This window comes from Rhodovulum marinum, from assembly GCF_004343075.1.
Taxonomy (GTDB): Bacteria; Pseudomonadota; Alphaproteobacteria; order Rhodobacterales; family Rhodobacteraceae; genus Rhodovulum; species Rhodovulum marinum.
The window spans coordinates 111,220-167,458 of record NZ_SLXP01000002.1 but is presented as its reverse complement, the minus strand read 5'-3'; the positions used below and the strand labels follow the sequence as shown (position 1 = coordinate 167,458).

Genomic DNA, 56,239 nt, shown 5'->3' with positions numbered 1-56,239 from the left:
GCGCCGCCTTCGATGCCTACTGCGCGCGCGTGCGCCGTTGGCTGTGATACGACCAAAGGCTACGTTTCGGAATCCTTGGCGATCCGCTTGTGAAACTTAATTACGCGGTGGTAAGAGACTGCGACCTGACGCGGGGCCCCCGGGGCCCCGTCGCCTGAAAGAGGGGACAGACAACGTGAAGATCGGCGCACCGAAGGAGATTTTCGAGGGCGAGGCCCGCGTGGCCATGACCCCCGACAGCGCGGCCCAGCTGCAAAAGCTGGGCTATACCTGCCTGATCGAGACCGGCGCGGGCGAAAAGGCGGGATTCGCCGATTCCGCCTACGAGGCCGCCGGGGTCGAGGTCGTGCATTCCGCCGCCGCGCTGTGGCAGGCGGCAGACATCGTGGTCAAGGTCCGCGAACCGTCCGCGGCCGAGGCCGACCACCTGCGCCGCGGCCAGACGCTGATCAGCTTCTTCTGGCCCGCCCAGAACGAGGCGCTGCTGGAGAAATGCAAGGAAAAGGGCGCCAACGTCCTGGCCATGGACATGGTGCCGCGCATTTCCCGCGCGCAGAAGATGGACGCGCTGTCCTCGATGGCCAACATCGCCGGCTATCGCGCGGTGATCGAGGCGGGCAACAATTTCGGACGCTTCTTCACCGGCCAGGTGACCGCCGCCGGCAAGGTGCCTCCGGCCAAGGTGCTGGTCGTGGGCGCCGGTGTGGCCGGCCTTGCCGCCATCGGCACCGCGACCTCGCTGGGCGCGATCACGCTGGCCTTCGACGTGCGCCCCGAGGTGGCCGAACAGATCGAATCCATGGGCGCCGAATTCGTCTACCTGGATTTCGAGGACACCACCCAGGACGGCGCCGCCACGGGCGGGTACGCCGCACCGTCCTCGCCTGAATTCCGGGAAAAGCAGCTGGAGAAATTCCGCGAGCTGGCCCCCGACATGGACATCGTCATCACCACCGCGCTGATCCCCGGCCGCCCGGCGCCCAAGCTGTGGACCGAGGACATGGTCGCGGCGATGAAGCCCGGTTCGGTGATCGTGGACCTCGCCGCCGAAAAGGGCGGCAACTGCGACCTCACGGTGCCCGAGAAGAAGATCGTCACCGAGAACGGCGTGACCATCGTCGGCTATACCGACTTCCCCAGCCGGATGGCGACGCAATCCTCGACGCTGTATTCCACCAACATCCGCCACATGATGACCGACCTGACGCCCGAAAAGGACGGCCATGTCGTGCACAACATGGAGGATGACGTGATCCGCGGCGCGACCGTCACCTACCAGGGCGAGATCACCTTCCCGCCGCCGCCGCCCAAGGTAAAGGCGATCGCGGCCGCGCCGAAGAAGGAAAAGCCCAAGGAACTGACGCCCGAAGAGAAAAGGGCGCAGGAAATCGCGGCCTTCCGGAAACAGACGATCACCCAGGTCGGTCTGCTGGGCGCGGGCGGCGCGCTGCTTCTGGGCGTGGGGCTGGTGGCGCCCGCCAGCTTCATGCAGCACTTCATCGTGTTCGTGCTGGCGGTCTTCGTCGGCTTCCAGGTGATCTGGAACGTGTCGCACTCGCTGCACACGCCGCTTATGGCGATCACCAACGCCATCTCGTCGATCATCATCCTGGGCGCCTTGATGCAGATCGGGTCCGGCTCGGTGCTGGTGATCCTGCTGGCCGCGCTCGCGGTGTTCATGGCCGGGATCAACATCTTCGGCGGGTTCCTCGTGACGCGGCGCATGCTCGCCATGTTCCAGAAATCGTAAAGAAGGGTGGGGACAATGGATTTCGGTTTCACCACAGCGGCCTACGTGGTCGCGGCGGTTCTCTTCATCCTCGCTCTCGGCGGGCTTTCGGGACAGGAAAGCGCCAAGCGCGCGATCTGGTACGGCATCGTGGGCATGGCGCTTGCGGTGGTCGCGACCCTGATCGGGCCGGGGCAGGGGCTTTGGGTGCTGTCGCTCGTGATGATCGCGGGCGGCGCGGCGATCGGCTATCAGCTGGCCACGCGGGTGCAGATGACCCAGATGCCCGAGCTTGTGGCGATCATGCACTCGCTGGTCGGCCTTGCGGCGGTGTTCGTCGGCTTCAACGCCGATTTCGAACTGAACCGCGTGCTGGCGATGGACGACACCGCCAAATCGGCGCTGTCGGGGTTCGCCGCGCTTCTGGCCAAGAAGACGCCGGTGGAAATCGGCATCCTGCGCGTCGAACTGGTGCTGGGCATCTGGATCGGGGCGGTGACCTTCACCGGCTCGGTGATCGCCTATGGCAAGCTGGCGGGCAAGGTGAACTCGGCCGCGAAAAAGCTGCCCGGCGGGCATATCCTGAACGCGGCGGCCGCGGCGGGCTCTCTGCTGCTGGCGGTGTGGTACTTCCAGGGCGGCGGCTTCGTCGCGCTGTTCCTGATGACGCTGCTCGCGCTGTTCATCGGCTATCACCTGATCATGGGCATCGGCGGCGCCGACATGCCGGTCGTGGTCTCGATGCTGAACTCCTACTCGGGCTGGGCCGCGGCGGCGATCGGCTTCTCCTTGGGCAATGACCTGCTGATCGTGGTCGGCGCGCTGGTCGGCTCTTCGGGGGCGATCCTGTCCTACATCATGTGCAAGGCGATGAACCGCCGGTTCGTCAGCGTGATCCTGGGCGGCTTCGGCGGCACCGGCGGCCCCGCGGCGGCGGTCGAGGGCGAGATGATCGCCATCGATGCCGACGGTGTGGCCGCGGCGCTGGACGACGCCGACAGCGTCATCATCGTGCCGGGCTATGGCATGGCCGTGGCCCAGGCGCAGAACGCGGTGTCCGCGCTGACCGAGCGTCTGCGCAAGCAGGGCAAGACCGTGCGCTTCGCCATCCACCCGGTGGCCGGGCGCCTGCCCGGGCACATGAACGTGCTGCTGGCCGAGGCCAAGGTGCCCTACGACATCGTGCTGGAGATGGACGAGATCAACGACGATTTCCCCTCGACCGACGTGGTGATCGTCATCGGCTCGAACGACATCGTGAACCCGGCCGCGCAGGATGACCCGAACTCGCCCATCGCCGGCATGCCGGTGCTGGAAGTGTGGAAGGCCAAGCAGGTCTTCGTGTCGAAACGCGGCCAGGGCACGGGCTATTCGGGCATCGAGAACCCGCTGTTCTACAAGGACAACACGCGGATGTTCTATGGCGACGCCAAGGACAGCCTGGAAAAGCTGCTCGCGCAGATGCGCTAGGCCGTCCCGCGCCGACAACGAAACGCCCCGCCCGACCGGCGGGGCGTTTTGCGTTCCGGCCGCGCATCGAAAGGAGCGCCTTCGGCGCACGCCTTCTGGCACTGCGTGCGGATTGGCGCCCGGGGGCGGCCGGTGTGCGCGCGCCCCGCGTGGGGAGTGCGCCCCTGCCGCGTTTACATTCGGGTGTCATGCGCTAGAGCTAAATCAGACGCCCGAGACAGCGAAAGCCGCACCCATGGCCCCGATCGAAGACCACCCGCTGCGCTACATGCTCACCAACGAGCTGCATGCGCGCCCGTTTCCCGAACTTCAGACGCCGTGCCACGCGGCGTTCCTGGCGATCAAGCCGCCGCGCGATGCGATCAACCGGGACCGCGACGCGGACCGGACGCATCTGCTGGACCTTCTGGACCGGTTCGGCGCCCAGCACCCCAAGCCCGGCGACACGCATTTCTTCGGGCCGATGGGCCGCTACAAGATCAAGTGGGAAAGCCACGCGGAATTCGTGACCTACACGATCTTCGCCCCCGGCGTGGCCGAGCGCCCCTTCGACCCCGCCGCCTGGGAGGTGTTCCCCGAGGACTGGCTGGAAAAGGCGCCCGGCTCGCGGCTGACCTCGGCGCTGATCCGGGTCGAGCAGCTGAAGGAGGGGCGCGAGGATATCGGCGACCTTCTGGCCGAGTGGTTCGTCGCCGACAGCCTGTGCGCCTCGTCGATCCTGGACGATGCGGGCATCATGGCGACCGATTTCCGGATCGACCCGGGAGGGCACATGCGCTTCGCCGTTTTCGCGCGCCCCGGCACCGGGCAGCGCCGCGTGGGCCGCATCGTCCAGCGCCTGACCGAGATCGAGACCTACAAGGCGATGTCGATGCTGGGCCTGCCGCGCGCGCGGCAACTGTCGGCGCGGCTGGCGGAACTCGACCCGCAGCTGACCGAACTGGTGGGCGAGATGAAGGTGGGCCACCGGATCCCCGAAGAGACCCTGCGCAATCTTCTGGCGGTTTCGGCGGAACTGGAAAGCCTGCTGGCCCAGACCGCGTTCCGCTTCTCGGCCACCTCGGCCTACGAGGCGCTGGTCAACCAGCGCATCGAGGTGTTGCGCGAGGAACGTTTCGGCCACCGGCAGACCTTCCGCGAATTCATGATGCGCCGCTACGAACCCTCGATGCGCACCGTGAAATCCACCGAGGCCCAGCTGGACAGCATGACCCGCCGCGCGGTCCGCGCCGCGAACCTGTTGCGCACCCAGGTCGACGTGGAACGCTCGGCCCAGAACCAGAAGCTTCTCGAAAGCATGGACAAGCGGGCCGATCTGCAGCTGCGCCTGCAGCGCACGGTCGAGGGGCTGTCGGTCGTCGCGATCAGCTATTACGCGGTCAGCCTGGTGTCCTACATGGTCTATCCGCTGGCCGAGGCGCTTGCGGTTTCCAAGGGGATGCTGACCGCGTTGCTTACGCCCTTTGTCGTGCTGGGTGTCTGGGCGATGGTGCGATCGATCCGCCGCGGGATGGAGCACTGAGGGCAGCCTCCATCGCGCGCCCGCCCGCCGCGATGGCCCCCAGCGCCAGGATCGCCGACAGGCCCAGCGTCGGGATGCCCGCCAGCCCCGCGCCCACGGTGCAGCCCCCCGCCAGCACGCCGCCCACGCCCATGAGCGCCGCGCCGCCCAGGTAACGCCCGGTCTGCGCGGGGCCGTCAAAGCTTTGCCAGCGGAACCGCCCCGCGGCCAGCGAGGCCACCAGCGCCCCCGCGATCACCCCGCCGATCAGCCCCACGCCAAAGCCGGGCTGAATCGCGCTCGCGGCGACCGACCAGAACAGCGTGTCGGCGGCGGGCGCGGTAAAGGACAGGCTTTCCAGCGCGATCGGGTCGAACTCGTCGAACAGAACGAACCCCGTGCCGACCCAGCCCGCCGGCACCAACAGGCCCAGAAGCGCCGCCAGCGCCAGCTTGCCCCGCGCCGCCCCCGAACAGCACGCGAGCGCCGCAGCGCCGGCCGCCAGTACCAGCGCCCACAGGGCCGCGTGGCCGGGCAGGGCGGCGATGCCCCATTCTCCCACCGGCAGCGTGACCTGACCCGCCGCCACCCGTACCGGCGCCAGCACGCCCTTCAGCGTCGCATGCGCCACCACGGCAAAGACCACCAGCACCAGCGCCGCGCGCAGGTTGCCCGACCCGGTCAGCACCGTCAGCCGCGACACGCAACCCCGCGTCAGCACCATGCCCGCGCCGAACATCAGCCCACCGGCCAGGATCGCCAGCACCGGCAGGTCGGCGCCCCAGAACCGGTGCCCGTCGAAGGAAATTAGCCCCGCCGCCACCGCGCCCTGTGTGCCCAGGATCGCCGCGGCCAGCGCCGCCATCCAGATCCCCAGCGCGGGCTTGCGGTCCCCGGCCGGCCCCGCCACCGCGCGGCGAAAGCAGAACCCGGTGATCTCGGCCAGGATGCCGAACAACAGCCCCAGCCCCAGCCCGAAGAAGGGGGCCACCTGCGGCGGGGTCAGGGTGTCAAAGCCGAATGTCTCGAACATGGGCGCGCTCCTCGATGCGGGTCTCGCGCCGACTTGCGCCGGGACCGCCCGCCGATCAAGCCCCGCACCCGGGCGCGGCCCCCCTGCGGCCGGAACCCGGTTCGCCGCCGCGCGCCGCACCGGGAACGCGCGTTCCGCCCCCGCGATGGCCGCGGATCGCCGTACCGACCGCGCCCCCGCGCCCCGCACGGACGTTCTTTTTCGCCGGATCCTCCCGCCAGCATCACATCCGCGCGGGCCCGCTTGACCTTCGCCGGTCCGGGCCCCACCCTGCGCCCAGGTGGCCGGCCCGCTTTCCCCGCGCGCCTTGCGTGACCACCCCAAGGAGTGACCCCGAATGCCCGTCAAGAACCGCCTGGCCGAGCTGCAGGACGAGATCGCCGAATGGCGCCGCGACATCCACGCCCACCCCGAACTGATGTACGACCTGCCGCGCACCTCTGCCCTCGTGGCGGATAAGCTGCGCACCTTCGGCTGCGACGAGGTGGTCGAGGGGATCGGGCGCAGCGGTGTCGTGGGCGTGATCCGGGGCCGCACCGACACCAGGGGCCGGGCGATCGGGCTGCGCGCCGACATGGACGCCCTGCCCATCACCGAGGCGACCGGGCTGCCCTATGCCAGCACGCATCCCGGCAAGATGCATGCCTGCGGCCATGACGGGCATACCGCGATGCTGCTGGGGGCGGCGAAATACCTGGCCGAGACACGCAATTTCGACGGCACCGCCGTGGTCATCTTCCAGCCTGCCGAAGAGGGCGGCGCGGGGGGCAAGGCCATGGTCGAGGACGGTCTGATGGACCGCTTCGGTATCGACGAGGTCTATGGCATGCACAACATGCCGGGGCTTCCCGTGGGCAGCTTCGCGATCCGCCCCGGCCCGATCATGGCCGCCACCGACGAATTCGACATCGTGGTGACCGGCAAGGGCGGGCATGCCGCGAAACCCCATGACTGCATCGACACCACTCTGGTGGCGTCCCACATCGTCGTCGCCCTGCAATCCATCGCCTCGCGCAATATCGACCCGCTGAAACAGGTGGTCGTCTCGGTCTGCACCTTCCGCACCGATTCCCAGGCGCATAACGTCATTCCCCAGACCGTGCTGCTGAAAGGCACCGTCCGCACGCTGGAGGAGGACGTCCGCGACCTGGCCGAGGACCGCGTCAAGGCCATCGCCCAGGCCACCGCCGCGGCCTTTGGCGCGCGGGTGCAGATCGACTATCGCCGCGGCTATCCCGTCACCCGCAACGCCCCCGACCAGACCGGGTTCGCGGCCAGCGTGGCCGAGGCGATCTCGGGTCAGCCCACCCCCGACACCGCGCCGATGATGGGGGGCGAGGATTTCAGCTACATGCTGAACGAACGCCCCGGGGCCTATATCTTCGTGGGCAACGGCGACACGGCCATGGTCCACCACCCCGAATACAATTTCTCGGACGACGCGATCCCCTTCGGCTGTTCGTGGTTCGCCGGCATGGTCGAATCGCGCCTGCCCACGGCCTGACAGCCCACGCCGCCCCCTGCGCGATTCGCGCACCTTCCGCGCGGGGGCGCGCTGATGTACCCTGATGCGCAATCGGGCAGGGCAAAGGCGAAAGGAAACCCCCATGGCAGCCAAGACCGACAGCCGCTTCATCCAGAGCGTCGCCCCCTTCGACTACGTGATGAGCGATTACACCTGGGATCTCTCGAAAAGCAGCGCGACGCCGTTCTCGGATTTCTTCGGGCTTCCGATGGTCTCGCGCAAGGCCTCGACGACCGAGTTGAACACCGACTGGCCGACGCCGCTGTCGTCGTTCATGTACATCCCGATGATCTCGCGCCGCAAACCCAGGATGCGGCTGCGCACCGGCAAGCGGTTCCTGTCGCTGCGCTAGGGGCCGCGCCGCCGGGCCCTCAGTGGCCCAGCAGCACCGCCCGCAGGATCGGCGGCCAGTCGGGGCGCGCCAGCGACGGCACGCAATGGGCCGCGCCCCCGAACGCCTCGTGGTCGGTATAGGCACTTGGCGTCACGATCACCGCCAGCCCCGCCCGCGTGGCCGAAACCAGCCCGTTATGGCTGTCCTCGAAGGCGATGCACTCGCGCGGCGGCAGGCCAAGACGGGCCAGCGCCAGGCGATAGACATCGGGGGCGGGCTTCTTCGCCGCCACCTCGTCGCCCGCGGCGATCACGTCGAAAACCTGTTCGGCCGGCTTGCCCCAGCAACATTGCGTCAGCGCCTCGACATTGGGCCGGTTCGTCGTGGTCGCCACCGCCAGCCCCAGTTCCGCCTCGCGCGCCAGCTCCACCAGCTCCGCAACCCCCGGCCGCAGCGCCAGCCCGCCCGACGCCAGGATCTCGCCATAGCGCGCGGTCTTTTCGGCATGCAGCGCCGCGATCTCGTCGTCGGACAACCGGCGCGCGCCCTCGGGCAACTCCGCCTGAAAGGCGCGCATCCGCTCCTTGCCGCCCGTGGTGGCCAGCAGGCGGCGATAGTCCGCGCGGTCCCAGTGCCAGTCCAGGCCCCGGGCCGCGAAGGTTTCGTTAAAGGCCTGGCGATGCGCCTCCTCGGTTTCCGCCAGCGTGCCGTCGACGTCGAAGATCAGGGCCTTCAGCGTCATCGCAGCTCGTCGGCCAGCCGCGCGACGATCGCCACCAGCACGTCGAAATCGGAAAACCGCGCATCCTGCGGAATGTCGTCCACGTCCTCGGCCTTGTGATAGCCCTCGGTGAACAGGGCAAACCGCATCCCCGCCTTCCAGGCGCATTCCGCGTCGATCTCGCTGTCGCCCACGTAAACGGCCACATCCGCGCCCAGCCGGTCCTTGGCCGCCAGCGCCATCGCCGGATCGGGCTTGTTGACCTCCAGCGTGTCGCCGCCGACCACCGCGCCGAAGAACCCGTCGATGCCAAAGGCCTTCAGGATGTCGCGGCTCGGCCCCTCGGGCTTGTTGGTGCACACGCCCATCGCCCAGCCCTCGTCGCGGAACTGCTCCAGCGCATCCGGGACGCCCGGATACAGCGTGGTCAGCGTTGCCGGGTCGGCCTCGTAATGCTTCAGGAACGTCTCAAGCATGGCGCCATGACGCGACGCATCCAGCCCGCGCGCCTCGATCACGCGCTCGATCAGCACCTTGACTCCGTTGCCGATGAAACTGCGGACGGTGGCCAGATCCAGTTCGCCATCGCCGGTCTCGGCCAGCGTCTTGTTCACGGCGGCATGGATATCGGGCGCGCTGTCGATCAGCGTCCCGTCGAGGTCGAAGATGATGGCCTTCTTCACGCGGCGTCCTTCCATTTGATCGAGCAGCCCATCGACGGGATCTGCTCACGTGGTCCATGGCCGGTTTCGGCCACCAGTTTCATCGCCTCGTACAGGTCGCGGCGCAGGTCGGGCGGACCCGCCTCCTTGCGCGAGGCATCCAGCCGGCCGCGATACTGCAACCCCAGCCCGGCATCGAAGCCGAAGAAATCCGGGGTGCAGACGGCGTCATAGGCCCGCGCGACCGACTGGTCCTCGTCGTAGAGATACGGGAAGGGAAGGTCCAGTTCCCGCGCGATGCGTTTCATGTTGTCAAAGCTGTCATCGGGATAGGTGTCCGCGTCGTTCGAACTGATCGCCGCGACCCCGATGCCCATGGCCTGCAGGTCCTTCGCGTCGCGGATGATCCGGTCGCGCACCGCGATCACATAGGGGCAATGGTTGCAGATGAACATGATCAGCGTGCCGTTCAGCCCGCGCACGTCCTCCCGTGTCCAGGTTTTCCCGTCCGTGCCGGGCAACGCGAAATCCGGGGCCTTCCAGCCGAAATCGCAGATGGGGGTCGAAACGGCCATTATTCGAACTCCATTTCCGTATAGACGACGCCCGCGTTCTTGGTCGCCAGTTCCTCGAACGTGTCCAGGTGGGCATAGGGGCTTTGGTCGACATAATAGGCATCATCCAACGAACCGCCAGCATCCAGGTGGTCGCCGATCTTGCCGCGTAGATAGGTCAGGTAATCATGCGTGTAACGGCGCACCTGGGCCATGTTCGTCGGGTGCCCATGGCCCGGAATGACATACAGCGCGCCCAGCGGTTCGAACGCGGTTTCCCAGGTCTCGATCCAGCAGGACGTGCAGGTTTCGGCGAAAATCGGCGGCATGCGTTCGTGGAACGCCACGTCGCCCGCGATCACCAGCTTTTCCTCGGGCAGCCAGACCGAGATATCGCCCTCGGAATGGGCCGGGCCCAGGTACAGCACCTCGATCTTCATCCCGCCCATCTCGATGTCGTAACGGTCGGTGAAGGTGATGTTGGGGCCGATCGCCTCGGTGCCCTCGGCATTCTCGCGGGCGTATCGCTTCATCCCTTCGAGGATCTGAAAGGCGTTGTCCTCGAACACCTTCTTGGCCTCTTCATGGGCGAGGATATCCACCCCCTGCGCCGCCCAATAGCTGTTGCCCAGCATGGCGTGGCCCTGGCCGTTCTCGTTGATGACCAGTTTCACCGGCTGGTCGGTCACGGCCCTGATTTCATCATGCAGCGCCGCGGCCAGCTTCGCGTTGGCGCCGCCATTCACGACGATCACCCCGTCGCCGGTCACGATGAAGGACAGGTTGTTGTTGTGGCCCGCGTTTTCATAGGTCGGCGGCGCCGTCGCCCCGATCGCCGAAAAGACATGCGGGATCACCTCGACGGGCTTCGAATACAGCACCGATTGCGGGTATTGGTCGGGGATGTCCTCGCTGGCAAGCGCGGGTGCGGCCAGCAAGGCACAGAAAACTGCGTTGCGGATCATGCTTCGGGTCCTCCCTTGTGCCCGAAGCATAGTCACATTCATATCTGTAACGCCAGAGGTCAGGCCCGGTTCCGGGCCCCTCCGCCGGGCGGTCGCGGCCTCAGTTCGAGGCCAGTTCCAGCGGCACCTGCCGCGAGGTCACCGTCACCAGTTCGGCCTTGCGCGCAAAGGTGTACAGGATGCGCGGTTCGGACGGCATCGCAAAGGTGACACTGTCGCGATCTTCCAGGCGCATCATCACGCGCTCGGGCTGGGAATAGGCGTCGCGGGCGCGGACATAGGCCGTCACCTCGTAGCCGCCATCGCCCAGGTCGGTCTGATAGGCGATCATGTCGACATTGCCGGTGCTCAGCCGATAGCCCTCGAACGGGACGGTCAGGGTGACGTCGCCGGCCAGTGCCGGGGCGGCAAGGGCGAAGGCGGCGATCGTGGACAGGATAAGCGGTTTCATCTCGGCTCCAATCCGGTAGCGGTCGCATGCAAAGGATGGGGATCGGCGCGACCGATGATCGGATTAAAATAATTCTGCGGTGCAGAAAAAACCATTGGGGTTTTGGAAAACCCGCCATGCAGAATGCGCGTGGCTCGGGAAAGGATTTGGAAACGCTTTGTCCGGTCTTGGCCGCGCAAGGGACGGTTCGTTTTCAGCTTTTCCAGAAAAAAGACCTGATTTCAATCCTCTGAATTTGTATGACTTCGCATCCCATTTCCAACTATCACAAATCGGAATTCCCGGTTCTGTATGCGACGGTATTTAATCCCGGCGCGTCATTCCGCCGCTGGCCGCGCCGGGCCGGGAAAAACCGCCCCCCCCCGGCGCATGAAAAACCGCCCGGGCTGGCGGCCCGGGCGGTGCTCAATCGGGGCAGGGCGCGCGCTCAGGCGGCCTGTTGCGCGGCCTCCGCGGCCTCGCGGATCGCGCGGATGTTCCGGCCATAGACCTCGGGGGTGTCGACCGACCCGCCCTTGAACACCGCCGAGCCCGCGACGAAGCAATCCGCCCCGGCCGCGACCAGCGGGCCCACCGTCGTCGGGTCGACCCCGCCATCCACCTGGATGTGGATCTCGCGATCCCCGATCATCTCGCGGATCTGCGCGACCTTGTGCACGCTCGACGGGATGAACTTCTGCCCGCCGAAGCCGGGGTTCACGCTCATCACCAGGACCATGTCCACCAGGTCCAGAAGCTCGGAGATCACGTTCGCAGGCGTGCCGGGGTTCAGGCTGATGCCGCATTTCGTGCCCGTCGCCTTGATCGCCTGCAAGGTCCGGTGGGGGTGCGGCCCCGCCTCCCAATGGGCGACGATCATGTCGGCGCCCGCCTCGGCATAGGCCTCGATATAGGGGTCCACCGGCGCGATCATCAGGTGCACGTCCATGAAGGTCTTCACATGCGGGCGGAACGCCTTCACCGCGGGCGGGCCGAAGGTCAGGTTCGGGACGAAATGCCCGTCCATCACGTCGACATGCACCCAGTCGGCGCCCTGCGCCTCGATGGCCTGGATCTCCTGGCCGAAATTGGCGAAATCGGCCGACAGGATCGACGGCGCGATCTTGATGGAACGGTCGAACATCTTGGGTTTCCTCCCGATGGGGTGATGGGGGCGCGGCGCCATAGCAGGCGCCGCGCCGGGGATCATTCCGCGGCCGCGACCACGCCCAGCTTCTCCTGCCAGCCCGGGTACAGCCGGTTGGCATCGTTCTGGAAGCTTTCGAAGGCGCGCGCCAGTTCCCGGTGTTCCTTCGCGTAGTCCACCAGGTCGACGCCCGATTTCCACGCGTCATGCGCCTGGCGCAGGGATTTCGCCCCCGCCGTGCCGCCATCCAGGTGCCCGAAGGCGCCCCCGCCCGAGGTCTGGATGATGTTGGAATGGCCCAGGTTGTCGAAGAAGCCCGGCAGCCGCAGCGCGTTCATGCCGCCCGAAATGATCGGGGTGGTCGGCTTCATGCCCAGCCATTCCTGCGGGTAGAACGGCCCCTGGGCGCTGTCGCGCTCCAGCATGAACGCCATGTCCTTGTCGGCCGCGTCGCCCTCCATCTTGCCGAAGCCCATGGTGCCGGTGTGGATGCCCGACGCGCCCTGCAGGCGCGACATCTTCGACAGCACGAAGGCGGTATAGCCGCGCATCGACTGAGGCGAGGTGACGGCGCCGTGGCCCGCGCGGTGGTAATGCAGGAACTGGCGCGGGAACTGCCGGCGGCAGGTGGTGATCGCGGCCGGGCCGGTCACGTAACCATCCACCAGGAAGGCCACGTGATCGGCGTTCTCGCCAAAGGTCTCCAGGATGTATTCGCCGCGCGCGATCATCTCGAACGGGTCGTCCGCGGTGATGTTGGCCGAGAACAGTTTCGCCTCGCCGGTCTCGTCCTGCGCCCGCTTCATCGCGTCGGCGACCAGCCGGATCGTCTCTTTCAGCGGCGCAAAGACCTGGTTGCCTTGCGGTTCGTCGTTCTTGATGAAATCGCCGCCCAGCCAGAATTCATAGCAGGCATCGGCAAAGGGCTGCGGGCGCAGGCCCAGCTTCGGCTTGATGATCGTGCCCACGACCATGCCGCCATCGGTCACGTCACGGCCCAGCACGCGCCACATGTCGGCGATGTTCATCGCCGGGCCGTCGAACAGCCGCAGATAGGCGGGCGGCACGTAGAAATCGTGCATCTTGGCGTATTCGACATCGCCCATGCCCTGGTTGTTGCCGATGGTCAGCGTCAGGAACGAACACAGCATCGCCCGCCCGTCGATGATGTTCCGGTCGAACAGCTCGATCGGATAGGCGATCTTCATGATCTCGCGCTCGGGGTCGATTTCATAGACCAGCGCGTCGACGCCCTTGGTGAACTCGTCGGTGGTGCAGACCTCGACATTCGTGCCGGTCGAGCTTTCGGCGGCGAAATGGGCCGCCACCGACAGGTAGTCGCCATAGCCGGGCTTGGGTTTCATGATATAGGCGCACAGCACGTGGCGCCCGCCGGCGATCAGGTCTTTTTCGTCAAGATCGAGACGCGCATAGCGGTTCGACTGGTCCATTGGTTTCTCCTCCCGAGGGGGTCTGGTTCCGAATATCGCGCGTTTCCGTGTGGGGCAGGGTGGCCCGGCGGTTTCCGGCGCCGGGCCACCCCCTTGTCGTCAGGTCACCGGGTCAAGCGTCCCGTCGGCATAGCGCTTGGCCATCTCGTCCATGTCGATCACCTTGATCTTCGACGCGTTGCCCGCGGTGCCGAACCGTTCGAACCGGTCCAGGCACAGCTTGGTCATCTCTTCCATCGCGGGGATCATGAATTTACGCGGGTCGAATTCCTTGGGCTTGTCCTTGGCGACCTTGCGGAACTGGCCGGTCAGGGCCATCCGGTTGTCGGTGTCGATGTTGACCTTGCGCACGCCCGACTTGATGCCGCGCTCGATCTCCTCGACCGGCACGCCGTAGGTCTGGGGCATCTCGCCGCCCGACTCGTTGATCAGGTCCTGCAGGTATTGCGGAACGGACGAGGAGCCGTGCATCACCAGGTGCACGTTCGGGATCTTGGCGTGGATTTCCTCGATCCGCTTGATCGCCAGCGTGTCGCCCGTCGGCTTGGAGCTGAACTTGTAGGCGCCGTGGCTGGTGCCGCAGGCAATGGCCAGCGCGTCGACCTTGGTCAGCTTGACGAATTCCTTGGCCTCGTCCGGGTCGGTCAGCAGTTGGTCGTGGCTGAGTTTTCCTTCCGCGCCCGAACCGTCCTCTTTCGCGGCTTCGCCGGTTTCCAGGCTGCCCAGAACGCCCAGCTCGCCCTCGACCGAGGCCCCGACCCAATGGGCCATGTCGGCCACGGCCTTGGTGATGCGCACGTTGTAATCCCAGTCGGCGGGCGTCTTCATGTCTTCCTTCAGCGAGCCGTCCATCATCACGCTGGTGAAGCCGTGCTTGATGGCGCTCAGGCAGGTCGCCTCGTTGTTGCCGTGGTCCTGGTGCATGCAGATCGGGATCGACGGGAACATCTCGGACAGCGCCTGGATCATGTGGCGCAGCATGATGTCGCCGGCATAGGACCGCGCGCCGCGGCTGGCCTGCATGATCACCGGCGCGTCGCATTTCTGCGCCGCCTTCATGATCGCCAGGCCCTGTTCCATGTTGTTGATGTTGAAGGCCGGCACGCCGTAGCCCTGTTCGGCCGCGTGGTCCAGCAATTGCCGCATCGTGATAAGCGCCATCAAATCCTCCGTCAGGCTGCGTGTGCTTTGTGTTCCAGGGCGTCGAGGCCGGGCATCCGCCGACCCTCCAGCCATTCGAGAAAGGCCCCACCGGCGGTGGAGACATGGGTAAAGTCATGCGCGACGCCGGTCCGGTTCAGCGCCACCAGCGTGTCGCCGCCGCCGGCCACCGACACCGCCAGCCCCGACCGCGTCAGTTCCGCCACCGACTGCGCCAGCGCGTTGGTGCCCGCGTCGAACGGCCTGGTCTCGTAGGTGCCCACGGGGCCGTTCCACAGGATCGTGCGCGCGCTTTTCAGGATGGCCTGATAGCGGGCGATGGTGTTCGGCCCGATATCCAGGATGCGCCGGTTCGCGCGGATCCCGCCCAGCGGCACCGGATAGCAATTGATCCCCGTCCGCTGGAATCCCGCGACGACGAAATCCTCCGGCGTCACGATCCGGCAGCCCGCCACCTGGGCCAGGGCGGCGATCTCCAGGATGTCATCGGCATATTCGGGCTCGATGAAGGACCGGCCGATGGAATAGCCGCGCGCGAACAGAAAGGCGTTGGCGATGCCGCCGCCCAGAAGGATGGTGTTGATCTTGGGCACCAGCCGCTTCAGCACGTTCAGCCGCGGCGCCACCGACCCCCCGCCGATCAGCGCGACCGAGGGCGGTTGCGGCTCGTCCAGCGCGCCCTCCAGCGCGGCCAGCTCCTCCAGCAACAGCGGCCCCGCCGCCACCCGGTCGGCCGCCAGGACCGCCGCCGTGGTCGAGGCATGTTCCCGGTGGCAACAGGAAAACGCGTCGTTGACATAGATTTCGCCCAGGCTGGCCAGCTGTGCCCCCAGCCGGGGATCGTTCGTCTCCTCGCCCCGCTCGAAGCGCAGGTTCTCGCAAAGCAGGACCTCGCCCGGCTGCAACGCTTCGCCGCGCCGCTCGACAAGGGGGCCGACACAGGTGTCGTTGAACAGGACCGGCCGGCCCAGTTCCCGCTCCAGCGCGGGTTTCAGCCGCTCGGTCGTCAACGCCGGGGTCAATTCGCCGTTCGGCCGGCCCAGATGGGTCAGGACGACGATCCGCGCGCCCTGGTCCAGGAGCGGTTTCATGCCGCGGGCGAAACGGGCGATGCGCGTGGCATCGCCCACCCCGTCGGCACTCAGCGGCACGTTCAGGTCGGCCCTGACCGCCAGGCGCTTGCCCGCAACATCCAGCGATGTCAGGGGCGTCAACGCCATCAGATCAGCGCCCCCATCGCCACAGCCGTGTCCGACATGCGGTTCGAGAAGCCCCACTCGTTGTCATACCAGGTCAGGATGCGCACCATGGTGCCGTCCATGACCTTGGTCTGGTCCATGTGGAAGACCGACGAATGCGGGTCGTGGTTGAAATCGACGCTGACATTGGGCTGATCGGTATAGCCCAGGATGCCCTTCATCGGGCCGTCGGCGGCCGCACGGATCGCGGCGTTGACCTCTTCCACGGTGGTCGGGCGGCTGGCCTCGAACACCAGGTCCACGACCGACACGTTCGGCGTGGGCACCCGGATCGCGACGCCGTCCAGCTTGCCCTTCAGTTCCGGCAGCACCAGGCCCACGGCCTTGGCAGCCCCCGTCGAGGTCGGGATCATGCTCATCGCCGCGGCGCGGGCGCGGTACAGGTCCTTGTGCATCGTGTCCAGCGTCGGCTGGTCGCCGGTATAGCTGTGGATCGTGGTCATGAAACCGCGATTGATGCCGATCGCGTCGTTCAGCGCCTTGGCCACCGGGCTCAGGCAGTTGGTGGTGCAGGACGCGTTCGACACGACCGTGTCGCCGGCGGTCAGCGTGTCATGGTTCACGCCGTAGACGATGGTCTTGTCCGCGCCGTCGGCGGGCGCCGAGACCAGCACGCGCTTGGACCCGTTTTCCAGGTGCATCGCGGCCTTGTCGCGGGTGGCGAAGATGCCGGTGCATTCCATCGCGATGTCCACGTCGCCCCAGGGCAGCTCCTTGGGGTCGCGGATCGCCGTCACCTTGATCGGGCCACGGCCCACGTCGATGGTGTCGCCGTCCACCGTCACCGTGCCCGGGAACCGGCCATGCACGCTGTCATAGCGCACCAGGTGGGCGTTGGTTTCCACCGGGCCCAGGTCGTTGATCGCGACCACCTCGATATCGGTGCGGCCCGATTCCACGATGGCCCGCAGCACGTTCCGCCCGATCCGGCCGAAGCCGTTGATTGCAACTTTGACTGTCATTTCCGACCCTTCTTACTTGATCAATCCCTTGGCGGCCGCGGCCACCGCTTCGGCGGTGATGCCGAAATGCTTGTACAGTTCACCTGCCGGCGCCGAGGCGCCGAAGCTGGACATGCCGACGAAGGCCGCGTTCTGGCCCAGAAGCGGGCCCCAGCCCTGTTCGACGGCCGCCTCGACACCCACGCGGGGCGCCGCGCCCAGCACGGATGCCTTGTAAGCGTCATCCTGCGCGGCGAAAAGCTCGAAACAGGGGGCCGAGACGACCGCCGCCTTGATGCCGTCGGCGGCCAGCAGGTCGGCCGCGTTCATGGCGATTTCCACCTCGGACCCGGTGGCGATCAGCGTGACGTCGCGCGCGCCCTCGGCCTCGCGCAGGACATAGGCGCCCTTCGCGGAACGGTTTTCCGAGACGTGCTCGGTCCGCAGGCAGGGCAGGTTCTGCCGCGACAGCGCCATCAGCGCGGGCGTGCTTTCCGAGGTGGCCGCGATTTCCCAGCATTCGGCGGTTTCCACCACGTCGGCGGGGCGCATCACGTTGACGTTCGGCATCGCGCGGAAGCTGGCCAGGTGTTCCACCGGCTGGTGGGTCGGGCCGTCCTCGCCCAGGCCGATGGAATCGTGCGTCATGACATAGGTCACCGGCAGGCCCATCAGCGCCGACAGCCGGATCGCGGGCCGGGCATAATCGGCGAACACCAGGAAGGTGCCGCCATAGGCCACGAACCCCTTGTGCAGCGTGATCCCGTTCATCACCGCCGACATGCCGAATTCGCGGATGCCGTAATGGATGTAGCTGCCGCCGTAATTGTCCTTCGACACGGGCCCCATGCCCTTGGTCAGCGTCAGGTTCGACCCCGTCAGGTCGGCCGACCCGCCCGCGGTGTTGGGCAGCGTGGCGTTGACCACGTCCAGCGCCATTTCCGATGCCTTGCGCGTGGCCACCTTGGGCGCCTCGGCCGACAGCTTGGCCTTGTAGGCGTCGATGGCCTTGGCCAGCGCATCGGCATCGGGCGCCGAGATCGAGGCCTTGAACGCCTCGGCCTTGTCCGACGCGGCCAGCCGCGCCTCCCAGGCTTCGCGCGCGGCCTTGCCGCGGGCCGCGACCGCCCCCCAGGCGTCATAGACCTCCTGCGGCAGGGTGAAGGCGTCCCAGGTCCAGCCCAGCGCCTCGCGCGTGGCGGCGATTTCCTCGGCGCCCAGCGGCGCGCCGTGCACCTTGTGGCTGCCCGCCTTGTTGGGCGCGCCCTGGCCGATCACCGTCTTGCACGCGATCAGCGAGGGGCGCGGGTCGGCCTTCGCCGCCTCGATCGCCTTGGCCACCGCCTCGCGGTCATGGCCGTCGACCTCCTGCACGTGCCACTTGGCGGCGGCGAACCGCGCCTTCTGGTCGGTCGAGGTCGACAGGTCGGTGGACCCGTCGATGGTGATCTTGTTGTCGTCCCACAGCAGGATCATCCGGCCCAGGCCCCAGTGGCCCGCCATGTCGATCGCCTCGTGGCTGATGCCCTCCATCAGGCAGCCGTCGCCGGCGATCACGTAGGTATAGTGATCCACCAGGTCGTCGCCGAACCGCGCATTGTGCATCCGTTCGGCCAGCGCCATGCCCACCGCCGTGGTCACCCCCTGGCCCAGCGGGCCGGTGGTGGTCTCGATCCCGTCGGCATGGCCGTATTCCGGGTGCCCGGCGGTGCGATAGCCCATCTGCCGGAAGTTGCGCACCTGGTCCATGTCCATGTCGGCATAGCCCAGCATGTGGTTGATCGAATAGATCAGCATCGAGCCATGGCCCGCCGACAGCACGAAGCGGTCGCGATCCTGCCAGTTCGGAGTGGACGGGTCGACGTTCAGGAAACGGTTGTACAGAACGGCGGCCACGTCGGCCATGCCCATCGGCATGCCCGGGTGGCCGGAATTGGCGGCCTGCACCGCGTCCATGGTCAGCACGCGGATCGCGTTGGCCATCAGCGCTTCGGCGCTTGTGTCGATCTTGGTCGGGGCGTTCATGGGGTCTGCCCTCCTCAGGCGCGTTTCGATTCGGAAACCAGACGCTCGATCATCGGCGTCAGGATCAGCTGCATCGCGAGGTCCAGCTTGCCGCCGGGGATCACGATGGAATTCGCCCGGCTCATCCACGATCCCTGGATCATCGACACCAGGTAGGAGAAGTCGATCCCCCGCGGGTTCTTGAACCGGATCACCACCAGGCTTTCGTCGGCGGTGGGAATCCAGCGCGCGACCAGCGGGTTCGAGGTATCCACCACCGGCACCCGCTGAAAGTTGATGTCGGTTTCGGTGAATTGCGGGATGATGCAATGCACATAGGCATGCATCCGGCGCAGGATCGTGTCGGTCACCGCCTCGGTGGTGTAACCGCGCCGCTCGCGGTCGCGGTGGATCTTCTGGATCCATTCCAGGTTGATGACCGGCACCACCCCGATCTTCAGGTCGGCGTATTTCGGCAGGTTCACCTCGTCGTTCACCACCGCGCCGTGCAGCCCCTCGTAGAACAGGATGTCCGAGCCGTCCTCGAACGGCGCCCACTCGGTGAACTCGCCCGGCGGCACGCCGTATTTCTCGGCCTCGTCGTTGTCGTGCACATAGGTGCGCGTGCGGCCGGTGCCGGTCTCGCCATATTGGCGGAACACGTTTTCCAGCTCGGCCAGCTCGTTGGCCTCATAGCTGAAATGGCTGAACGTGTAATCGCCCTCGGCATAGCGCCGGTCCAGCTCCGCCTTCATGTCCTTGCGGTTGAACCGGTGGAACGCGTCGCCCTCGATCGACACCGCCTTCACGCCCTCGCGGCGGAAGATCTGGTCGAAAGTGTGCTTGACGGTCGAGGTGCCGGCCCCGGAAGAGCCGGTAACCGAGATGATCGGGTGTTTCTTGCTCATGGCTTTCCTCCCAGAACTCAGACGCGGAACAGGCCGCGGTTGCCGAACAGGGCGTTGACTTCCTGCTCGGGCAGATCGTGATAGGCCGCGACCCGGCTGACCTTGTCGGTGGAGCCGAAGACGAACGGTGTGCGGGCATGCAGTTCGGACGCGGTCTTGTCCAGGATGCGATCCTGCGCATCGGTGGCCGCGCCGCCCGCCTGTTCGACGACAAAGGCGATGGGGGCGCATTCATAGACCATGCGCAGCCGGCCCTGTTCATAGCCCTTGCGCGAATCCGACGGGTACAGGAACACGCCGCCCCGGCTGATGATGCGGTGCGTCTCGGCCACCAGCGAGGCGACCCAGCGCATGTTGAACCGCTTGCCCCGCGGGCCTTCCTCGCCCGCCAGGCAGTCGTCGATATAGGCGCGCACGGGCTTGGCCCAGTGGCGGTAGTTCGACGCGTTGATCGCGAATTCGCTGGCGGTTTCGGGCACGCGCACGGCCTCTTGCACCAGGACGAACTGCTTGGAGTCGGGGTCCAGCAGGTATTCCTGCGTGCCCTTGCCGAAGGTCACGACCAGCATGGTCTGCGGCCCGTAGATGATATAGCCGCCGCCGATCTGCTCGCTGGCGGGGCGCAGGAAACTGGCGTTGCCCTCGTCCTTGGCCTCGAAGATCGAGAAGATCGTGCCGATCGACACGTTCACGTCGATGTTCGACGACCCGTCCAGCGGGTCGATCGCCAGCGCGTAGCGGCCCTTGGGGTCCAGCTCGACGACGCTGTCCTGTTCCTCGGACGCGTACCAGCGCACATCGGCCTGGGCCAGGCGGCGGGCAAAGGCCTCGTCGGCCATCACGTCCAGGGCCTTTTGCGTGTCGCCATCGGTGTTCGACCCCACCTCGGCGCCCAGGGCGCCGCCCAGGGGACCGCGCTGGATCGTGTTCGAAAGGTCTGCGCCGACCTCGCACAGCGCGCTCATCAGCGGCTGAAGCGCGGCGGGGATGTGCTGCAAATCCCGGATCGGAGACTTGGTTTGCATAATTTTCTCCCGAATCTGGCGGCGGGATGCCGATGACGCTTGCTAGTTGAAAACCCGGCTTGTACAGAATTTAAAAACTTCGAAGCTGCGTTAGAAAAAATTTAATGCCCAAGCCCGATGCCGTAACCTTCAAGCAACTCAGGGCATTGCAGGCCGTGGCCGAGCATGGATCGCTGACCGCCGCGGCCGAGGCAATTCGCCTCACCCCGCCCGCCGTGCACAGCCAGCTGCGCCAGCTGGAAACGAATTTCAACGCCCGCCTCGTCGAACGCGGCCCCCAGGGCGGCGCGCGGCTGACGCTGCAGGGCGAGGCGGTGCTGGTCGGCGCGCGCGCCGTCGAAACCGCGCTCGAGGCCTGCGCCGACCATGTCCGCGCGATCAATGACGGGATGGAGGGGCTGGTCACCCTTGGCGTGGTTTCCACCGCCAAGTATTTCGCCCCCCGCCTGGTGGCCGATCTTCAGCGCGCCTTTCCCACCATCGACGTCATCCTGCGCGTGACCAGCCGCGAGGGCATCGTCGCCGCGCTTGCCTCGGCCAGCGTCGATCTGGCGATCATGGGCCGCCCGCCGCGCGTGCCCGAGGTGCAGGCCACCGTTCTCGGCCCGCATCCCCACGTGTTGATCGCGCGCCCTGATCACCCGCTGGCAGGGCAGGGCCGCCTGCCGCCCGAACTGATCCTGGCCGAACCCTTCGTCGCGCGCGAGGACGGCTCGGGCACCCGCATCCTGATGGACCGTTTCCTGGAACGGCTGGGCCGGGGGCGGCCCGCGCGGATCATCGAACTGGAAAGCAACGAGACCCTGAAACAGGCGGTGATGGCGGGTCTGGGCATCGCGCTGATCTCGCGCCACACCGTGACCGAGGAATTGCGCGCGGGCCGCCTGGCCGAACTCCAGGCCGAGGCGCTGCCGCTGGTGCGGCAATGGTTCCTCGTGCATCGCGCCGACACCGCCCTCAGTGCCGCGGGCCGGCGCATCCACGGCCATATCGTCGGCCGGCAGGGGGCGTTCCTGCCGAATTAGGGCGCGGGCCTTGACCTTCCAGTGACTGGAAGCCCTATCTTGGCCCCGTCCAGCCAAGGGAAACCCGCGATGACCGCCCCCACGACCACCACCCGTCTCAGGCTCGAAGGGTTGCACTGCGCGGGCTGCGTGGCCCGCGTCGAACGCGCGCTTGCCGCCCTGCCACAGGTCGCCGCCGCCCGCGTGAACCTCGCCGCCGCCACCGCCGAGGTCGACCATGCCGGCCCCTCCGCCCCCCTTGTCGGCGCGGTCGAGGGCGCGGGCTTCGCCGTCGCCCGCAGCCAGGTCGCGCTGGCCGTTCAGGGCGCGACCTGCGCCTCTTGCGTGGCCCGCATCGAACGCGCGCTGCTGGCCGAACCGGGCGTCACGGCGGCCAGCATGAACCTCGCCACCGGCGAGGCCCGCGCCACCGTGCTGGCCGGTGCTGCCGATGCCGCCACGCTGGCCCGCGCGCTGGCCGCCGCGGGCTACCCCGCCGACCCCATCCGGCAGGACAGCCACGATCCCGCCGCCGCCCAGCAGGCCGAGGCGCAGAGCCTTCGCCGCCGCACCCTGGTCGCCGCCGCCCTGACCCTGCCGGTCTTCGTGGTCGAGATGGGCGGCCACATCGCCCCCGGTTTCCGCGCCGCACTGGCCGGCGAACAGGCGCTGCGCATCCTGGCCTTCCTGCTCACCACCGCGATCCTTGCCGGTCCCGGCCGCGCCTTCTTCGCCAAGGGCCTGCCGCTGTTGCTGAAGGGCGCGCCCGACATGAACGCCCTTGTCGCGCTGGGCACCGGCGCCGCCTGGACCTTTTCCACCATCGCCACCTTCGCCCCCGGCCTGCTGCCGCCGGGCACCGCGCACGTCTATTTCGAGGCCGCCGCCGTCATCGTCACCCTCGTCCTCCTGGGCCGCACGCTGGAGGCCCGCGCCAAGGGCCGCACCGGCGCCGCGATCCGCCGCCTGATGGCGCTGCGCCCCGACACCGCCCGCGTGGTGACCGACACCGGCATCGAAAACCGCCCCGTCGACGCGCTTGTCCCCGGCGACCTGATCGAGATCCGCCCCGGCGAACGCATCCCCACCGATGCCGAGGTGGTCGAGGGGCAGGGCGCGGTCGACGAATCCATGCTGACCGGCGAACCCATGCCGGTCGAGAAGACCCCCGGCGCGCCCGTCACCGGCGGCACCGTGAACGGCCCCGCCGCGCTGCGGGTGCGCGCCACCAAGGTCGGCGCCGACACCGCGCTGGCCCGCATCGTCGCCATGGTCGAGGCCGCCCAGGGCGCCAAGCTGCCGGTGCAGGCGCTGGCCGACCGGGTGACCGCGGTCTTCGTTCCCGCCGTTCTGGCCGTGGCGGCGCTGACCGTGCTGCTGTGGCTGGCCCTTGGCCCCGCGCCCGCGCTGGGCCTGGCGCTGGTGGCGGGCGTGTCGGTGCTGATCGTGGCCTGCCCCTGCGCGATGGGGCTGGCGACGCCCACCTCGGTCATGGTCGGCACGGGCCGCGCCGCCGAACTGGGCGTCCTGTTCCGCAAGGGCGACGCGTTGCAGGCCCTGTCGGGCGTGGCCACCGTGGCCTTCGACAAGACCGGCACCCTGACCGAGGGCCGCCCCGCCGTGACCGAGATCGCCACCGCCCCCGGCATCGACCGGGCCCAGGCGCTGCGCCTTGCCGCCGCGGTCGAGGCGCGGTCCGAACACCCCATCGCACGCGCGATCCTGGAGGCCGCGCCCGACCACCCCACCGCCGAAGACGTGCAGGCGCTGCCCGGCTTCGGGCTGCGCGGCCGGGTGGATGGCGCCGCCATCCTCGTCGGCGCGGCCCGCCTGATGGATGAGGAACGCATCGATCTGGGCGACCTCGCGCAGGCGGGCGAGCGCCTCGCCGCCACCGGCGCGACGCCGGTTTACGTCGCCCGCGACGGCCGCGCGCTGGCGTTGATCGGCCTTGCCGACCCGGTCAAGCCCACCGCCAAGCCCGCCATCGACGCGCTGCATGCGATGGGCGTGCGCACCGCCCTTATCACCGGCGACACGCACGCCACCGCGCAGGCCGTCGCCGCCGAACTGGGCATCGACCGGGTCCATGCGGGCGTGCTGCCCGGCGGCAAGGTCGCCGCGCTGGAAGATCTGCGCGCGGACGGTCCGCTGGCCTTTGTCGGTGACGGGCTGAACGACGCGCCCGCGCTGGCGGCGGCCGATATCGGCATCGCCATCGGCACCGGCACCGATGTCGCCATCGAGGCCGCCGACGTCGTGCTGATGGCGGGCGACCCGCGCGGCGTGGCCGACGCGCTGCACATCAGCCGCCGCACCCTGCGCAACATCCGCCAGAACCTGTTCTGGGCGTTTGCCTACAATACCGCCCTGATCCCGGTGGCGGCGGGGCTGCTTTATCCGCTGTCCGGCGTTCTGCTCTCGCCCATGCTGGCCGCGGGCGCGATGGCTGCCTCCAGCCTGTTCGTGCTGTCCAACGCGCTGCGCCTGCGCGGGCTGGCGCCCATCGCCGGGGGGCGGGCATGAATATCGGCGACGTGGCGCAGGCGACCGGCCTGCCGGCCAAGACCATCCGCTATTACGAGGAAATCGGGCTGGTCACGCCGCACCGCGCGGCCAATGGCTATCGCGATTTTTCCGACCAGGACCTGCACAACCTCGTCTTCCTCGGCCGCGCCCGGTCTCTGGGCTTCACCATCGAGGAATGCCGCGCGCTTCTGGCGCTTTATGCCGACAAGGGCCGGGCCAGCGCCGACGTGAAGCGCATCGCGCGCGAACACCTTGTCCAGATCGACGCCAAGATCGCGGAACTCCGCGCGATGCGGGCCACGCTGTCCGACCTGGTCGACGCCTGCGCGGGCGACGACCGGCCCGATTGCCCGATCCTCAGGGGGCTGGCAGGCGAGGGCGGCTAGGCCCGCGCCTTCCGGTCACAGCCCAAGGGCCGATTCGAACGCCGCCAGGTGGTTCTCGGAACCGTCCAGCAGCCGGCCATAGACATCCGCCAGCGCCGTGCCCTCGACCGAGGCGACCGCGTCCTGAAGATCGACGATATCGGTTTCCTCGATCAGCACGCCGACATTCAGCGCGGCCGTCGCCGAGTCCGACCCCATGGCCAGCAGGTCGTCATACATCGCCTGCAACGCGGGGTTCACATAGCTGCCCGCCGGCAGCGAAACGAACTCGATCACGTCCACGCCCAGGCTTGACGCCTGGTTCAGCAGCGCGTCGTGATGGCGGTCTTCCGAGGCGGCGATATTGTCGAAAATCCGCAGGCCGGTCTGGTCGTAGAACGCTGCGTAGATGTCCCCGGCCAGTTTTTCCTCTTCCAGCATGAACAGCAGGCTGGCGATATCGGCATCGCTATAGGTATCGGTTCCAGGGGCCGTGTTTCCGCGGCCGGACCCGTTGCCGCCTGCGCCGCGCATGGTGCCGTTCTTCATTGTCCGTTCCTCCGTGAAACACGCCGGGAAAAATCCACATGCCGGAGTCATGATTAACGGCGGGTAAAGCGCGGCGGCCTGCGGCAGGCGGACGCGCGACGGGCTTCCGCTCGAATCCTTTCTGCGGTTCTTCAGGCCCTGGGCCGGCGCCGCGGGCGGTGGCGGAAAGTCCGAAAAAAGTCATATGGGATTCATATGGAATTCATATGCGATTCATATCGCCGATTCCGCTCCGGAACGGCTGATCCCGCCCCCGCCCGGCGCCCGTTCGCCGGGGGTGCGATCAGGGCCTTTGACATTTCCGACCGATGCGATAGGCATGGGCCACTTCGGTTCCGCCCCGCAGGGGGGGGGATGAAAAGGGAACGCGGTGCGCCCCCCCCACCACGGGGCAAATCCGCGGCTGCCCCCGCAACTGTAGGCGGAGAGCGCGGCTGACAGGTGCCACTGGGCGCAATGCCCCGGGAAGGCCAGCCAAGCGACGACCCGCAAGCCAGGAGACCTGCCGAAGCCAGATCACCCTGTCCGGGCGCGGGGCGCGACCCGGAGGCGGCCAGACCGCAGAGGTGACGACATGTGCACCGTCTGCGGCAGGCCCCTGCGCCCGTCCGGACAGAACAGGAATGGGCGAGGGGACCGGGCGATGAGCGCCGAGCGATCCATCGAAGCCGTCAGTGCCGTCCCGGCCGGGGCAGGGCAGGGTTTTCGCGCGCTGATCCTTGCGCTGTGCGGGCTTGTCGCCGCGCTGTTCGTCGGCTCGCTGCTGGTCGGCCCGGCGGCGCTGTCGCCGCTCGAAAGCCTGTCGGCGCTGGTCACGGGGCGGGGCGAGGCCGCCGTCCTGGTGATGCGCGAGATCCGCCTGCCGCGGGCGATCCTGGCCGTTCTGGTGGGGGCGAGCCTGGGGCTGTCGGGCGCGGCGTTGCAGGGCTATCTGCGCAACCCGCTGGCCGAACCGGGGCTGATCGGCGTCTCGGCCTCGGCGGCTTTGGGTGCGGTGATCGCGCTGCAGACGGGCCTGGCGGCGGCGCATGCGCTGGCGCTGCCGGGGCTGGCGCTGGCGGGCGCGCTGGTGGCGGTGCTGTTGCTGTTGGGGCTGGCGGGTCCGCGCGGCGGGGCGTTCACGCTGATCCTTTCGGGCATCGCGATCTCGGCGCTGGCCGGTGCGCTCACCTCGCTGGTGCTGAACCTGTCGCCCAACCCCTATGCGGCGGCCGATATCGTGTTCTGGATGATGGGGTCGCTGGCCGACCGGTCGTTCACCCATGTCTGGCTGGCGCTGCCGCTGACGCTGATCGGCTGGGCGCTGCTTGCCGGGCTGGGCCGCGGCCTCGATGCGCTGACCCTGGGCGAGGACGCGGCCGAGGCGCTGGGCATAAGGCTGTCGCGCCTGCGGCTGGCCCTTGTCATCGGCGTGGCGGCCTGTGTGGGCGCGGGCGTCGCGGTGGCCGGCGCCATCGGGTTCGTCGGGCTGATCGTGCCGCACCTGCTGCGCCCGCTGGTGGGGGCGCGGCCCGGGCGGCTGCTCCTCGCCTCGGCGCTGGGAGGCGCGGCGCTGTTGCTGGCCTCGGACCTCGCGGTGCGTCTGATCCTGCCCGAGCGCGACCTGAAACTGGGCGTTCTGACCGCGATCCTGGGCGCGCCGCTGTTCTTCCACCTGATCTACAAGACCCGGGCGGAGGCAGCGCAATGACCGGCCTGTCCCTGTCCCACCTGAGCGTGCATCGCGGGCCGTGCCCGGTGGTCGACGATGTCTCGCTGGACCTGCGCCCCGGCGAATGCGTCGGGTTGATCGGGCCGAACGGCGCGGGCAAGACCACGCTGATGCGTGCCGCCCTTGGCCTGATCCGGCACAAGGGCACGTCGTCGCTGGCCCGCCTGTCCGCAGCCGAGCGTGCGCGCGCCGCCGCCTGGTTGCCGCAGATGCGCGAGATCGCCTGGCCGGTCTCGGTCGAAACGCTGGTGGGCCTGGGCCGCACGCCGCATCTGGGACCCGGCCAGCGGATGGGCGCAGCCGACCGCGCCGCAATCGCGCACGCGCTGTCGCGGATGGACCTGGCGGGATACGAAACGCGCCGGGCCACCGCGCTGTCGGGCGGCGAACAGGCCCGCGTGCTGATCGCCCGCGCCGTGGCGCAAGAGGCGCCGGTGCTGATCGCCGACGAACCCATCGCCGGGCTGGATCCGGCCCACCAGATCGCCACCATGCGGCTGTTTTCGGGCCTCGCCGCCGAAGGGCGGCTGGTGCTGGCCGCCCTGCATGACCTCGGTCTGGCCGCGCGGTTCTGCACACGCCTGGTGCTGATGCATCGCGGCCAACTGGTCGCCGACGGCCCGCCGCGCGAGGTGCTGACCGAGGCCAACCTTGCCCGCGTCTTCGGCCTGCGCGCCTATTTCGCCGAAACCCCCGACGGCCCCGTGGTGCAGCCGGTCGAGGTGGTGGCATGACCCGCCGTTTCCCGCCCCAGCGCATCGTCTGCCTGACCGAGGAAACGGTCGAAACGCTGTACCTGCTGGGGCAGGAGGACCGCATCGTGGGCGTGTCGGGCTATGCCGTGCGCCCGGCCCGCGTGCGGCGGGAAAAACCGCGGGTGGGGGCCTTTACCTCGGCCGATCTGCCGAAGATCCGCGCGTTGGACCCCGACCTGGTGCTGACCTTCTCGGACATCCAGCACGAGATCGCGGCGGCCCTGATCCGCGCCGGGATCGCGGTGCATGCCTTCAACCAGCGCGACGTGGCGGGGATACTGGCGATGATCCGTTTCCTCGGCGCGCTGACCGGCGTGCCCGACCGGGCCGAGGCGCTGGCGGCGGGCTACGCGGCGCGGCTGGACGCCCTGCGCGCCATCCCGCGCGCCCACCGCCCCCGCGTCTATTTCGAGGAATGGGACGAACCGCGCCTGTCGGGCGTGGGCTGGGTGTCCGAATTGATCGGCATCGCGGGGGGCGATGACGTCTTCGCCCACCTGGCCGGTCAGCAGGCCGCCAAGGACCGCGTGGTGACCGACGCCGACGTGATCGCCGCGGCACCCGAGGTGATCCTGGCGTCCTGGTGCGGCAAGAAGGTGCGCCCCGAGAAGATCGCCGCGCGCCCCGGCTGGGACGCGGTTCCGGCGGTGCGCGACGGCCGCATCCACGAGATCAAGTCGCCGCTGATCCTGCAACCGGGCCCGGCGGCGCTGACCGAGGGGCTGGACGCGATCATCGCCGCGCTGGACGGCATGCAAGGAGGTCGATGATGGAGGCGCTTTCGGTGTTCCTGGCGCGTGGCGGCCCGGCGATCTGGGTGATCGCGGCGCTGTCGGTGGCGACGCTTGCGCTGATCCTGTGGAAGCTTTGGCGCCTGATCGTGCTAGGCGCCTTTGCCGGGCAGCGGGCCGAGCGTGCCGTTGCGCTCTGGCAGGAGGGCCAGCGCGAGGCGGCGGTGGCGGCGGTGGCGGGCCGCGTGGGCCTGCGCGCGCGGCTGGTGCGCACCGCCATCGAGGCGCGCGCGGCCCTGCCCGAGCCCAAGGCCCGCGAGGAAACCACCCGCATTGCCCGCCGCCTTCTGGCCGAGGCGCGCGAGGGTATCCGGGCGCTGGAACTGATCGCGGTGATCGCGCCGCTTCTGGGTCTTCTGGGCACGGTGCTGGGCATGATCGAGGCGTTCCAGGCGCTTGAATCCTCGGGCGCGGCGGCCGACCCCGCCGACCTGGCCGGCGGCATCTGGGAGGCGCTCTTGACCACCGCCGCAGGCATGGCCGTGGCGATCCCGGCGGCGATGGCGGTCACCTGGTTCGAGGCCATCGCCGACAGCGCGCGCGCCGACATGGAGGATCTGGCCACGCGGCTGTTCCTGGCCGGGGAGGGGGCGTAGATGTTCGCCTTCGACACGCCCCGCCGGGTTCGCCGGCCCAGCCTGACGCCGATGATCGACGTGGTGTTCCTGCTGCTGGTGTTCTTCATGATCGCCGCGCGGTTCGGTCCGCAGGCGGGGCTGGAACTGGTGGCCGGAACGGGCGGCGCGGCGGAATGGCAGGGCCCGCCGCGGCTGGTCGAGGTGGCCCCGGACGGGGTGCGCCTGAACGGTGTCGCGATGGACCTGCCCACGTTGGCCGCCGAACTGGACCGCCTGACCGACAGCCCCGCCGACCCGGTGCTGATCCGCCCTCGCGGCGGCGCCGACCTGCAGGCCCTCGTCGACGCGATGGAGGCGCTGTCGGCGGCGGGGCTCGCGAACCTCGTGCTGGTGGAGTAGGCGCATGTTCGACTTCACCCCCGCGCCGGTAAGCCCCCGCGGCGAAAGCATCGTCCCGATGATCAACGTGGTGTTCCTGTTGCTGATCTTCTTCCTGATGAGCGCGCGGATCGCCCCGCCCGACCCGTTCGAAACCGCGCCGCCCCGGGCCGGGGGGGGCGACCAGGTGGCGGGCGACATGCTGCACCTGGCGGCGGATGGCGCGCTGGCCTACGGCGCGGCGCGCGGCGAGGCGGTCTTCGCGGCGCTGGCCGACCGCGGGACCGACACGCCGCTGATCCTGCGCGCCGATGCCGGGGCCGAGGCCGCGACGCTGGCCCGCCTTTCCGCCCGGCTTGCGGCGCTGGGGCAGGACCGGCTGGTGCTGCAGACGGTGCCGCGATGAGGCGGCTGGCCGAGATATCGCTGTTCCTGCCGATCGCGGCGGGGTTGCACGTGGCCGCCTTTGGCCTGTCGTCGGGGTCGCAGGGCGGCGCCACGGGGGGCGGCGGCGATGGCGGTGCGGCGCTGGTAACGCTGGCCGCGGCCCCGCCGGCGCTGTCGCGCCTGGCCGAGGAATGGCAGGCCGCGCCCAGTACGCAGACCGCGGCCCGCCCGCTCGATCCACCCCCGCCCGATGCGGCCCCGGCCGCCCCCGCGCCCGACACCGCCACCCGCCGCCCGGTGGCCTTGGCCGCCCCGGTGGCGCCCGGTGCCGATGGCGCGCCGCGGCCGCTGGCCCCGCCGCCCGCGCTGACGCCACCCGCCGATGCGACGCTTGCGCTCGCCGCGCCGCCCATCGCGGATGATCCCGCCCGCGCCCCGGCCCTGCCCGAACGCGATGCGCCGGTCCGGCCCGGGGGGCGGCCGCCCGCCATGGCCGCGCCCACCGCCGAGGCCCCGCCGCCCGAACCGGACACCCCGCCGCCGCCCAGCAGCGCGCGCCCCGAGCCGCCCGCCGCCGCGCAACGCGCAGCGGGCGCGGCCCGCGCGCCGGCGGCCGGTGCCACGACCCGGGCCGCGCCCAGCCTTTCGCCCGCCGCAGCCCGCGCGCTGCGCGCCGACTGGGGCGCGCGCATCCTGGCCCGCGTCAGCCGGGTGCACCGGTATCCCCGCGGGGCACGGGCGACCGGCCGGGCATTGGTGGAACTGGTGGTGGCGCGGGACGGGCGGCTGGTCTCGGCGCGTCTCGCGCAAAGCGCGGGCGACCCGGTTCTCGATCGCGCCGCGCTGGCCGCTGTGCGCCGGGCCGGCCGGTTCCCCGCGGCCCCCGACGGGCTGAGCGCGTCCAGCTACAGCTTTACCCTGCCGCTGAAATTCGACGGGCGCGGCTGATCGCCTGCCGCGCGCCTGTCTTCTTCTTGGTCGAAATACCCTGAAACCGGCCCGCAGGGCCGGTCACGCGGCCTCGGGCTTGCGGATGCGTCCGGCGGCGGCGGCCACGCGCGGCGACAGGTCGGGCGCACCGGCCTCGACAAGGTCCAGCAGGTGCGCCCGCATCCGCGGGTCCCAGAAGGCGTCGATATGATCGGCGATGGCCGCCACCGCCGCGTCCTCGGGCAGGCGCGCGAAAGCGGTGGCGATCTGGTTGGCCATGTAGACCAGTTTCTCAGGCGTCATGGGGAACCTCCTTCAAGGCGATCCGGTCGGGATGGGTGTGAATGTCGAAGCTTTCGCCACGGGCGCGGGCGATCAGCGTCAGGCCCGCCGCCTCGGCCGCGGCGACGGCGCGCGTGGTGGGGGCGGAAACGGCGGCCAGGACCGGCGCGCGGGCCAGGACGGCCTTTTGCACCAGTTCGATCGAGACGCGGCTGGTCATCACGATCACGCCGCCCGCCGCATCGCGGCCGATCCGGGCCAGCGCCCCGATCAGCTTGTCCAGCGCGTTGTGCCGGCCCACGTCCTCGCGCGCGGCGACCAGCCCCTCGGCCGGGGTCCAGAACCCCGCGGCATGCACCGCGCGGGTGGCATCGTGCAGCGCCTGCGCGCCGCGCAGCGCGGCCATGGCCCGGCCGATGTCCCCCGGCGCAAGGCGCAGCGCATCGCCGGGCAGCCGGGGCAGGGGCCGCGCCGCGGCCTCCAGGCTGTCGATGCCGCAAAGACCACAGCCCACCGGCCCCGCCATCGACCGGCGCCGTTCCATCAGCCGCGCGCCAAGGCCCGGGGCCAGCCACATCCGCATCTCGATGCCCTGGGCATGGTCCACCCGCTCGATCCGCTCGATCTGGGGTGGCGTGTCCACGATCCCCTCGGACAGCGAAAAGCCCAGCGCGAAATCGTTCAGCTCCGTGGGGCTGGCCAGCATCACCGCCTGCGTGGTGCCGTCATAGGACAGCGCCACCGGCACCTCTTCGGCCAGCGTGCGGCCGACCCGTTCCGGCCCCGCCGGGCCGACGGCCAGCGCCGTGGTTCTGGCGCTCCCGCCGGTCATTCCGCCGCCGGCAGGATGCGCCGGGCGGCGCGCGCCCGCTCGGCATAGCTCAGTTGCCAGTCGGACGGGCCGTTGGTCAGCGCCACCTGCACCGCCGTCACCTTGTATTCCGGGCAGTTCGTGGCCCAGTCGGAATAGTCCGAGGTCACCACGTTGGCCTGCGTCTCGGGGTGGTGGAAGGTGGTATAGACCACGCCGGGGCTGACGCGATCCGACAGCGTCGCCCTCAGCGTCGTCTCGCCCGAGCGCGAGGCGAGGCGCACCCAGTCGCCCTCGGAAATGCCGCGGGTTTCGGCGTCATGCGGGTGGATTTCCAGCACGTCCTCGGCATGCCAGACGGTGTTTCCCGTCCGCCGTGTCTGGGCGCCCACGTTGTATTGCGACAGGATCCGCCCCGTGGTCAGCAACAGCGGGTAGCGCGGCCCGGTGCGTTCGTCGGTCGGCACGTAATCGGTGACCACGAACAGCCCCTTGCCGCGCACGAACCCGCCCTCGTGCATCACCGGCGTGCCCCTGGGCGCGGCGTCGTTGCAGGGCCATTGCACCGACCCCTCGGCCTCCAGCAGGTCATAGCTGACCCCGGCGAAGCTGGGCGTGGTGGCGGCGATTTCCGCCATGATTTCGGCGGGGTGCGCATAGGTCCAGCCCGCGCCCATGGCGTTCGCCAAGTGTTGTGTGACTTCCCAGTCGGCCAGCCCGTTCAGCGGCGCCATCACGCGGCGCACGCGGTTGATGCGGCGTTCGGCATTGGTGAACGTCCCGTCCTTTTCCAGGAAGGTGGAGCCGGGCAGGAACACGTGGGCGTAGTTCGCGGTTTCGTTCAGGAACAGGTCGTGGACCACGACGCAATCCATCGCCGCCAGCCCCGAGGCCACGTGTTTCGTATCGGGGTCCGATTGCAGGATGTCCTCGCCCTGGATGTAGATGCCCTTGAACGTGCCGCCGACGGCGGCGTCCAGCATGTTGGGGATGCGCAGCCCCGGTTCGTCCGAGATCGTCACGTTCCACAGCTTTTCGTACAGGCCCCGCGCCGCATCGTCATGGACGTGGCGGTAGCCCGGCAATTCGTGCGGGAAACTTCCCATGTCGCAGGACCCCTGCACGTTGTTCTGGCCGCGCAGCGGGTTCACGCCCACGCCGGGACGCCCGATATTGCCGGTCGCCATGGCGAGGTTGGCGATGGCCATCACGGTGGTCGAACCCTGCGAATGTTCGGTCACGCCCAGCCCGTAATAGATCGCCGCGTTGCCGCCGGTGGCGTAAAGCCGGGCGGCCTTGCGGACCTCCTCGGCCGGAACCCCGGTCAGCGCCTCGGTCGCCTCGGGGCTGTGGCGGTCTTCGGCGACGAAGCCGGCCCAGTCCTGGTAGGCGTCCATCTCGCAGCGCTCGCGGATGAAATCGTCATACGTCAGCCCCTCGGCCACGATCACATGCGCCATCGCCGTCAGCAGCGCCACGTTCGTGCCGGGGCGCAGCGGCAGGTGGTGCGCGGCGCGCACATGCGGACCCCGCACCAGGTCGATCCGGCGCGGATCGGCCACGATCAGTTGCGCGCCCTGGCGCAGCCGCTTCTTGAGGCGGCTGGCGAAAACCGGGTGCCCGTCGGTCGGGTTCGCGCCGATGATCAGGACGACATCCGCGTGCTCGACACTGTCGAAATCCTGCGTCCCGGCCGAGGTTCCGAGCGTGGTTTTCAGCCCGTATCCCGTGGGCGAATGGCAGACCCGCGCGCAGGTATCGACGTTGTTGTTGCCGAAGACCTGGCGGATCAGCTTTTGCACCAGGAAGGTTTCCTCGTTGGTGCAGCGCGACGAGGTGATGCCGCCGATGGCGCGCACGCCGTGTTTTTCCTGGATGCCGCGGAATTTCCGGGCGGTGAACTCGAACGCCTCTTCCCAGGTGACTTCGCGCCAAGGCTGGTCGATCGATTCGCGGATCATCGGGTTCAGGATGCGGTCGGGATGGGTGGCATAGCCATAGGCGAAGCGGCCCTTGACGCAGCTATGCCCGCGGTTCGCCTTGCCGTCCTTGGACGGCACCATGCGCACCAGCTGGTCGCCCTTCATCTCGGCCCGGAAGCTGCACCCCACGCCGCAATAGGCGCAGGTGGTGACCACGGCGCGGTCGGGTGTGCCCATCTCGATGACCGATTTTTCCTGAAGTGTTGCCGTGGGGCAGGCCTGCACGCAGGCACCGCAACTGACGCAATCCGAGCCCAGGAAATCGTCGTGCCCGGTGGAAATCCGCGCCTCGAAGCCGCGGCCGTCGACGGTCAGGGCGAAGGTGCCCTGCACCTCTTCGCAGGCCCGGACGCAGCGGTAGCAGGCGATGCATTTCGACGGGTCGTAAGTGAAATAGGGGTTGGACGCGTCCTTTTCGATGTAGCGCGGGTTCGCCTCGCCGTTCTGGCGCGTCTCGAAATGGTTCGCGCCCGCCTCGTAGCGCACGTCGCGCAGGCCCACGGCACCCGCCATGTCCTGCAACTGGCAGTCGCCGTTGGCGGCACAGGTCAGGCAATCCAGCGGGTGGTCGGAGATATAAAGCTCCATCACGCCGCGGCGCAGCTTGGCGACCTTGGGCGTCTGGGTGTGGACCTGCATGCCGTCTGCGACCGGCGTAGTGCAGGAGGCCGGCGTGCCGCGGCGGCCCTCGATCTCGACCAGGCACAGCCGGCAGGACCCGATGGGTTCCACACTGTCCGTGGCGCAAAGCTTGGGGATCTCGATGCCCAGTTCCGCGGCGGCGCGCATGACGGATGTGCCCTCGGGTACCGTCACCTCGAACCCGTCGATGGTCAGCGTCACGGTCTTGTCCGAGCGGCGGGCAGGTGTTCCGAAATCGGGGTCGGGGATGATGAAATCCTTCATTCCGCGGCCTCTTGTCTGGGGGTGAAATCCTCGGGGAAATACTTGAGCGCGCTTTCGACCGGGTAGGGCGTGAAGCCCCCCAGCGCGCAGAGCGAGCCGTCGCGCATGGTCTCGCACAGGTCGGCCAGGATCGCGGGCGCGGCCGGGTCGCCCGCGAGGATGCGGTCGATGGTTTCCATGCCGCGCACCGCGCCGATGCGGCACGGCGTGCAGGTGCCACAGCTTTCGACCGCGCAGAATTCCATCGCGAAGCGCGCCATCGCGCCCATGTCGGCGGTGTCGTCGAACACCACGATGCCCGCATGCCCGATCAGCCCGCCCGCGGCGTCGCATTCTTCATAGCCGAGCGGCGTGTCGAACAGCGTAACCGGGAAATAGGCCCCCAGCGGCCCGCCGATCTGCACTGCCTTGACCGGGCGCCCCGAGGCCGTGCCGCCGCAGATATCGTGGATCAACTCGCCGATGGTCATGCCGAACGCCGCCTCGAACAGCCCGCCGTGCTTGACGTTGCCCGCCACCTGCAGCGGCACCGTGCCCAGCGACCGGCCCAGCCCGAAGGATTTGTAATGCGCCGCGCCCTCGGCCAGGATCACCGGAACCGAGGCCAGCGAGATCACGTTGTTGATGACCGTGGGCCGGGCCATGAACCCCTTGTGCGCCGGCAGGGGCGGTTTCGCGCGCACCGTGCCGCGCTTGCCCTCCATCGAGTTCAGCAGCGCGGTTTCCTCGCCGCAGACGTAGGAGCCCGCGCCGACGCGCAGCTCGATGTCGAAGCTCTCGCTCAGCAGGCAAGCTTCGCGCGCCATCTCAAGGGCGTCGCCGAAGGTCCTGATTGCATGTGGATATTCCGAGCGGCAGTAGACGAAGCCCCGGGTCGCGCCGACCGCCAGCCCGGCGATTGCCATGCCCTCGATCAGGCAGAACGGGTCGCCCTCCATCAGCATGCGGTCGGCGAAGGTGCCGCTGTCGCCCTCGTCGGCATTGCAGACGATGTATTTCTGCGGCCCCTCGGCCTGGAGGACCGTGTTCCACTTGATCCCCGTGGGGAATCCCGCGCCGCCCCGGCCGCGCAAGCCGGACTCGGTCACTTCGGCTACGATCTGTTCGGGCGCCATCCCGCGGGCCCGTTCCAGCCCGGCCATCCCGCCATGGGCGCGATAGGCGTTCAGGTCCAGCGGGTCGATCACCCCGCAGCGGGCGAAGGTCAGCCGCGTCTGGCGGGCGAAGAAGGGAATGTCTTCCACGGGGCCAAGCGCCTTGGCGTGATCGGTGAAATCGCTTTCGAACAGGGATTTTACGTCGGATACCTCAAGCGGACCAAAGCCGTGGCGCAGGCCGTCCTGCTCGATCTCCAGCAGGGGTTCCAGCCAGACCATCCCGCGCGAGCCGGTGCGCACCAGCCGCAACTCGATCCCGCGCGCCGCGGCCTCGGCGGTCAGGGCGGCGGCGATATCGTCGGCACCCAGGGCCAGGGCCGCGGCATCCTTGGGCAGGTAGAGGGTCAGGCTCATCCCACCACCTCGCGCGCCATCCGTTCCAGCCGGTCGGCGGTGGCCCGCGCCACCGGCGTTTCATCCACCAGCGCGGCGGGCCCGCAGGCGCAAAGGCCCAGGCAGTAAACCGGTTCCAGCGTCACCGCGCCGTCCTGGGTGGTGCCGTGCCAGTCGACACCCAGCCGGGTGCGCAGGTCGTCGCCCAGCCGCGCCGCGCCCATCGCCTGGCAGGCCTCGGCCCGGCAGACCTTGAGCGTGCGGCGCCCGCCGGGTTCGGTGCGGAAGTCGGGATAAAAGCTGATGACGCCGTGGATTTCGGCGACGCTCAGGTCCAGTTCCTCGGCGATCGGCGCCAGCGCCTCGCGCGGGATGTGGCCCAGCGCATGTTGCACCGCGTGCAGCACCGGCAAAAGTGGTCCGTCCAGATGGGCATGGGCGGCCGCGATCTCTCGCGCCCGCTGGGCGGTGGGTGAAATCTCAGCCTCGGCCATCGCGCTCCCCCCTTGGCATGCCATAGTGTGCCAAAGCGCGGGGTGGCCGATCAATCCTGCGTATTCGTCGGTCGATAGAAGATTTCTATCGAAACGCCGCTCGTCGCGCGGCGTCGATCAGCGCGTTCAAAACCGGCGTATGAGGCTCGCGATGCGGCACGACGAGGCCCACCTGGTGTTCCGCCTCGGGTGCGGTCAGCGGCAGCGCGACCAGTCCGCCACCGTCAAGGAAGGGCGCGGCGCTGCGCCGGGGCAGGATCGTGGCCCAGCCGCCCGACTGGACATGCGCGATCAACGTGATGATCGAATTCGACTCCAGCCGGGGCTCGGCCGTCGCGCCCGCCTCGGCCATGTGCCGGTCAACGATACGCCGGTTCTGCATGTCGGGCGTCAGCAGGCACAGCGGCAGGCCGGCGGCCTCGGCCCAGGTCAACGCGCCGCGCGCGGCCAGCGGATCGTCGGCGCGGACCAACAGGTTGTAATGCTCGGCATAAAGCGGAAGCGCGGTGACCCGGCCCAGCGGTTCGTTGTCGAGATAGGTCAGGCCCGCGTCGATCTGCAGGTCGTCCAGCATCTGCAGGATCTCGGCCGAGGTGCGCGAGAGCACCGTTACGCGGATCTTGGGATGGCGCGCGGCCAGCGGTTCGGTCAGTACGCTGACCGCGGCCAGCGCGGTGGGGATCGCTGCGATCCGCAAATCGCCCGACAACCCCGCCTTGACCGCGCGCATCTCCTCGCGCAGCGCGCGGGTGTCGGCAACGATGGTGCGGGCGCGTTCCAGCACCCGCGCCCCCTCGGGCGTCAGCCCGCCATAGCGCGAACCACGCCAGACCAGCATCACGCCCAGCTGTTCCTCCAGCTGCTTGATGCCCGCCGACAGGGTGGGCTGGGTCACGCCGCAGGCCTCGGCGGCGCGGCCGAAATGCCGCTCGCGCGCCAGCGCGATGAACATTTCCAGCTTGTCTATCATGCACAATCCCTCCCGGGGGGCAGGATTGCACCGCGACCCGGGGACAGGCAACGCCGTTTCGTGCGCGGGCGGCGGCGGTTTCCGGCCAGCGCGCCACGCCGCGCTTGAATTCCGGTGCGGAAACCGCTTTGTGTGGCCCAGCCATGGCGCGAGCCTGGGACGCGCGCCGGAAGACGGTCCCGCAGGGGAAGCGAGACAAGGACACCGATGAACCGCCTGATCGGATTGCCGTGCGCCTGCGCGTCCGCCCGCCGCAACGCCGATGCCGCCGCGTGTCACCGCGGCCCTCGTTTTCCCGCCTGCCGGAGGCCGCCGCGATGAGCAGCGACAAGACCAAAACCGATTTCACCTTGGCGCGTGCCCGCAGCCTGGGGCTTATTTGGTGGGTTGCGGTTTTCAGCCTTTTCACCAACGCGCTGATGCTGACCGGCCCGCTGTTCATGCTGCAGGTTTACGACCGTGTTCTGGGCTCGCGGTCGGAAGAGACCCTGGTTGCGTTGTTCATCCTGGTCGCGGCGCTGTACTTTTTCTATTGGCTGCTGGATTTCGCCCGCGGCCGGGTGATGGCGCGGATCGGGGCGCGGCTTCAGGCGGTGTTCGGGCGGCGCATCTTTACCGCGGTGGTCGAACGCACGGCGCTCAGGGGCGGGCAGGGGCCGGGGGGGACCGCGCTTCAGGACCTGGAGGCGGTGCGCAACATGTTCGGCTCGCCCGTGTTGCTGGCCTTTTTCGATCTGCCCTGGACGCCGCTTTTCCTGGCCGCGATCTTCATCTTCCACCCGCTGCTGGGATACATGGCGCTGGCCGGGGCCGCGCTTTTGATCGCGGTCACGCTGATCAACCGCGTCACCACGAAAAAGGGGCTTGAGGGGGCCAACCGTCTGAGCCATGCCGCCCAGCGCCTGGCGCGCCAGACCGAGGAGGGCGGCGCACTGGTCTGGTCGCAGGGCATGGCCCCGGTGATGGCCGAGCGCTGGGCGCGGCTGCAGGACGAGGCCAGCGCCAAGGGGCTGGGGGCGAGCGACCGCACGGGCACGTTCAGTTCCTTTTCGCGCTCGTTCCGGTTCTTCCTGCAATCGGGCATGCTTGCCCTGGGCGCCTGGCTGGTGCTGCAACAGGAACTGACGCCGGGGGCGATGATCGCGGGTTCGATCATGCTGGGTCGGGCGCTTGCCCCGGTGGAACAGGTGCTGGGCCAGTGGCCCGCGATCCAGCGCGCCTGGACCGGCTGGCGCGAGCTTAAGGCGTTTTTAAAGGCACTGCCCCCGCGCGAGCGTCCGACCGAACTGCCGCAACCGGCGGCGCGGCTGTCCTTGTCGAACGTGGCGCTGCGCACATCGGCCAGCACGCCGCCGATCCTGTATGGCATCAGCTTCGAGCTGGAACCGGGCGTGGCGTTGGGCGTGATCGGCAAGAGCGGGGCGGGCAAGACCAGCCTGGCGCGGCTGATCCAGGGGCTGGTGCCCGCCACCGCCGGCGAGATCCGGCTGGACGGCGCGACGCTGGATCAATACGGCCCCGAAAGGCTGGGCCGGCATGTCGGCTGTCTGCCGCAAGAGGTGCGGTTCTTCGACGGCACCGTGGCCGAGAACATCGCCCACATGGCGCTGGACCCCGACCCCAAGCGGGTGGTCGAGGCCGCGCGGCTGGCACGCGTGCATGAAATCGTGCTGCGCCTGCCCAAGGGGTACGACACGCCGCTGGTCGAGGGGGGCGGGCTGTTGTCGGGCGGCCAGCGCCAGCGGCTGGCGCTGGCGCGCGCGCTGTATCACGATCCGGTCCTGCTGGTGCTGGACGAGCCGAACTCGGCGCTCGATGCCGAAGGGTCCGAAGCGTTGAACGCGGTGGTCACCGACATGAAGAAATCCGGCAAATCGGTGATCATCATGACCCACAGGCCCTCGGCGATCGCGGTGTGCGACCGTCTGCTGGTGATCGACAAAGGCCTGCAAAAGGCGCTTGGCCCGCGGGACGAGGTCGTGCGGTCGCAGATGAAGAATGCCGGCGAGGTGCAACGCTCCATCGGGGCGGTGCGGGGTGTGACCGTACAGGGGGCGGGCGCATGAGGTGGCCCCGCTTGCCCCTTGGCCGCCGCCAGACGCCCCCGCCCGCGCCGCCCGCGGGCAAGCTGCCCAGCGCGCGCTTGCCGATGGCCGTGGGCATCCTGGCGATCCTGTTGCTGGTCGGCGGGCTGGGCTTTTGGTCGGTCGCGACCAATATCGCCGGTGCCGTCGTCACCTCGGGCACCGTCAAGGTCGAGAGCGAACGCCAGGTCGTGCAGCATCCCGATGGCGGCGTGGTGGGCGAGATCCTGGCCAAGGATGGCGACACGGTCGAGGCGGGCCAGGTGGTGCTGCGGCTGGACGGAACCTTCCTGCGCTCTGAACTGGCCATCGTCGAACGCCAGATGCTGGAGATCGAGGTGCGCAAGGCACGCCTGGTCGCCGAGCGCGACGGGCTCGAGACGCTGGAAATCGACGAGATCACCGGTTTCGACAATCTCGACCCCGAGTGGATCGCGGGCCAGGTCGAGGGCCAGAAAAGCCTGTTCGCCGCGCGTCGTGCGGCGCTGGCGCAGGAACTGGACCAGATCGAAGAGCAGAAGATCCAGATCGACAACCAGATCGAGGGCACCCAGGCGCAGATCGCGGCGCTGCGCAAACAGCTGGGCCTTGTGGAACGCGAGCTGACCGACAAGGAAACGCTTTATGCGCAGAACCTGGTGCCGGTGGGCCAGGTGCTGGCGCTGCAGCGCGACGAGGCGGGGCTCGAGGGCGATATCGGGCGGCTGACCTCGCAGATCGCGGAAAGCCGGGCGCGCATCTCGGAACTGGCCGTGCAGGCACTGCGCCTGGTCGACAGCCGCCGCGAGGATGCGATCACCCAGCTGCGCGACCTGCAATATGGCGAGATCGAGCTGGAGGAACGCCGCCTGAGCCTGATCGAACAGCTGTCGCGGCTCGACGTGCGCAGCCCGGCCGACGGGGTGATCTTCGGCTCGTCCGTGTTCGCGGTGCGCGCGGTGGTCCAGCCCGCCGAACCGATGATGTATGTGGTTCCCGGCGGCCAGCCCCTGCTGGTCTCGGCGCGGATCGACCCGGTGGATATCGACCAGGTCTATCCCGGCCAGGACGTGTCGCTGCGGCTGACCACCTATGACAGCCGGACCACGCCCGAACTGTCCGGCGAAGTGCTGCGCGTTTCGGCCGACGCGCTGCAGGACCAGGCGACGCAGCAGACCTATTACGAGGCGGTGATCCTGCCCGACACCAGCGCGCTGGCCGACCTGCCCGGTGTGGAACTGTTGCCCGGCATGCCGGTCGAGGCGTTCCTGCGCACCCAGGACCGCACGCCCCTGTCCTACCTGACCCGCCCGATCCGCGTCTATTTCGGCCGTTCCTTCCGCGAAGAATGAAGACGCCGGCGGCGACCTGCCTGTTTCCCTTGTCTCTCAGGTCGCGTCGGCGCAGGGCAGAGGCGCCACTGAAAACCTCGATGTCCGGTGTCGAGGCCCGGACCGCCGGACGGCAGGGCGTCGAGCAGGGCGGACTGACGGTCGAAAGAGCACATGCGCCCCGGGGCATGGCCGGGGGCGGGGTGCACCCGGCACGGGGGCGAATGCCGGTGCGGCACGCGGGGACGGTTCCATGAAAACGGGGCCGGCGATGGCGGCCGGCCCCGGTATGGTCTTGCTGCGGTTCCCGTGTTCAGTGCTCGTGCACCATGATGTCGGGCCGCGGCGTGGTGGCGGTTTCGGCCGGCAGCACGGGCAGCGTCACCTCGGGCACCTCGCCGGTCAGGCTTTCGAGGAAGGCCACGATCTTGTCGGCTTCCTCGTCGCTGACCTCTTCGCCCAGCTGGGCGATGCCCATGACCTGCACGGCCACCTTCAGATCCCAGACCTTGCCCGAATGGAAGTAGGGCGCGGTTTCCGCGATGTTGCGCAAGGGCGCGGCGCGGAAGACGTATTCGTCATAGGCGGTTTCGGTGACGGCAAACCGGCCCTTGTCGTTTTCGGGCAGGATGTCGCCGCCGGGTTTTTCCACCAGGCCGAACGGGTAATAGCCGTTGCCACCCAGGTTCACGCCGTTGTGGCAGGTGGTGCAGCCCTTATCGACGAAGAGTTCCAGCCCCTCTTTCTGGATATCGGTCAGCGCCATGTCGTCGCCGTTCAGGAAGGCGTCGAAGGGCGAGGGCGTGATCAGCGTGGCCTCGAAGGCCTCGATCGCGCGGGCCATGTTGTCGAAGGTCACCGCGTCGGCCTCATCGGGGAAGGCGGCCGAGAACCAGTCCTGGTAGGCCTGCATGGATTTCAGCGTGGCCACCACGTTGTCGGGGGTGTTGGCCATCTCGACGCCGGCCTGCACCGGGCCCTTGGCCTGCGCCTTGAGGTCTTCGGCCCGGCCATCCCAGAACTGCGCCTCGTTCAGCACCGCGTTCAGCACGGTGGGCGAGTTGCGCGGTCCCTTTTGCCAGCCATGGCCGACCGAGGTTTCCATGTTGTCGTCGCCGCCGGTGGTCAGGTTGTGGCACGAGTAGCACGAGAACACCCCCGAGGCCGACAGCCGCGGGTCGAAGAACAGCGCCTTGCCCAGTTCGATCTTCTCGGGCGTGATGCGGTTGTCCGCGATCTGCGGGATGGTCGAGGGCAGCGGCTCGAAATAATCAAGCGCCATCTCCCGAAGTTCGGAGGCCGCGGCAGGCACCGCCATCGCGGTGGTCAAAAGCGCAGTTGCGAGAAGACGTTTCATGGGTAACACCGTTTTTCCAAGGTTCACGCGTCCGTGAAACCTTAGAATCCTTCCAAATGGGCGCTTTGACCTGAATCAAGTCAGAATGAAAATACGAGTCCTTCATTCGTATTTTTTGCAAGCGATCGCCCACGATGACGGGTCTTTTCTGCCAAGCCCCCGGAATCGAACGGGATTGCGACAGTTCGTCCGCGCCCTGGCCGGGGTCAGACCGAGCGCAGCAAGACCTTGGTCGAGCCGATGGCCGCCGCGATCCGCTGGTAATGAACCTGGCGCCGTGCTGATCCCTCTGCCGCGCGCAACAGCTGTGTTTCGGCTTCCTGCAGGATGCCGGACGCCTGCCGGTTCAGCCGTGCCAGCCCGTCGCGGCGTACCGGCGTCAGCGCGCGTGGCGAGGTCGTCCCACCGATCCGCACCCGGCCGCGCGGCAGGTCGGGGGCGGCATTGGCCTCGGCCAGGCGGCGCAGGTCGGCCGCGGCGGTGCCGATGATCTGTCCGACCTGTCGATAATCGGGGCCGGGCAGGGCGCGAGCCACGCGCTCGAACTGGGCTGCGAGACAGTCGATCACGTATTCCCGCTGGGCGATCCCGGCGCAGAATTCACGCCCGGCCTCGATCCGCCGGAGGATGCGGTCGGTATTCGCGGTCGAGAACGCAGAGGTTGCGCCCGGCACCGCGGGGGCCGCCCCCTGCGCCCGGACCTGCACAAGGTCGGGGGCATATGTCGCCGGCGCCGGTTTTGCGGCGGTATAGGGCAGGGCGGCGGCCTGCGCATGGGCCGGGGCGGAAAGCGCGACAAGCGCGGCCAGCGCGGCCGTGCAAGGGGCGTTTCGGAACTGGGTCATGGTCGCCGGTCCTCCTGGTGTCGATGTCTCGGGCGGCTGGGTCATCCGCCATATTACAGCGCGCGCAGCAGGACCTTGGTCGAGCCGATGGCCGCCGCGATCCGCTGGTAGTGGGCCCGGCGCCGGTCGGACCGTTCGGCCGCGCGCAACAGTACGGTTTCGGCCTCTTCCACGATCTCTGCGGCGGCCGCGTTCAGCCGGTTCACCGCCGTGCTGCGCACCGGGGTCAGCGGTGGCGTCGCGGCACCGCCCGGCCGTTTCAGCCGCGCGCGCGGCAACCGCGGGTCGGCATTGGCCCCCGCCAGCGCGCCCAGGCCGCGCGCGGCCTCCGCGACGGCCGATTTCGCGGCCTCGTAATCGCCGCGCGGCATTTTTTCGGCGATCCGGCCGTATTCTTCCGACAGACAGTCGATGACATATTCCACGCGTGGGCTGCGGATGCAGAAATCCCGGGCCTCGGACAGGTCGCGGACGATCAGGCCCGTAACACCGTCCGAGAGGCTGCCCCGCGGCAAGCCCGGGGGCGCCGGGTAGAATTCAGGCGTCACGAAGCCGGAGTCCCCGCCATTCGCGGACCGCGTGCCCTGCTGATCCCGCGGGGTACTGACACCCTGGGCCTCGGCCGACAGCGCCGCGGCACACCCCATCAGTGCGATCAGCGGGACAAGGGCACGGCGGGTCATCGGGCCTCCTGGGACGGGCACGGCGCGGGGGAGGGGGTGGCCAACCAACCCCGAGAGATCGACAGCGACGCGCCACCCGGCATGCGAACGGATCCCCCCCTTGCACAGGACCAGCCTAGCACGATCCGCGCCCTTCGGCCAATCGACGGTCCGGTTCAGCGGCGCGCGGATTTCGGCTAACATGGCACCCAGGCAAACGGTCGGGGGAGTTCGATGCGCATCCTGTGGCTGGCAATCGCCATCCTCTTCGCCGCCGTCCCGGCGCGCGCCGCCGACCGCGTGGCGCTGGTGGTTGGCGTGGCCGATTACGCGACGATCCCGCGGCTCAAGAACACGGTGAACGACGCCACCGCGCTGGCAGAGGCGCTGGCCGGTATCGGATTCGATGTCCGAACGGTTGTGAACCCCGGCGCCGCCGATCTGCGCGCGGTGCTTGATCGTTTTGCCTTCCAGGCCGAAACGGCCGACCTGGCGCTGATCTATTTCGCGGGCCACGGGGTCGAGGTGCAGGGCAGGAATTTCCTGATCCCGGCCGATGCGGCGGTGCGCTCGAACCGGGATATCCAGACCCAGGCGGTCTCGCTCGACGATTTCCTGCGCGCGGTGGACCGGGCGCGGCGAATGCGGATCGTGATCCTGGATTCCTGCCGCGACAACCCGTTCGGCGACCTGATCGACATGGATACGCCGCTTGCCGCCGGGCAGGCGGGGCTGGCGCCGCCCTCGCCCGAACGCGGCACGCTGGTGGCCTATGCCGCGCGCGACGGGCAGGTGGCGCTGGACGGCGAGGGCCGCAACAGCCCCTTTGCGCTGGCGCTGATCGACAGGCTGACCCGGCCCGGGCTGGAAATATCGCTGATGTTCCGGCAGGTGCGCGATCAGGTGCTGGCGCGAACGGGCAACCGGCAGGAGCCGCATACCTACGGCGCCCTGCCGGGCGCGCCGTTCTACCTGGCCGGTCCCGGCGCCGCCGGGGACCGGCTGGACGCCGCCAATCGCCCCGTCGCGTGGTCCAGCCTGCGCCCCGACCAGGAATTACAACTGGCCGGCCTCGCCGAAGAGGGAGACACCCGGTCGATCCTGGGGCTGGCCTACATGCGGCTGAACCCCGAGGCGGCGCGGTTCGACCCCGCCGATGCCGCCCGGCTGTTCGCGCGCGCGGCCGAGGCGGGCTCGCCCGAGGCGCAGTTCGAACTGGCCAAGCTTTACGAGACCGGCTTGGGCGTGCCGCAGGACGAGGCGCGGGCGCTGGACCTTTACCGGCAGGCGGCGGCGCAGGATTTCGCCGATGCGCTGAACGACCTTGCCTTCATGTATTACCAGGGCGGGCTGGGCCTGCCGCGCGACCCGCAGCGCGCGCTGGGGTTTTTCCAGCGTGCCGCCGAACAGCGTCACCCGCAGGCGATGTTCAACTATGCCGCGCTGATCGACGACGGGCTGGTCCCGGGCAAGGGGGCCGAGGCGGCGGCGGGGTATCTTTACGGTGCCTTGCGGTCGGGCAGCGAGGATGTCTTGCAGATCCTGACAGAGCGGCCGACCATGTTCAAACCCGACACGCGCCGGGCGTTGCAGGCGCTGCTGCGCGAACATGATTTCTATGCAGGCGCCATTGACGGCGATTTCGGACCGGGCACGCAACGCGGGTTGCGCGCGGCCTATGGGCTGGAGGAATAGGCGCGGCCGGGTTCAGCCGATCGCCTGGAATTCCACCCGGCGGTTCGCCTCGGCGTCCGGGTCGGCAGTATCGAGCAGGAAGCGTTCGCCCATGCCCACCGCCTCCAGCCGGGCCGGGTCGATGCCGCATTCGGTGACGAAATAGCCCCGCACCGCCTCGGCGCGGTCCTCCGACAGGCGCTGGTTGTAACTGTCGCTGCCCGAGGCGTCGGTATGGCCGACGATGCGGAACTGGCGGATGTCGCTGGCCTTCATCACGCGGCACAGCTGTTCCAGGCGCGGCTTTTGCGCGGGCACCAGCGCGGCGGAGTTTACGGCGAATTCGATGCGGACATTGACCTGCAATTCGGGGGCGAACTGGCCGAACACGGGACGGGTTGCGGCAGGCGGCGGCGCGGCGGCGATCATGGCCTCGGGCGCGGTGGGCGCCGGGACGCGCTGCGGCACCAGCTGGCGCGTCAGAGGTGCCTGGGCGCCTTGCCGGGAGGGCGCGGCGCGCAACGCCGGCGTGGGGGCGGGCCGGGCAGGTTCGGCCCGGGGCGCGGCACCGGCCCCCAGCGGCACCAGCGTCACCCCGCGCGCCCGGCCCGTGCCGCTTTCCGCGGCCGCGCGAAAGGCGTCGCGCTGCGCTTCGAACAGGCGCAGCAACTCGGCATCACTGACCTGCTGGGCCGCGGCGGGCAGGCCGGCCGTGCCGATCGCAAGGCCCAGCACCATTCCAAGAATTCCGCGCATCGCCATCCCCCCGAACCCATCCAGTCCCGCGATCACCCTACGGCATAGCGCGGCATGGATCAATTCGCGCAGCGGGCGCGTCAGCCCCGCCGCTGGAACGCGATCATCACCAGCGCCAGGAGCGACGAGCCCAGCATCAGCAAGAGCGACACGGCGTTCAGAAGCGGGGTCGAGCCCTCTTTCAGCCGGTCGAACATCGCGATGGTCAGCGGCGCGTCCGAGCCCACCAGCATCAGCGTCGTGTTGAAATTCTCGAAGCTCATCAGGAAGGCCACGACGAAGGCCCCGATCATCGCGGGCGCGAGGTAGGGTAACGTCACGGTGCGCACCGCGGTCAGCCGGCTTGCGCCGAGGTTCAGCGCGGCCTCTTCCAGCGAACGGTCGAATTTTTGCAGCCGCGCGGCGATCACCAGCGTGGAAATCGTCGCGATGAACGAGAACTGGCCCAGGATCACCAGCGTCAGACCGGGGCGCAGCGCCTCGATATCCCATTCGGCGATGTCCCAGGCGCCGTTCGCGATACGCGAGGAAAACACCAGGATCGAGATGCCCAGAACGATGCCCGGGATCACCAGCGGCAACAGCATGAAGACGTAAAGGATGCCTTGGCCCGGAAAGCGGTAGCGGTTGAACAGGAACGCGTTCGACAGGCCCACGCCCACCGACAGGATCGACACGCAGACCGCCACGAAGGCCGAGGTGCCGATGGCCCGCAGGATGGGCCGTTCGTGAAAAACGCCGATCACCGGGCGTTCCTCGCCGAAGAACCAGCCCCAGGTGAATCCCTCCCACGGCAGCGAGGGGAACTGGCTGTCGTTGAAGGCGAAGACCGCGACGACGACCAGCGGCAGCGCGAGGAACACGAAGAAAGTGACCACGTAGGCGGTGTAGGCGGCGGTCAGCAGGCGGGGCTGAGGGATCGTGGGGATCATCGGTTCACCCCATCGTCCGTTCCAGCGTATGCCCGGTCAGCCGCAGCATCCCCCAGACGATCAGCGATGACAGCAGCAACAGCAGGAAGCCGAAGGCCGCGCCGAGTTCCCAGTTGAAGCGCACGATGAACTGCGAATAGATCAACTCGGTGAACCACAGGCTGTCCTTGCCGCCCAGCATGGTGGGCGTCAGGTAGTTGCCCAGGGACAGCATGAACACCACGATACAGCCCGAGACGATGCCGGGCGTGGCGTGCGGAATGACGATTTCCCGCATCACGCTGACATTGGTGCCGCCCAAATCATAGCCCGCCTCGATCACCTCGTCGGGCAGGCTTTCCAGCGTGGTGACCAGCGGCACCACCATGAACAGCATCGAGGTATAGACCAGCCCCACCATGATCGCGGCGTCGTTATACAGCATCTCGACCGGCTGATCGGCCAGCCCCGCCCATTGCAGAAGGGTGGAAATCAGCCCGGTTTCCCGCAGCAGGATCATCCACCCGAAGGTGCGCACCAGTTCCGACACCCAGAACGGCACGAGGCACAACAGGAACAGCGCCGAGCGTGTGCGCCCGCGGGCCATCTTGGCGATGTAGTAGGAAACGGGGAAGGCGATCAGCAGGGTTATGAGCGTGGCCAGCATCGCCATGATCGCGGTGCGCGCAAAGGTCCGCAGGTAAAGCGGTTCTGTCAGGAAAGTCAGGTAGTTGGCGGGGCTAATGCGGTATTCGCCCACCCCCACACGTTCCCTCAGCGACACCAGGAACATGTCGATATGCGGGATCACGATCAGCAGCGACAGCCACAGCAAAAGCGGCGTCAGCAGCAGGATCAGCCCGATCCGCGCCTCGGCCTTCATGGCGTCCCCGCAAAGCAGTTGCCCTGGTCGCCCGCCCAGCCGATATGCACCTCGGCGCCCCGGGCCAGGTCGGCGAACTCGCCCGACTGGGGCAGGTTCACCTCGATCTCTTCGCGGCCGGCCTGCACCAGCACCCGGCTTGCCGCGCCGTTGAAAAGAAGCGCGGTCACCCGCCCCGACATCCGGTTGTCGAAATGCGCCAGTTCCCCCGCGCTGCGGGTCAGGCGGATCGCCTCGGGGCGGACGAAAATCTCGGCCCGGCCGCCCGGGGACAACGCCCGGCCGTGGCGTGCGCCGCGCAGGGTCAGCCCGCTGTCGGTGACCAACTGCAGCGCGTCGCCCTCGACCCGCTCGATCCGCCCGTGCCAGCGGTTGGTATCGCCCACGAACCCCGCGACGAAGGCGGTTTCGGGGCGATAATACAATTCGCGCCCGGTGCCCATCTGTTCGAACCGGCCCTGGTTCATCACCGCGATCCGGTCCGACATCACCAGCGCCTCGGACTGGTCATGTGTGATGTAGACGAAGGTGGTATCAAAGGCCGCCTGCATCTCCTTCAGTTCGACCTTCATCCGTTCGCGCAGCTTCAGGTCCAGCGCGCCCAGGGGTTCGTCCAGCAGCAGCACGTCGGGTTCCAGCACCATGCAGCGGGCAATCGCCACGCGCTGTTTCTGGCCGCCCGACAGCTCGTCGATCTTGCGCGCGCCGATCCCCGGCAGGCCGATCCGGTCCAGCGCCGCGTCGACCTTGCGGGCGATCTCGGCCTTGGCCATGCCCTGCCGGCGCAGGCCATAGCCGATGTTTTCCGCGATGGTCATCATCGGGAACAGGGCGAGGTGCTGGAACACCATGTTCACCGGTCGCTTGTTCGGCGGCGTGTTCAGGATCGAGCGGCCGCGGATCAGGATGTCGCCCGCGTCCGGGTCCAGGAAACCCGCGATCACTCGCATGATCGTGGTCTTGCCGCAGCCCGAGGGGCCGAGGATCGAGAAGAACGAGCCCGGCGGCACGTCGAAGGACACCGCATCTACGGCGGTCGCCGTGCCGAACCGCTTGGTCAGGCCCGTGCATTCGAGGTCAGGAAGTGTCATGGGACTCCCGGTCGAAGGGCGGCACCCGGGGGCGGTCCCCCGGATGCCGCGCTCCTGTCGTCAGTTGGCGGCCTTCACGCGGTCCAGAACGCCGCCCTCGATGGCCTCGAGCCCCGCGGGCACCGGCGGGTACCACTTGATGTTGTCCAGCGCCTCGGGCGGGAAGCTGGCCTGGTAGCGCGCCTTGAGGTCGTCGGCGGCGTATTCGTCGGCGCCCTTGGACGCGGTGAAGTTGCCGGCGGCCTCGGTGATCATGGCGGCGATCTCGGGGCGCATCACGAAGTTGATCCATTCATAGGCCACGTCATCGGCCTTGCCCTTGGCGGGCAGCACGAAGGTATCGACCCAGCCCAGCGCGCCCGAGGCGGGCGCCACGAAGGTGATGTCGGGGTTGTCGGCGTTCAGCTTCCAGCCGCCGGTGTCCCATGCCATCGAGGCCACGACCTCGCCCGAGCGAACGAGGTTCATCAACTCGTCGCCACCGCTCCAGTAGGTCTTCACGCCGGGCTTGCACTCGATCAGCTTGGCCTCGACCTTGTCCATGATCTCGGTATAGGCGGCCTCGTCGCCATAGGCGGCGAACGGGTCTTCGCCCATCGCGAAGGCGAAACCGATCAGCGTGGGCCGTTTCAGCCGGTAGGACACCTTGCCCGCCACCTCGGGTGCGCAGAGATCGGTGTAATCCTTGACGCCCGGCGCCGCGGCGGTGTTCACCACCAGGCCGCTGGTGCCCCAGACATGCGGCACGCCGTAGATTTCGCCGCCCACAGTGGTGTTGGCCTTGGTCGCCTCGAGCATCGAGGGGATGAACAGCGAGGTGTCGATTTTCGACAGGTCGATCGGCTTGTAGATGCCGAATTCCTCCTGCGGGCCGGCGATGCGGTCCTGGCTGGGCTGGGCGAGGTCGAAGCCGCCGCCGCCGGTGGCGCGCAGCTTGGCGATCATTTCCTCGTTGTTGGACAAGGTCACCTCGACCGTGTGGCCGGTCTCTTCCTCGAACTTGGCGACCACGTTCTCGGGCGCATAACCCCCCCAGGTCAGCAGGCGCAGCGTGTCGGCCGAGGCCGGCACGGCAAGGACCGCGAGGGTCAAGGCAAAGGTGGACGAAGCAACCGCTTTGCGTTGTGTCATGGGTATCCCTGTCGGATTGTTTTGCAATTTCGCGCCCTCAATCTGGGCCGCGGCGCGCGGGTCGTCAATTTCTTTCCGGCCGGAAAACGCGGTTTACGGGGCTGCCGGGCTGGCGCGGCGGGGCCGCGGGCAGGGGTCGAAACCGCCGGAATCGGCAATATGAATTCCATATGAATCGCATATGAATTCCATATGACTTTTATCGGACCCCGGCCGCGCGCCCCGGCCCCCGGTCGACGCCCGATTCCCTGTTGTCGGCCCGCCGCAAACTGCCAGATCGCGCCTCAGCCGTCCTCGGGGGCGGGACGGGGGCGGAAGACATGGCGCTGGTAGACCCGGCCGATGCCGATCAGCACGAGGCCGAGCCCCAGGAAGGACACCACCCGGTAGAGCCCGGTCAGATCGGACATGTCGTAGAGGAACACCTTGACCACGGTCACGATCAGCACCGCGAGCGAGCCGTAGCGCAAACCCTGCGAGTGCCGCCAGATGCCCAGCGCCAGAAGCGTCAGCGCGAAGACCAGCCAGACCGCCGAATAGGCGTAGATCTCGGCATTGCCCGAGAACACGCGCTGGACATCCAAGAGCCACGGCCCCCAGAAGCTGCGCCGGGTTTCCAGTGTCAGGTAGAGGAACACCAGCCCCAGCGCGCCCGGCAACAGGGCACGGCGGGCAGGGGTGGGAATATCGAACCGGGACAGCGCGCCGAGCGCCCAGAAGATGAGGGCGGGCAAGAGATAGGCGAGGCCCAGAAGGTTCAGCAGCGGCAGGGTGCCCACCGCCTCGCCGGTCCATAGCGGGTTCAGCGACAGAACGTGGCCCAGACCCACCGCCAGCCCCGCCGCCAGCAGCACCAATAGCCCCGCGGGCCGGGGCCAGGGGCGCAGGGCGGTGACCCGGCGGTCGAGCAAGAGCATCGTGGCCACGCTCCACCATGCGACCTGGACGGCGGAATCGAACAGGTCCCAGCCCTGGGGCCGCAGCGTGCCCGAGGTCCAGAGTTTCAGCTGGAAGGCGACCATCAGGAAGGCGAAGCCCGCGGCCAGGATCTCGCACAAGAGCGCCACCGGGGCGCGGGGGCCTTCGGGGCCGCGCGCGAAAATCCGTGCGGCGCCTGCCATCGCCGCCGCCGGCAGGCCGTAGCCGTAGATCACCCAGCCCACCAGGTTCGCAAACCCGCCCCGGTAGTCGAGGATGGCGGGGTTGAGGACGAGGCGGACCAAAACGACCCCGGCGGTCAGGGCGGCCACGGCGCGGATTTCGGCCACGCGCAGCCGGTCCCAGATCCAGGCCAGCGCCAAGACCTCGGCGGCCAGGGCCACGGTCAGCCAGGCCTCGCGCAAGAGGCAGGCAAAGGCCAGCGCGATGGCCGCCGTCGCCCCCGCCGCATAGAACGCCAGCGCCACGTCGCGGTCGCGGCCCGCAGCGCGGCGGGCGATGAGGGTCGCGGCCAGCACCAGCAGCCCGGCCAGCCCAAGGCCGAGGCCCGCCCAGCCGATGTCGATTTCGAACGCGCCGATGCGCCAGTAGGCGATGGCGAACAGGATCACCGGCATGGCCGCCGACAGCCCCGCCCAGACCGCCGCCGTGCGCCCGCGCGGCAGGGCGAGGAAACCGCCCAGCCCGAACAACGCCGCAAAGCCCCACAGCGCGCGGGCGAAGACGTGGAACTCGGCCGGCATCAGGAAGGGACCGAAGGCGGTGTCGGCGGCCCCGAGGCCCAGTTCCTGAAGGCGTTGGGGCGGGGTGATCTCGGCCGGTGCGGGCCAGAGCAGGAAGGCGGCCAGCCCGATCAGGGCGGCGGCGACGGCAAGGCTTTCCAGCCGCCCGCGCCAGGCGCCGAGGCCAAGCGCGAGCGCGCCGTAAAGCCCGAGGAAGACAAAGGCGGGCGCGTTGAAATCGTAGCGCAGCGCGCAGGCCAGAAGCAGCATCCCCGACAGCGTGAAGCCCAGCCCCGAGGTGTCGGCCAGCATCGCCGCCATCCAGCGCCACATCGGCGTGTCGGGGGCCTTGAGCGGCAGCCGCGTGGACAGAAGTGCGAACAGCGCGGCGAGGCCGAGCGCATAGGCCGAGAGCACGCCCTGGTCCTGGGGCCGGTCCTGTGTGAGCAGCCAGAGGAGCGGCCAGGCCAGCGCGCCGATCAGCGTGAGCGCGGCGAACCACCACCAGCGCCGCCAGACCATCAGCCCGAGGCAGCCCGCGGAGAGCAGGCCGAGATAGAGGAACAGCGGAAGCGCCCGGGGCGCGGGGCTGTCGATCAGGGCGGGCGTCAGGTAGCCGCCCGCCAGCCCGATCAGCGCCACGAACCAGCCCTGCCGCAGCGCAAGGCCGAGCGCCGCATAGGAGGTGAGCCCCAGCGCGACGAAGGCGGTCGCGGGGCCCATCAGCCCGAAGAGGCCATGCGCGGCGAAAAGCGCGGCGTAGACCGCGAAGATGCCCGAGGCGGTCAGCGCGGGGGGCACGTAATCGGGGTTCATGGCGCGGGCGACGCCGTGGACGGGGCGGCGTTCGGTCCATTCGCCGGCGGCAAGCAGAAGGCCGCCGAGGGCGAGGCCTGCGAGCACGCGGGCCAGCGGTGTCAGCCAGCCCTGGTCGATGGCATAGCGGAACAGGAACACCGCACTCAGCGCCACGGCGACGGCGCCCAGCCAGATCATCCATTGCGAGGTCAGGGTTTCCTCGACGCTGCGGGCGGGGGCCTCGGGCGGGGCCGCGCGGGCGGCGATCGGCGGTTCGGACGGTTCGGCGGCGGGGAGGGGTTCGGGCTCCGGCGCTTCGGGTTCGGGTTCGGGTTCGGGTTCTGGTTCGAGGTCGGGGGTGACCGGGGGCGGGCGCGGGGCCTTGGTCTCGGCGGCGGCTTCCAGGTCCTCGATCCGGCGCAGGAGCTCCGTCACCTCGTGGCGCAGCGCGTCGGCCTTGCGCCCCGCATCGCGCGCCCAGAGCAGGGCGACCAGCGGCAGCACCAGGAAGAACAGGCCGAGCAGCAGAAAGATCAGGGCGATCAGCGCTTCCATGGGACCAGTTTGCCATGGCCCGCGCCGAAAGCGTTACCGGATTCTTCGGACCCTTGGCCGCACTGGGCGGGCGCCCTAATCCGCGCCCCGCAGCCGGGTCAGCACGCTTTGCCGCGAGATGCGGCCCAGGACGCGGCCGTTCTCGGTGACGTTCAGCGGCTCGCCCGCCCGGGACAGAAGGTCGATCACATCGGCCACGGTCATGTCGGGGTCGACCGAGGCGGCGGCGGGGGCCGCGCCCGGTTCCATCACGTCGCGGGCGCAAAAGACGCCCAGCGGGTTCATGTGGGCCACGAAATCGGCGACGTAGTCGTTCACCGGGTTGTTGAAGATGTCGCGCGGGCTGCCGCATTGCACGATGCGGCCGTCCTCCATGATGGCGATGCGGTCGCCCAGCTTGAACGCCTCGTCCAGGTCGTGGCTGACGAAGATGATGGTGCGCGAGAGCTGTTTCTGCAGGGCGATGAGTTCGTCCTGGAGATGGGTGCGGATCAGCGGGTCGAGCGCCGAAAAAGGCTCGTCCATCAGGAGGATCGGCGCCTCGGTGGCGAAGGCGCGGGCCAGGCCCACGCGCTGTTGCATGCCGCCCGACAGCTCGCCCACCTTGTGTTCGGCCCAGTCGGTGAGGCCCACCAGGTCGAGCTGGCGGTCGACGCGCTCGGTGCGCGCGCGGGCCGGCACACCGCCCAGTTCGAGGCCCAGGCCGACGTTCTCGCGCACGCTGCGCCAGGGCAGAAGGCCGAATTGCTGGAACACCATCGAGATGCTGTTGAGCCGGATATCGCGCAGCGTCTTGCGGTCGGCATGCGTCACCGAGACCGTGCCGCCCCGATGTGCGATGCGCACCTCGCCGCGGGCGACCGGGTTCAGCCCGTTGACCGCGCGCAACAGCGTTGACTTGCCCGAGCCCGACAGGCCCATCAGAACGAGGATTTCGCCGGTCGCCACGTCGAGGGAACAATCGTGCACGCCCAGCACCTGGCCGGTTTCGCGCTGGATCTCGGCCCGGTCCAGCCCGCGGTCCATCAGGGGCAGGGCCGCCCCGGGGCGGTCGCCGAAGACGATCGAGACGTTGTCGAAGGAAACCGCGGTCATTTCCGGTCCACCCGCAGCATCCGGTCGAGCATGATGGCCACGACCACGATGACAAAGCCGCTTTCGAACCCCAGCGACGTGTTGACCTGGTTCAGCGCGCGCACCACCGGCACGCCCAGCCCGTCGGCGCCCACCAGCGCGGCGATCACCACCATGGACAGCGACAGCATGATGGTCTGGTTCAGCCCGGCCATGATCTGCGGAAAAGCCGAGGGCAGTTCCACGCGCCAGAGCGTCTGCCACGGCGTGGCGCCGAAGGCGCGCGCCGCCTCGAGCAGCGCGACGGGGGTGGAGGACACGCCCAGATGCGTCAGCCGGATCGGCGCGGGCAGCACGAAGATGACCGTCGCGATCAGGCCGGGCACCATGCCGATGCCGAAGAACACGATGGCCGGGATCAGGTAGACGAAGGTGGGCAGGGTCTGCATCAGGTCGAGCACGGGCCGCATCGCGCGGTAAAGACCGGGCCGGTGCGCCGCGGCGATGCCGATGGGCACGCCGACGCTCATGCAGACGACGCAGGCCGACAGCACCAGCGTCAGGCTTTCGGTGGTTTCCTCCCAGTAGCCCTGGTTGAGGATGAACAGGAAGCCCAGCGCGACCAGCGCGGCGGGTTTCCAGCTGCGTTGCAGGGCAAAGGCCAGCGCGGCGAAGGCGGCGACCACGGCCAGCGGCGGCGGGGTCTGCAACACCCACAAGACGCCCTCGATCAGCGCCTCCATCGCGTCGGACAGCCCGTCGAAGAACCAGGCGCCATTGACCTGGAACCAGTCGAAAACGTCCGACGCGACCCGGCCGACGGGAATCTTGGTCTGTTCCACCCAGTTCATGCGGTTCCTTCACCCTTGCCGGTTGCGTGGGCGCGCGCGCCCTGGCCCGGGCCGCGCGCGGGCCGCCCCGATGGCCGATCCTAGCGCCTTTCGCGCCCCGGTGTCGCGGGGCGGTTTCGCCCCTGCGGCGATGCGGGCGGCGCGGGGCCGGGGTGGCCGTGCCCGCCGCCCGCCTTGTGCCGTGCCTTAAAGTCCCAGCGCCGCCTTGACCGCCGCCAGCGCGTCGCCGCCATCGCGGGTGGTCACGCCGTCCAGCCAGCCGTCCAGCACCTGCGGATGGGCGGTCAGCCAGGCCTCGGCCGCGGCGCGCGCGTCCTGCCCGTCATCCAGGATCGCGGCCATGATCTCGTTTTCCATGGCCAGCGAGAATTCCAGGTTGGTCAGAAGCTTGCCGACATTCGGGCAGTCCGCGACATAGCCCGCGCGCGTGTTGGTATAGACCGTCGCGCCGCCGAAATCGGGGCCGAAGAAATCGTCGCCGCCGGTGAGGTAGGTCATGTCGAAATTGGCATTCATCGGGTGCGGTTCCCAGCCGAGGAACACCACCGGCTCGCCCCGCCGGTCGGCGCGGGCGACCTGCGCCAGCATCCCCTGTTCCGAGCTTTCCACCACGTCGAAGCCCGTCAGCCCGAAGGCGTCCTGCGCGATCATGTCGAGGATCAGGCGGTTGCCGTCATTGCCCGGCTCGATGCCGTAGATCTTGGCGTCCAGCGCGTCGCGATGGGCGGCGATGTCGGCGAAATCGGCGATGCCGAGGTCTGCCGCGGCCTTGTTGACGGCCAGCGTGTATTTCGCCCCCGTCAGGTTGGCGCGCACCGTGTCGACGGTGCCGGCCTCGCGATAGGGGGCGATGTCGCCCTCCAT

52 protein-coding genes and 1 riboswitch (2 of these 53 running past the window's edge) are annotated in these 56,239 nt (G+C 68.8%); of the genes, 19 read left to right on the top strand and 33 right to left on the bottom strand.

The window, feature by feature from the left end; all coding sequences use genetic code 11:
- The 4 genes from EV662_RS03895 to EV662_RS03880 all read left to right on the top strand — a co-directional run.
- Positions 1-47: the 3' portion of a methyltransferase family protein gene (locus EV662_RS03895; RefSeq protein WP_132460835.1), read on the top strand. The gene continues 409 nt to the left of window position 1, outside the view; only the last 47 of its 456 coding nucleotides appear in the window; its start codon lies beyond the left edge, outside the window; its stop codon occupies positions 45-47.
- Positions 48-175: 128 nt separating this feature from the next.
- Positions 176-1,750: a Re/Si-specific NAD(P)(+) transhydrogenase subunit alpha gene (locus EV662_RS03890; RefSeq protein WP_132460834.1), complete on the top strand. Its 1,575-nt coding sequence runs from the start codon at positions 176-178 to the stop codon at positions 1,748-1,750.
- A gap of 15 nt (positions 1,751-1,765) precedes the next feature.
- Positions 1,766-3,199, top strand: a complete 1,434-nt coding sequence (locus EV662_RS03885; RefSeq protein WP_132460833.1) for an NAD(P)(+) transhydrogenase (Re/Si-specific) subunit beta — start codon at positions 1,766-1,768, stop codon at positions 3,197-3,199.
- Between the two features lie 235 nt (positions 3,200-3,434).
- Entirely contained in the window at positions 3,435-4,721 is a 1,287-nt protein-coding gene (locus EV662_RS03880) for a DUF3422 family protein (RefSeq protein WP_132460832.1), read from the top strand.
- Here the strand turns inward: EV662_RS03880 and EV662_RS03875 are convergent.
- A complete protein-coding gene (locus EV662_RS03875) occupies positions 4,654-5,733 on the bottom strand; it encodes a YeeE/YedE family protein (protein ID WP_132460831.1) in 1,080 nt (359 codons plus the stop codon). The genes EV662_RS03880 and EV662_RS03875 overlap by 68 nt on opposite strands.
- 337 nt (positions 5,734-6,070) lie before the next feature.
- Here EV662_RS03875 and EV662_RS03870 point away from each other — a divergent pair, with 337 nt between their 5' ends.
- Together EV662_RS03870 and EV662_RS03865 are read left to right on the top strand one after the other, a co-directional pair.
- Positions 6,071-7,237 carry a M20 aminoacylase family protein gene (locus EV662_RS03870; RefSeq protein WP_132460830.1) on the top strand — a complete coding sequence of 389 codons (1,167 nt, stop codon included), beginning with the start codon at positions 6,071-6,073 and terminating at the stop codon, positions 7,235-7,237.
- A 103-nt stretch (positions 7,238-7,340) separates the two neighbouring features.
- Entirely contained in the window at positions 7,341-7,610 is a 270-nt protein-coding gene (locus tag EV662_RS03865; protein WP_132460829.1) for a hypothetical protein, read from the top strand.
- A gap of 19 nt (positions 7,611-7,629) precedes the next feature.
- On the opposite strand, the gene EV662_RS03860 is transcribed toward EV662_RS03865, so the two are convergent.
- The 13 genes from EV662_RS03860 to EV662_RS03800 all read right to left on the bottom strand — a co-directional run bounded on the left by EV662_RS03860 (position 7,630) and on the right by EV662_RS03800 (position 20,820).
- Entirely contained in the window at positions 7,630-8,334 is a 705-nt protein-coding gene (locus EV662_RS03860; protein WP_132460828.1) for an HAD family hydrolase, read from the bottom strand.
- On the bottom strand, positions 8,331-8,996 hold the full coding sequence (gph, locus tag EV662_RS03855; protein WP_165915510.1) for a phosphoglycolate phosphatase: 666 nt from the start codon (positions 8,994-8,996) through the stop codon (positions 8,331-8,333). Before gph ends, EV662_RS03860 begins: the two co-directional genes overlap by 4 nt.
- On the bottom strand, positions 8,993-9,550 hold the full coding sequence (locus tag EV662_RS03850) for a thioredoxin family protein (RefSeq protein WP_132460826.1): 558 nt from the start codon (positions 9,548-9,550) through the stop codon (positions 8,993-8,995). The genes gph and EV662_RS03850 overlap by 4 nt, the downstream gene beginning before the upstream one ends.
- Entirely contained in the window at positions 9,550-10,494 is a 945-nt protein-coding gene (locus tag EV662_RS03845) for an MBL fold metallo-hydrolase (protein WP_207903586.1), read from the bottom strand. The genes EV662_RS03850 and EV662_RS03845 overlap by 1 nt, the downstream gene beginning before the upstream one ends.
- 100 nt (positions 10,495-10,594) lie before the next feature.
- A complete protein-coding gene (locus tag EV662_RS03840; RefSeq protein WP_132460825.1) occupies positions 10,595-10,945 on the bottom strand; it encodes a hypothetical protein in 351 nt (116 codons plus the stop codon).
- A 427-nt stretch (positions 10,946-11,372) separates the two neighbouring features.
- Positions 11,373-12,068 carry a ribulose-phosphate 3-epimerase gene (rpe, locus tag EV662_RS03835; RefSeq protein ID WP_132460824.1) on the bottom strand — a complete coding sequence of 232 codons (696 nt, stop codon included), beginning with the start codon at positions 12,066-12,068 and terminating at the stop codon, positions 11,373-11,375.
- Positions 12,069-12,130: 62 nt separating this feature from the next.
- A complete protein-coding gene (locus EV662_RS03830; protein ID WP_132460823.1) occupies positions 12,131-13,522 on the bottom strand; it encodes a ribulose-bisphosphate carboxylase in 1,392 nt (463 codons plus the stop codon).
- Between the two features lie 99 nt (positions 13,523-13,621).
- Entirely contained in the window at positions 13,622-14,683 is a 1,062-nt protein-coding gene (fba, locus tag EV662_RS03825; protein ID WP_132460822.1) for a class II fructose-bisphosphate aldolase, read from the bottom strand.
- Positions 14,684-14,694: 11 nt separating this feature from the next.
- Positions 14,695-15,903, bottom strand: coding sequence for a phosphoglycerate kinase (locus EV662_RS03820; protein WP_132460821.1), 1,209 nt, complete (start codon positions 15,901-15,903; stop codon positions 14,695-14,697).
- Positions 15,903-16,904: a type I glyceraldehyde-3-phosphate dehydrogenase gene (gene gap / locus EV662_RS03815; RefSeq protein WP_132460820.1), complete on the bottom strand. Its 1,002-nt coding sequence runs from the start codon at positions 16,902-16,904 to the stop codon at positions 15,903-15,905. Before gap ends, EV662_RS03820 begins: the two co-directional genes overlap by 1 nt.
- Before the next feature lie 12 nt (positions 16,905-16,916).
- Entirely contained in the window at positions 16,917-18,908 is a 1,992-nt protein-coding gene (gene tkt / locus EV662_RS03810; protein ID WP_132460819.1) for a transketolase, read from the bottom strand.
- A gap of 14 nt (positions 18,909-18,922) precedes the next feature.
- Positions 18,923-19,795 (bottom strand): phosphoribulokinase, encoded by an 873-nt coding sequence (locus EV662_RS03805; RefSeq protein ID WP_132460818.1) that lies wholly within the window; start codon positions 19,793-19,795, stop codon positions 18,923-18,925.
- A 17-nt stretch (positions 19,796-19,812) separates the two neighbouring features.
- Positions 19,813-20,820, bottom strand: coding sequence for a class 1 fructose-bisphosphatase (locus EV662_RS03800; RefSeq protein WP_132460817.1), 1,008 nt, complete (start codon positions 20,818-20,820; stop codon positions 19,813-19,815).
- Between the two features lie 104 nt (positions 20,821-20,924).
- Between EV662_RS03800 and cbbR the strand changes: the two genes are divergently transcribed.
- The 3 genes from cbbR (at position 20,925) to cueR (ending at position 24,739) form a co-directional block, all read left to right on the top strand.
- Positions 20,925-21,845: a LysR family regulator CbbR gene (gene cbbR, locus EV662_RS03795; RefSeq protein ID WP_132460816.1), complete on the top strand. Its 921-nt coding sequence runs from the start codon at positions 20,925-20,927 to the stop codon at positions 21,843-21,845.
- A 69-nt stretch (positions 21,846-21,914) separates the two neighbouring features.
- Positions 21,915-24,350, top strand: coding sequence for a heavy metal translocating P-type ATPase (locus tag EV662_RS03790; RefSeq protein ID WP_132460815.1), 2,436 nt, complete (start codon positions 21,915-21,917; stop codon positions 24,348-24,350).
- On the top strand, positions 24,347-24,739 hold the full coding sequence (gene cueR / locus EV662_RS03785; protein WP_132460814.1) for a Cu(I)-responsive transcriptional regulator: 393 nt from the start codon (positions 24,347-24,349) through the stop codon (positions 24,737-24,739). The genes EV662_RS03790 and cueR overlap by 4 nt, the downstream gene beginning before the upstream one ends.
- Before the next feature lie 15 nt (positions 24,740-24,754).
- On the opposite strand, the gene EV662_RS03780 is transcribed toward cueR, so the two are convergent.
- Positions 24,755-25,267: a DUF2202 domain-containing protein gene (locus tag EV662_RS03780; protein WP_165915509.1), complete on the bottom strand. Its 513-nt coding sequence runs from the start codon at positions 25,265-25,267 to the stop codon at positions 24,755-24,757.
- Positions 25,268-25,580: 313 nt separating this feature from the next.
- Positions 25,581-25,791, top strand: a riboswitch (cobalamin riboswitch).
- Between the two features lie 119 nt (positions 25,792-25,910).
- Here EV662_RS03780 and EV662_RS03775 point away from each other — a divergent pair.
- Genes EV662_RS03775 through EV662_RS20010 form a run of 7 tightly spaced genes read left to right on the top strand, consistent with a single transcriptional unit; the run spans position 25,911 to position 30,815 of the window.
- Positions 25,911-26,957 carry a FecCD family ABC transporter permease gene (locus EV662_RS03775; RefSeq protein ID WP_132460812.1) on the top strand — a complete coding sequence of 349 codons (1,047 nt, stop codon included), beginning with the start codon at positions 25,911-25,913 and terminating at the stop codon, positions 26,955-26,957.
- Entirely contained in the window at positions 26,954-27,712 is a 759-nt protein-coding gene (locus EV662_RS03770) for an ABC transporter ATP-binding protein (protein ID WP_132460811.1), read from the top strand. The genes EV662_RS03775 and EV662_RS03770 overlap by 4 nt, the downstream gene beginning before the upstream one ends.
- Positions 27,709-28,503: a cobalamin-binding protein gene (locus tag EV662_RS03765; protein WP_132460810.1), complete on the top strand. Its 795-nt coding sequence runs from the start codon at positions 27,709-27,711 to the stop codon at positions 28,501-28,503. The genes EV662_RS03770 and EV662_RS03765 overlap by 4 nt, the downstream gene beginning before the upstream one ends.
- Positions 28,503-29,120: a MotA/TolQ/ExbB proton channel family protein gene (locus EV662_RS03760; RefSeq protein ID WP_132460809.1), complete on the top strand. Its 618-nt coding sequence runs from the start codon at positions 28,503-28,505 to the stop codon at positions 29,118-29,120. Before EV662_RS03765 ends, EV662_RS03760 begins: the two co-directional genes overlap by 1 nt.
- Entirely contained in the window at positions 29,121-29,501 is a 381-nt protein-coding gene (locus EV662_RS03755; RefSeq protein ID WP_132460808.1) for an ExbD/TolR family protein, read from the top strand.
- A 4-nt stretch (positions 29,502-29,505) separates the two neighbouring features.
- Positions 29,506-29,886, top strand: a complete 381-nt coding sequence (locus EV662_RS03750) for an ExbD/TolR family protein (protein WP_132460807.1) — start codon at positions 29,506-29,508, stop codon at positions 29,884-29,886.
- Positions 29,883-30,815 carry an energy transducer TonB family protein gene (locus EV662_RS20010; protein ID WP_132460806.1) on the top strand — a complete coding sequence of 311 codons (933 nt, stop codon included), beginning with the start codon at positions 29,883-29,885 and terminating at the stop codon, positions 30,813-30,815. Before EV662_RS03750 ends, EV662_RS20010 begins: the two co-directional genes overlap by 4 nt.
- Positions 30,816-30,878: 63 nt before the next feature.
- On the opposite strand, the gene EV662_RS03740 is transcribed toward EV662_RS20010, so the two are convergent.
- The 6 genes from EV662_RS03740 to EV662_RS03715 all read right to left on the bottom strand — a co-directional run bounded on the left by EV662_RS03740 (position 30,879) and on the right by EV662_RS03715 (position 37,732).
- Positions 30,879-31,100 carry a formate dehydrogenase subunit delta gene (locus EV662_RS03740; protein ID WP_132460805.1) on the bottom strand — a complete coding sequence of 74 codons (222 nt, stop codon included), beginning with the start codon at positions 31,098-31,100 and terminating at the stop codon, positions 30,879-30,881.
- Positions 31,090-31,911, bottom strand: a complete 822-nt coding sequence (fdhD, locus tag EV662_RS03735) for a formate dehydrogenase accessory sulfurtransferase FdhD (protein ID WP_132460804.1) — start codon at positions 31,909-31,911, stop codon at positions 31,090-31,092. Before fdhD ends, EV662_RS03740 begins: the two co-directional genes overlap by 11 nt.
- Positions 31,908-34,778 (bottom strand): formate dehydrogenase subunit alpha, encoded by a 2,871-nt coding sequence (gene fdhF, locus EV662_RS03730; protein WP_132460803.1) that lies wholly within the window; start codon positions 34,776-34,778, stop codon positions 31,908-31,910. Before fdhF ends, fdhD begins: the two co-directional genes overlap by 4 nt.
- Entirely contained in the window at positions 34,775-36,283 is a 1,509-nt protein-coding gene (locus tag EV662_RS03725; RefSeq protein ID WP_132461226.1) for an NADH-ubiquinone oxidoreductase-F iron-sulfur binding region domain-containing protein, read from the bottom strand. Before EV662_RS03725 ends, fdhF begins: the two co-directional genes overlap by 4 nt.
- A 2-nt stretch (positions 36,284-36,285) precedes the next feature.
- Entirely contained in the window at positions 36,286-36,762 is a 477-nt protein-coding gene (locus tag EV662_RS03720) for a formate dehydrogenase subunit gamma (protein ID WP_132460802.1), read from the bottom strand.
- 85 nt (positions 36,763-36,847) lie between these two features.
- On the bottom strand, positions 36,848-37,732 hold the full coding sequence (locus EV662_RS03715) for a LysR family transcriptional regulator (RefSeq protein WP_132460801.1): 885 nt from the start codon (positions 37,730-37,732) through the stop codon (positions 36,848-36,850).
- 317 nt (positions 37,733-38,049) lie between these two features.
- On the opposite strand from EV662_RS03715, the gene EV662_RS03710 reads away from it, so the two are divergent.
- Together EV662_RS03710 and EV662_RS03705 are read left to right on the top strand one after the other, a co-directional pair.
- Positions 38,050-39,798: a type I secretion system permease/ATPase gene (locus EV662_RS03710; protein ID WP_132460800.1), complete on the top strand. Its 1,749-nt coding sequence runs from the start codon at positions 38,050-38,052 to the stop codon at positions 39,796-39,798.
- Complete coding sequence (locus tag EV662_RS03705; protein WP_132460799.1) at positions 39,795-41,147, top strand: HlyD family type I secretion periplasmic adaptor subunit; 1,353 nt, start codon at positions 39,795-39,797, stop codon at positions 41,145-41,147. Before EV662_RS03710 ends, EV662_RS03705 begins: the two co-directional genes overlap by 4 nt.
- 292 nt (positions 41,148-41,439) lie before the next feature.
- Here the strand turns inward: EV662_RS03705 and EV662_RS03700 are convergent, their stop codons facing one another.
- From EV662_RS03700 to EV662_RS03690, 3 genes are all read right to left on the bottom strand, one after another.
- Positions 41,440-42,483, bottom strand: coding sequence for a cytochrome-c peroxidase (locus tag EV662_RS03700; RefSeq protein ID WP_132460798.1), 1,044 nt, complete (start codon positions 42,481-42,483; stop codon positions 41,440-41,442).
- 206 nt (positions 42,484-42,689) lie between these two features.
- Entirely contained in the window at positions 42,690-43,328 is a 639-nt protein-coding gene (locus EV662_RS03695; RefSeq protein WP_132460797.1) for a hypothetical protein, read from the bottom strand.
- A gap of 53 nt (positions 43,329-43,381) precedes the next feature.
- Positions 43,382-44,011 (bottom strand): hypothetical protein, encoded by a 630-nt coding sequence (locus EV662_RS03690; RefSeq protein ID WP_132460796.1) that lies wholly within the window; start codon positions 44,009-44,011, stop codon positions 43,382-43,384.
- Positions 44,012-44,224: 213 nt separating this feature from the next.
- Here EV662_RS03690 and EV662_RS03685 point away from each other — a divergent pair, with 213 nt between their 5' ends.
- Positions 44,225-45,685, top strand: a complete 1,461-nt coding sequence (locus EV662_RS03685; RefSeq protein ID WP_132460795.1) for a caspase family protein — start codon at positions 44,225-44,227, stop codon at positions 45,683-45,685.
- Positions 45,686-45,697: 12 nt separating this feature from the next.
- Here the strand turns inward: EV662_RS03685 and EV662_RS19825 are convergent, their stop codons facing one another.
- The 9 genes from EV662_RS19825 to EV662_RS03640 form a co-directional block, all read right to left on the bottom strand.
- Positions 45,698-46,420: an OmpA family protein gene (locus EV662_RS19825; protein ID WP_243695761.1), complete on the bottom strand. Its 723-nt coding sequence runs from the start codon at positions 46,418-46,420 to the stop codon at positions 45,698-45,700.
- 80 nt (positions 46,421-46,500) lie between these two features.
- The gene (locus tag EV662_RS03675; protein ID WP_132460794.1) at positions 46,501-47,352 is read right to left on the bottom strand and encodes an ABC transporter permease; all 852 of its coding nucleotides are present in this window, start codon (positions 47,350-47,352) and stop codon (positions 46,501-46,503) included.
- Between the two features lie 4 nt (positions 47,353-47,356).
- On the bottom strand, positions 47,357-48,214 hold the full coding sequence (locus EV662_RS03670) for an ABC transporter permease (protein ID WP_132460793.1): 858 nt from the start codon (positions 48,212-48,214) through the stop codon (positions 47,357-47,359).
- A complete protein-coding gene (locus tag EV662_RS03665; protein ID WP_132460792.1) occupies positions 48,211-49,305 on the bottom strand; it encodes an ABC transporter ATP-binding protein in 1,095 nt (364 codons plus the stop codon). The genes EV662_RS03670 and EV662_RS03665 overlap by 4 nt, the downstream gene beginning before the upstream one ends.
- 60 nt (positions 49,306-49,365) lie before the next feature.
- Positions 49,366-50,436: an extracellular solute-binding protein gene (locus EV662_RS03660; protein ID WP_132460791.1), complete on the bottom strand. Its 1,071-nt coding sequence runs from the start codon at positions 50,434-50,436 to the stop codon at positions 49,366-49,368.
- Between the two features lie 284 nt (positions 50,437-50,720).
- Positions 50,721-53,450, bottom strand: coding sequence for a DUF2339 domain-containing protein (locus EV662_RS03655; protein WP_132460790.1), 2,730 nt, complete (start codon positions 53,448-53,450; stop codon positions 50,721-50,723).
- Between the two features lie 75 nt (positions 53,451-53,525).
- The gene (gene choV, locus EV662_RS03650; RefSeq protein WP_132460789.1) at positions 53,526-54,545 is read right to left on the bottom strand and encodes a choline ABC transporter ATP-binding protein; all 1,020 of its coding nucleotides are present in this window, start codon (positions 54,543-54,545) and stop codon (positions 53,526-53,528) included.
- A complete protein-coding gene (gene choW, locus EV662_RS03645; protein ID WP_132460788.1) occupies positions 54,542-55,375 on the bottom strand; it encodes a choline ABC transporter permease subunit in 834 nt (277 codons plus the stop codon). Before choW ends, choV begins: the two co-directional genes overlap by 4 nt.
- Positions 55,376-55,561: 186 nt before the next feature.
- Positions 55,562-56,239 carry the 3' portion of a choline ABC transporter substrate-binding protein gene (locus EV662_RS03640; protein WP_132460787.1) on the bottom strand. 249 nt of this gene lie beyond the right edge of the window, so 678 of the gene's 927 nt are visible here — the last part of the coding sequence; its start codon lies beyond the right edge, outside the window; the stop codon is at positions 55,562-55,564.

Excerpts from the sequence above, each read along its gene's own strand:
- EV662_RS03740 (WP_132460805.1), bottom strand. The coding sequence starts at position 31,100 with ATGACGCCTGAGAAACTGGTCTACATGGCCAACCAGATCGCCACCGCT.
- gap (WP_132460820.1), bottom strand. The coding sequence starts at position 16,904 with ATGACAGTCAAAGTTGCAATCAACGGCTTCGGCCGGATCGGGCGGAAC.
- EV662_RS03775 (WP_132460812.1), top strand. The coding sequence starts at position 25,911 with ATGAGCGCCGAGCGATCCATCGAAGCCGTCAGTGCCGTCCCGGCCGGG.
- EV662_RS03780 (WP_165915509.1), bottom strand. The coding sequence starts at position 25,267 with ATGAAGAACGGCACCATGCGCGGCGCAGGCGGCAACGGGTCCGGCCGC.
- EV662_RS03790 (WP_132460815.1), top strand. The coding sequence starts at position 21,915 with ATGACCGCCCCCACGACCACCACCCGTCTCAGGCTCGAAGGGTTGCAC.
- EV662_RS03800 (WP_132460817.1), bottom strand. The coding sequence starts at position 20,820 with ATGCAAACCAAGTCTCCGATCCGGGATTTGCAGCACATCCCCGCCGCG.
- EV662_RS03860 (WP_132460828.1), bottom strand. The coding sequence starts at position 8,334 with ATGACGCTGAAGGCCCTGATCTTCGACGTCGACGGCACGCTGGCGGAA.
- EV662_RS03830 (WP_132460823.1), bottom strand. The coding sequence starts at position 13,522 with ATGGACCAGTCGAACCGCTATGCGCGTCTCGATCTTGACGAAAAAGAC.
- tkt (WP_132460819.1), bottom strand. The coding sequence starts at position 18,908 with ATGAACGCCCCGACCAAGATCGACACAAGCGCCGAAGCGCTGATGGCC.
- EV662_RS03705 (WP_132460799.1), top strand. The coding sequence starts at position 39,795 with ATGAGGTGGCCCCGCTTGCCCCTTGGCCGCCGCCAGACGCCCCCGCCC.
- EV662_RS20010 (WP_132460806.1), top strand. The coding sequence starts at position 29,883 with ATGAGGCGGCTGGCCGAGATATCGCTGTTCCTGCCGATCGCGGCGGGG.
- EV662_RS03670 (WP_132460793.1), bottom strand. The coding sequence starts at position 48,214 with ATGAAGGCCGAGGCGCGGATCGGGCTGATCCTGCTGCTGACGCCGCTT.
- EV662_RS03850 (WP_132460826.1), bottom strand. The coding sequence starts at position 9,550 with ATGGCCGTTTCGACCCCCATCTGCGATTTCGGCTGGAAGGCCCCGGAT.
- EV662_RS03760 (WP_132460809.1), top strand. The coding sequence starts at position 28,503 with ATGGAGGCGCTTTCGGTGTTCCTGGCGCGTGGCGGCCCGGCGATCTGG.
- EV662_RS03685 (WP_132460795.1), top strand. The coding sequence starts at position 44,225 with ATGCGCATCCTGTGGCTGGCAATCGCCATCCTCTTCGCCGCCGTCCCG.
- EV662_RS03770 (WP_132460811.1), top strand. The coding sequence starts at position 26,954 with ATGACCGGCCTGTCCCTGTCCCACCTGAGCGTGCATCGCGGGCCGTGC.
- EV662_RS03675 (WP_132460794.1), bottom strand. The coding sequence starts at position 47,352 with ATGATCCCCACGATCCCTCAGCCCCGCCTGCTGACCGCCGCCTACACC.
- EV662_RS03750 (WP_132460807.1), top strand. The coding sequence starts at position 29,506 with ATGTTCGACTTCACCCCCGCGCCGGTAAGCCCCCGCGGCGAAAGCATC.
- EV662_RS03865 (WP_132460829.1), top strand. The coding sequence starts at position 7,341 with ATGGCAGCCAAGACCGACAGCCGCTTCATCCAGAGCGTCGCCCCCTTC.
- fdhD (WP_132460804.1), bottom strand. The coding sequence starts at position 31,911 with ATGACCGGCGGGAGCGCCAGAACCACGGCGCTGGCCGTCGGCCCGGCG.
- EV662_RS03690 (WP_132460796.1), bottom strand. The coding sequence starts at position 44,011 with ATGACCCGCCGTGCCCTTGTCCCGCTGATCGCACTGATGGGGTGTGCC.
- fdhF (WP_132460803.1), bottom strand. The coding sequence starts at position 34,778 with ATGAAGGATTTCATCATCCCCGACCCCGATTTCGGAACACCTGCCCGC.
- EV662_RS03840 (WP_132460825.1), bottom strand. The coding sequence starts at position 10,945 with ATGAAACCGCTTATCCTGTCCACGATCGCCGCCTTCGCCCTTGCCGCC.
- EV662_RS03700 (WP_132460798.1), bottom strand. The coding sequence starts at position 42,483 with ATGAAACGTCTTCTCGCAACTGCGCTTTTGACCACCGCGATGGCGGTG.
- EV662_RS03660 (WP_132460791.1), bottom strand. The coding sequence starts at position 50,436 with ATGACACAACGCAAAGCGGTTGCTTCGTCCACCTTTGCCTTGACCCTC.
- EV662_RS03755 (WP_132460808.1), top strand. The coding sequence starts at position 29,121 with ATGTTCGCCTTCGACACGCCCCGCCGGGTTCGCCGGCCCAGCCTGACG.
- EV662_RS03870 (WP_132460830.1), top strand. The coding sequence starts at position 6,071 with ATGCCCGTCAAGAACCGCCTGGCCGAGCTGCAGGACGAGATCGCCGAA.
- EV662_RS03715 (WP_132460801.1), bottom strand. The coding sequence starts at position 37,732 with ATGATAGACAAGCTGGAAATGTTCATCGCGCTGGCGCGCGAGCGGCAT.
- EV662_RS03880 (WP_132460832.1), top strand. The coding sequence starts at position 3,435 with ATGGCCCCGATCGAAGACCACCCGCTGCGCTACATGCTCACCAACGAG.
- fba (WP_132460822.1), bottom strand. The coding sequence starts at position 14,683 with ATGGCGCTTATCACGATGCGGCAATTGCTGGACCACGCGGCCGAACAG.
- EV662_RS19825 (WP_243695761.1), bottom strand. The coding sequence starts at position 46,420 with ATGCGCGGAATTCTTGGAATGGTGCTGGGCCTTGCGATCGGCACGGCC.
- rpe (WP_132460824.1), bottom strand. The coding sequence starts at position 12,068 with ATGTTCGACCGTTCCATCAAGATCGCGCCGTCGATCCTGTCGGCCGAT.
- EV662_RS03655 (WP_132460790.1), bottom strand. The coding sequence starts at position 53,450 with ATGGAAGCGCTGATCGCCCTGATCTTTCTGCTGCTCGGCCTGTTCTTC.
- choW (WP_132460788.1), bottom strand. The coding sequence starts at position 55,375 with ATGAACTGGGTGGAACAGACCAAGATTCCCGTCGGCCGGGTCGCGTCG.
- EV662_RS03845 (WP_207903586.1), bottom strand. The coding sequence starts at position 10,494 with ATGATCCGCAACGCAGTTTTCTGTGCCTTGCTGGCCGCACCCGCGCTT.
- EV662_RS03820 (WP_132460821.1), bottom strand. The coding sequence starts at position 15,903 with ATGGCGTTGACGCCCCTGACATCGCTGGATGTTGCGGGCAAGCGCCTG.
- cueR (WP_132460814.1), top strand. The coding sequence starts at position 24,347 with ATGAATATCGGCGACGTGGCGCAGGCGACCGGCCTGCCGGCCAAGACC.
- EV662_RS03665 (WP_132460792.1), bottom strand. The coding sequence starts at position 49,305 with ATGACACTTCCTGACCTCGAATGCACGGGCCTGACCAAGCGGTTCGGC.
- choV (WP_132460789.1), bottom strand. The coding sequence starts at position 54,545 with ATGACCGCGGTTTCCTTCGACAACGTCTCGATCGTCTTCGGCGACCGC.
- EV662_RS03710 (WP_132460800.1), top strand. The coding sequence starts at position 38,050 with ATGAGCAGCGACAAGACCAAAACCGATTTCACCTTGGCGCGTGCCCGC.
- EV662_RS03805 (WP_132460818.1), bottom strand. The coding sequence starts at position 19,795 with ATGAGCAAGAAACACCCGATCATCTCGGTTACCGGCTCTTCCGGGGCC.
- EV662_RS03720 (WP_132460802.1), bottom strand. The coding sequence starts at position 36,762 with ATGGCCGAGGCTGAGATTTCACCCACCGCCCAGCGGGCGCGAGAGATC.
- EV662_RS03885 (WP_132460833.1), top strand. The coding sequence starts at position 1,766 with ATGGATTTCGGTTTCACCACAGCGGCCTACGTGGTCGCGGCGGTTCTC.
- EV662_RS03765 (WP_132460810.1), top strand. The coding sequence starts at position 27,709 with ATGACCCGCCGTTTCCCGCCCCAGCGCATCGTCTGCCTGACCGAGGAA.
- cbbR (WP_132460816.1), top strand. The coding sequence starts at position 20,925 with ATGCCCAAGCCCGATGCCGTAACCTTCAAGCAACTCAGGGCATTGCAG.
- EV662_RS03875 (WP_132460831.1), bottom strand. The coding sequence starts at position 5,733 with ATGTTCGAGACATTCGGCTTTGACACCCTGACCCCGCCGCAGGTGGCC.
- EV662_RS03695 (WP_132460797.1), bottom strand. The coding sequence starts at position 43,328 with ATGACCCAGTTCCGAAACGCCCCTTGCACGGCCGCGCTGGCCGCGCTT.